Origin of the sequence: Kitasatospora sp. NPDC008115 (assembly GCF_042957205.1) — a bacterium.
GTDB lineage: Bacteria > Actinomycetota > Actinomycetes > Streptomycetales > Streptomycetaceae > Kitasatospora.
Genome location: NZ_JBIBHU010000004.1, coordinates 222,307 through 279,252, shown reverse-complemented (window position 1 = coordinate 279,252; position 56,946 = coordinate 222,307). Strand labels below are relative to the sequence as shown.

The 56,946-nt window shown below is 74.9% G+C and carries 48 protein-coding genes and 1 riboswitch (2 of these 49 cut by a window edge); of the genes, 23 read left to right on the top strand and 25 right to left on the bottom strand.

Going from position 1 to position 56,946, the window contains the following annotated elements:
* Positions 1-585, bottom strand: partial view of an MFS transporter gene (locus ACFZBX_RS07565; RefSeq protein WP_391532013.1) — the 5' portion only. 732 nt of this gene lie to the left of the window's left edge; only the first 585 of its 1,317 coding nucleotides appear in the window; the start codon lies at positions 583-585; the stop codon falls past the left edge of the window.
* A gap of 212 nt (positions 586-797) precedes the next feature.
* Here ACFZBX_RS07565 and ACFZBX_RS07560 point away from each other — a divergent pair, with 212 nt between their 5' ends.
* Entirely contained in the window at positions 798-1,877 is a 1,080-nt protein-coding gene (locus tag ACFZBX_RS07560; RefSeq protein ID WP_391532012.1) for a PhlD, read from the top strand.
* Between the two features lie 4 nt (positions 1,878-1,881).
* The gene (locus ACFZBX_RS07555) at positions 1,882-2,514 is read left to right on the top strand and encodes an AAA family ATPase (protein WP_391532011.1); all 633 of its coding nucleotides are present in this window, start codon (positions 1,882-1,884) and stop codon (positions 2,512-2,514) included.
* A gap of 22 nt (positions 2,515-2,536) precedes the next feature.
* On the opposite strand, the gene ACFZBX_RS07550 is transcribed toward ACFZBX_RS07555, so the two are convergent.
* Positions 2,537-3,112: a TetR/AcrR family transcriptional regulator gene (locus ACFZBX_RS07550; RefSeq protein WP_391532010.1), complete on the bottom strand. Its 576-nt coding sequence runs from the start codon at positions 3,110-3,112 to the stop codon at positions 2,537-2,539.
* Positions 3,113-3,200: 88 nt separating this feature from the next.
* On the opposite strand from ACFZBX_RS07550, the gene ACFZBX_RS07545 reads away from it, so the two are divergent.
* The gene (locus ACFZBX_RS07545; protein ID WP_391532009.1) at positions 3,201-3,797 is read left to right on the top strand and encodes a dihydrofolate reductase family protein; all 597 of its coding nucleotides are present in this window, start codon (positions 3,201-3,203) and stop codon (positions 3,795-3,797) included.
* Here the strand turns inward: ACFZBX_RS07545 and ACFZBX_RS07540 are convergent.
* A complete protein-coding gene (locus ACFZBX_RS07540) occupies positions 3,751-4,782 on the bottom strand; it encodes an EamA family transporter (RefSeq protein WP_391532008.1) in 1,032 nt (343 codons plus the stop codon). The two genes, ACFZBX_RS07545 and ACFZBX_RS07540, sit on opposite strands and share 47 nt — an antisense overlap.
* 131 nt (positions 4,783-4,913) lie before the next feature.
* Between ACFZBX_RS07540 and ACFZBX_RS07535 the strand changes: the two genes are divergently transcribed.
* Positions 4,914-5,345 (top strand): gamma-glutamylcyclotransferase family protein, encoded by a 432-nt coding sequence (locus ACFZBX_RS07535; RefSeq protein ID WP_391532007.1) that lies wholly within the window; start codon positions 4,914-4,916, stop codon positions 5,343-5,345.
* 58 nt (positions 5,346-5,403) lie between these two features.
* On the opposite strand, the gene ACFZBX_RS07530 is transcribed toward ACFZBX_RS07535, so the two are convergent.
* Positions 5,404-6,864, bottom strand: coding sequence for a catalase (locus ACFZBX_RS07530; RefSeq protein WP_391532006.1), 1,461 nt, complete (start codon positions 6,862-6,864; stop codon positions 5,404-5,406).
* 155 nt (positions 6,865-7,019) lie between these two features.
* Between ACFZBX_RS07530 and cbiE the strand changes: the two genes are divergently transcribed.
* The 4 genes from cbiE to ACFZBX_RS07510 are packed head-to-tail and all read left to right on the top strand — an operon-like array spanning position 7,020 to position 10,353.
* Complete coding sequence (cbiE, locus tag ACFZBX_RS07525; protein WP_391532005.1) at positions 7,020-8,273, top strand: precorrin-6y C5,15-methyltransferase (decarboxylating) subunit CbiE; 1,254 nt, start codon at positions 7,020-7,022, stop codon at positions 8,271-8,273.
* Positions 8,270-9,031 (top strand): precorrin-4 C(11)-methyltransferase, encoded by a 762-nt coding sequence (cobM, locus tag ACFZBX_RS07520; RefSeq protein WP_380755364.1) that lies wholly within the window; start codon positions 8,270-8,272, stop codon positions 9,029-9,031. Before cbiE ends, cobM begins: the two co-directional genes overlap by 4 nt.
* Positions 9,032-9,038: 7 nt before the next feature.
* Positions 9,039-9,779: a cobalt-precorrin-6A reductase gene (locus tag ACFZBX_RS07515; protein ID WP_391532004.1), complete on the top strand. Its 741-nt coding sequence runs from the start codon at positions 9,039-9,041 to the stop codon at positions 9,777-9,779.
* A gap of 40 nt (positions 9,780-9,819) precedes the next feature.
* The gene (locus ACFZBX_RS07510) at positions 9,820-10,353 is read left to right on the top strand and encodes a DinB family protein (protein ID WP_391532003.1); all 534 of its coding nucleotides are present in this window, start codon (positions 9,820-9,822) and stop codon (positions 10,351-10,353) included.
* 75 nt (positions 10,354-10,428) lie between these two features.
* On the opposite strand, the gene ACFZBX_RS07505 is transcribed toward ACFZBX_RS07510, so the two are convergent.
* A complete protein-coding gene (locus ACFZBX_RS07505) occupies positions 10,429-11,958 on the bottom strand; it encodes a UDP-N-acetylglucosamine 1-carboxyvinyltransferase (protein ID WP_391532002.1) in 1,530 nt (509 codons plus the stop codon).
* Between the two features lie 173 nt (positions 11,959-12,131).
* Positions 12,132-13,262, bottom strand: a complete 1,131-nt coding sequence (locus ACFZBX_RS07500) for a cobalt-precorrin-5B (C(1))-methyltransferase (RefSeq protein ID WP_391532001.1) — start codon at positions 13,260-13,262, stop codon at positions 12,132-12,134.
* Positions 13,263-13,390: 128 nt separating this feature from the next.
* Here ACFZBX_RS07500 and ACFZBX_RS07495 point away from each other — a divergent pair, with 128 nt between their 5' ends.
* Positions 13,391-13,654, top strand: coding sequence for a type II toxin-antitoxin system Phd/YefM family antitoxin (locus ACFZBX_RS07495; RefSeq protein WP_391532000.1), 264 nt, complete (start codon positions 13,391-13,393; stop codon positions 13,652-13,654).
* Positions 13,651-13,917 (top strand): type II toxin-antitoxin system RelE/ParE family toxin, encoded by a 267-nt coding sequence (locus tag ACFZBX_RS07490; protein WP_391531999.1) that lies wholly within the window; start codon positions 13,651-13,653, stop codon positions 13,915-13,917. The genes ACFZBX_RS07495 and ACFZBX_RS07490 overlap by 4 nt, the downstream gene beginning before the upstream one ends.
* Positions 13,918-13,955: 38 nt before the next feature.
* Here the strand turns inward: ACFZBX_RS07490 and ACFZBX_RS07485 are convergent, their stop codons facing one another.
* The 3 genes from ACFZBX_RS07485 to ACFZBX_RS07475 are packed head-to-tail and all read right to left on the bottom strand — an operon-like array spanning position 13,956 to position 17,322.
* Entirely contained in the window at positions 13,956-15,476 is a 1,521-nt protein-coding gene (locus ACFZBX_RS07485) for a precorrin-2 C(20)-methyltransferase (RefSeq protein WP_391531998.1), read from the bottom strand.
* Positions 15,473-16,099, bottom strand: coding sequence for a precorrin-8X methylmutase (locus ACFZBX_RS07480; protein WP_391531997.1), 627 nt, complete (start codon positions 16,097-16,099; stop codon positions 15,473-15,475). Before ACFZBX_RS07480 ends, ACFZBX_RS07485 begins: the two co-directional genes overlap by 4 nt.
* Positions 16,096-17,322 (bottom strand): hypothetical protein, encoded by a 1,227-nt coding sequence (locus tag ACFZBX_RS07475; protein ID WP_391531996.1) that lies wholly within the window; start codon positions 17,320-17,322, stop codon positions 16,096-16,098. The genes ACFZBX_RS07480 and ACFZBX_RS07475 overlap by 4 nt, the downstream gene beginning before the upstream one ends.
* A 164-nt stretch (positions 17,323-17,486) precedes the next feature.
* Positions 17,487-17,572, top strand: a riboswitch (cobalamin riboswitch).
* 261 nt (positions 17,573-17,833) lie between these two features.
* Here ACFZBX_RS07475 and cobN point away from each other — a divergent pair.
* Together cobN and lnt are read left to right on the top strand one after the other, a co-directional pair.
* Positions 17,834-21,457: a cobaltochelatase subunit CobN gene (cobN, locus tag ACFZBX_RS07470; RefSeq protein ID WP_391531995.1), complete on the top strand. Its 3,624-nt coding sequence runs from the start codon at positions 17,834-17,836 to the stop codon at positions 21,455-21,457.
* Between the two features lie 77 nt (positions 21,458-21,534).
* Entirely contained in the window at positions 21,535-23,148 is a 1,614-nt protein-coding gene (gene lnt, locus ACFZBX_RS07465) for an apolipoprotein N-acyltransferase (RefSeq protein ID WP_391531994.1), read from the top strand.
* Here lnt and ACFZBX_RS07460 read toward each other — a convergent pair.
* The 5 genes from ACFZBX_RS07460 to gdhA form a co-directional block, all read right to left on the bottom strand.
* Positions 23,121-23,891 (bottom strand): VOC family protein, encoded by a 771-nt coding sequence (locus ACFZBX_RS07460; RefSeq protein WP_391531993.1) that lies wholly within the window; start codon positions 23,889-23,891, stop codon positions 23,121-23,123. The two genes, lnt and ACFZBX_RS07460, sit on opposite strands and share 28 nt — an antisense overlap.
* A gap of 15 nt (positions 23,892-23,906) precedes the next feature.
* Positions 23,907-24,815, bottom strand: coding sequence for an NADP-dependent oxidoreductase (locus ACFZBX_RS07455; protein ID WP_391531992.1), 909 nt, complete (start codon positions 24,813-24,815; stop codon positions 23,907-23,909).
* A gap of 68 nt (positions 24,816-24,883) precedes the next feature.
* Positions 24,884-25,762 (bottom strand): GyrI-like domain-containing protein, encoded by an 879-nt coding sequence (locus tag ACFZBX_RS07450; RefSeq protein ID WP_391531991.1) that lies wholly within the window; start codon positions 25,760-25,762, stop codon positions 24,884-24,886.
* Between the two features lie 116 nt (positions 25,763-25,878).
* Entirely contained in the window at positions 25,879-26,067 is a 189-nt protein-coding gene (locus ACFZBX_RS07445) for a hypothetical protein (RefSeq protein ID WP_391531990.1), read from the bottom strand.
* Between the two features lie 132 nt (positions 26,068-26,199).
* Positions 26,200-27,579: an NADP-specific glutamate dehydrogenase gene (gene gdhA, locus ACFZBX_RS07440; protein ID WP_391531989.1), complete on the bottom strand. Its 1,380-nt coding sequence runs from the start codon at positions 27,577-27,579 to the stop codon at positions 26,200-26,202.
* A gap of 339 nt (positions 27,580-27,918) precedes the next feature.
* Here gdhA and ribA point away from each other — a divergent pair, with 339 nt between their 5' ends.
* Positions 27,919-28,584, top strand: a complete 666-nt coding sequence (gene ribA, locus ACFZBX_RS07435; protein ID WP_391531988.1) for a GTP cyclohydrolase II — start codon at positions 27,919-27,921, stop codon at positions 28,582-28,584.
* Positions 28,585-28,618: 34 nt separating this feature from the next.
* Here ribA and ACFZBX_RS07430 read toward each other — a convergent pair whose 3' ends face one another.
* Both ACFZBX_RS07430 and ACFZBX_RS07425 read right to left on the bottom strand, forming a co-directional pair.
* On the bottom strand, positions 28,619-30,736 hold the full coding sequence (locus tag ACFZBX_RS07430) for a putative bifunctional diguanylate cyclase/phosphodiesterase (RefSeq protein WP_391531987.1): 2,118 nt from the start codon (positions 30,734-30,736) through the stop codon (positions 28,619-28,621).
* Complete coding sequence (locus ACFZBX_RS07425) at positions 30,733-31,539, bottom strand: SAM-dependent methyltransferase (protein WP_391531986.1); 807 nt, start codon at positions 31,537-31,539, stop codon at positions 30,733-30,735. Before ACFZBX_RS07425 ends, ACFZBX_RS07430 begins: the two co-directional genes overlap by 4 nt.
* A gap of 177 nt (positions 31,540-31,716) precedes the next feature.
* On the opposite strand from ACFZBX_RS07425, the gene ACFZBX_RS07420 reads away from it, so the two are divergent.
* From ACFZBX_RS07420 to ACFZBX_RS07390, 7 genes are all read left to right on the top strand, one after another.
* Complete coding sequence (locus tag ACFZBX_RS07420) at positions 31,717-32,169, top strand: SRPBCC family protein (RefSeq protein WP_391531985.1); 453 nt, start codon at positions 31,717-31,719, stop codon at positions 32,167-32,169.
* A 250-nt stretch (positions 32,170-32,419) separates the two neighbouring features.
* Positions 32,420-33,784 carry an ergothioneine biosynthesis glutamate--cysteine ligase EgtA gene (gene egtA, locus ACFZBX_RS07415; RefSeq protein ID WP_391531984.1) on the top strand — a complete coding sequence of 455 codons (1,365 nt, stop codon included), beginning with the start codon at positions 32,420-32,422 and terminating at the stop codon, positions 33,782-33,784.
* On the top strand, positions 33,781-35,217 hold the full coding sequence (egtB, locus tag ACFZBX_RS07410) for an ergothioneine biosynthesis protein EgtB (protein ID WP_391531983.1): 1,437 nt from the start codon (positions 33,781-33,783) through the stop codon (positions 35,215-35,217). Before egtA ends, egtB begins: the two co-directional genes overlap by 4 nt.
* A complete protein-coding gene (egtC, locus tag ACFZBX_RS07405; RefSeq protein WP_391531982.1) occupies positions 35,217-35,954 on the top strand; it encodes an ergothioneine biosynthesis protein EgtC in 738 nt (245 codons plus the stop codon). The genes egtB and egtC overlap by 1 nt, the downstream gene beginning before the upstream one ends.
* Positions 35,955-36,034: 80 nt before the next feature.
* Entirely contained in the window at positions 36,035-37,030 is a 996-nt protein-coding gene (gene egtD / locus ACFZBX_RS07400) for an L-histidine N(alpha)-methyltransferase (RefSeq protein WP_391531981.1), read from the top strand.
* A 118-nt stretch (positions 37,031-37,148) separates the two neighbouring features.
* Complete coding sequence (locus ACFZBX_RS07395) at positions 37,149-38,585, top strand: sugar porter family MFS transporter (protein WP_391531980.1); 1,437 nt, start codon at positions 37,149-37,151, stop codon at positions 38,583-38,585.
* Between the two features lie 116 nt (positions 38,586-38,701).
* Positions 38,702-39,934 carry a nitric oxide synthase oxygenase gene (locus ACFZBX_RS07390; protein ID WP_391531979.1) on the top strand — a complete coding sequence of 411 codons (1,233 nt, stop codon included), beginning with the start codon at positions 38,702-38,704 and terminating at the stop codon, positions 39,932-39,934.
* On the opposite strand, the gene ACFZBX_RS07385 is transcribed toward ACFZBX_RS07390, so the two are convergent.
* Positions 39,877-40,572: a TetR/AcrR family transcriptional regulator gene (locus tag ACFZBX_RS07385; protein ID WP_391531978.1), complete on the bottom strand. Its 696-nt coding sequence runs from the start codon at positions 40,570-40,572 to the stop codon at positions 39,877-39,879. The two genes, ACFZBX_RS07390 and ACFZBX_RS07385, sit on opposite strands and share 58 nt — an antisense overlap.
* Positions 40,573-40,699: 127 nt before the next feature.
* On the opposite strand from ACFZBX_RS07385, the gene ACFZBX_RS07380 reads away from it, so the two are divergent.
* From ACFZBX_RS07380 to fabG, 3 genes are all read left to right on the top strand, one after another.
* Entirely contained in the window at positions 40,700-41,848 is a 1,149-nt protein-coding gene (locus ACFZBX_RS07380) for an acyl-CoA dehydrogenase family protein (protein ID WP_391531977.1), read from the top strand.
* Positions 41,849-41,877: 29 nt separating this feature from the next.
* Positions 41,878-43,065 carry a thiolase family protein gene (locus ACFZBX_RS07375; RefSeq protein ID WP_391531976.1) on the top strand — a complete coding sequence of 396 codons (1,188 nt, stop codon included), beginning with the start codon at positions 41,878-41,880 and terminating at the stop codon, positions 43,063-43,065.
* A gap of 110 nt (positions 43,066-43,175) precedes the next feature.
* Positions 43,176-43,934: a 3-oxoacyl-ACP reductase FabG gene (gene fabG, locus ACFZBX_RS07370; RefSeq protein WP_391531975.1), complete on the top strand. Its 759-nt coding sequence runs from the start codon at positions 43,176-43,178 to the stop codon at positions 43,932-43,934.
* A 50-nt stretch (positions 43,935-43,984) separates the two neighbouring features.
* Here the strand turns inward: fabG and ACFZBX_RS07365 are convergent, their stop codons facing one another.
* From ACFZBX_RS07365 to ACFZBX_RS07330, 8 genes are all read right to left on the bottom strand, one after another.
* Complete coding sequence (locus tag ACFZBX_RS07365; protein WP_391531974.1) at positions 43,985-44,167, bottom strand: DUF397 domain-containing protein; 183 nt, start codon at positions 44,165-44,167, stop codon at positions 43,985-43,987.
* A complete protein-coding gene (locus tag ACFZBX_RS07360; protein ID WP_391531973.1) occupies positions 44,164-45,045 on the bottom strand; it encodes a Scr1 family TA system antitoxin-like transcriptional regulator in 882 nt (293 codons plus the stop codon). Before ACFZBX_RS07360 ends, ACFZBX_RS07365 begins: the two co-directional genes overlap by 4 nt.
* A gap of 381 nt (positions 45,046-45,426) precedes the next feature.
* Complete coding sequence (locus ACFZBX_RS07355) at positions 45,427-46,590, bottom strand: serine hydrolase domain-containing protein (protein WP_391531972.1); 1,164 nt, start codon at positions 46,588-46,590, stop codon at positions 45,427-45,429.
* Positions 46,591-46,694: 104 nt separating this feature from the next.
* The gene (locus tag ACFZBX_RS07350; RefSeq protein ID WP_391531971.1) at positions 46,695-47,795 is read right to left on the bottom strand and encodes a serine hydrolase domain-containing protein; all 1,101 of its coding nucleotides are present in this window, start codon (positions 47,793-47,795) and stop codon (positions 46,695-46,697) included.
* 318 nt (positions 47,796-48,113) lie between these two features.
* A complete protein-coding gene (locus ACFZBX_RS07345; RefSeq protein ID WP_391531970.1) occupies positions 48,114-50,000 on the bottom strand; it encodes a hypothetical protein in 1,887 nt (628 codons plus the stop codon).
* A gap of 2,101 nt (positions 50,001-52,101) precedes the next feature.
* Entirely contained in the window at positions 52,102-56,154 is a 4,053-nt protein-coding gene (locus ACFZBX_RS07340; RefSeq protein WP_391531969.1) for a LysM peptidoglycan-binding domain-containing protein, read from the bottom strand.
* Complete coding sequence (locus ACFZBX_RS07335) at positions 56,154-56,630, bottom strand: hypothetical protein (RefSeq protein ID WP_391531968.1); 477 nt, start codon at positions 56,628-56,630, stop codon at positions 56,154-56,156. The genes ACFZBX_RS07340 and ACFZBX_RS07335 overlap by 1 nt, the downstream gene beginning before the upstream one ends.
* 158 nt (positions 56,631-56,788) lie before the next feature.
* On the bottom strand, positions 56,789-56,946 hold the end of the coding sequence (locus tag ACFZBX_RS07330; RefSeq protein ID WP_391531967.1) for a TadE/TadG family type IV pilus assembly protein. The gene runs 337 nt beyond the window's last position; only the last 158 of its 495 coding nucleotides appear in the window; the start codon falls outside the window, past its right edge — the gene reads right to left on this strand; its stop codon occupies positions 56,789-56,791.

Below are 56,946 nucleotides of genomic sequence, written 5' to 3'. Positions count from 1 at the left end.
CGCGTCGGCGAGCAGGACCAGCGGGGCGGTCACCCACTGGAGCAGCAGGCCGGACAGGCCGGGTCCGGCGAGCTCGGCGGCCGAACGGGAGAACTCCAGCCGGCTGTTGGCGGCCGGGACCTGGCCCCGGCCGACGACCCCGGGCAGGAAGGCCTGGTCGGCGATGTCGAAGAAGACGGTGAACAGGCCGCTCACGAAGCCGACCGCGCAGAGCAGCGGCACGCTCAGCAGGTCGAGCGCGTAGCCGAGCGGGACGGCGCCGAGCGCGACCGCCCGGCCCGCGTCCGCGACGACCATCACCCGCCGCCGGTCCCACTGGTCGAGCAGCGCGCCGGCGGGCAGGCCCACCAGGAGGAACGGCAGCGTCTCGGCGGCGGAGACCAGACCGAGCTGACCGGGGGTCGCGCCGACGGCGGTGAGCGCGAGGACGGGCAGCACGAAGAGGCTCAGCTGGGTGCCGAACTGGCTGACGGTGTGGGCGGACCAGAGGGCGGCGAAGTTCCGCTGCCGCCACAGGGCGCGCGGCGCCTTCGGTGGCGCTCCCGCCGTGGTGGCCGTCGCCGTCCGCCCGTCCGTACCCGCCATGACGCCCGCTCCCCCCGCTCCCCCCGCTCCCCCCGCTCCCCCCGCCGGGCCGGGCACCTGACGGATGGTATTCGAATGATCCGCTCCGGCGCGGGCGCTCCGGGGAACCGGACGGGAACCGGGCGGGGGCGGCCGGAACACGAGCGGCGGGTAGCGTGGCCGGGCCGTGCCCGGCCGGGTGCGGCGCGCACCGCCCGCAAGGAACCATCCGCATGCCCAGCACGGCCCCCACGCCCCCCGTCGCCCACGTCAGCCGCCCGGCGCTCGTCCTCGGCCCGCACACCGTGACGTCCGAACGGATCCGGGAGGACATCCTCGCCCGCAACCCGGAGTACCCGCCCCGCCAGGCGCAGACCGTCCGCCTGGCCCTCGGCAACCTGCCCGGCACCCGCCGCTACTTCCGGCCCTACGAGGTGGTCGCCTCCCCCGGACGCACCGCCGCCGAGCGCAAGACCTCCACCTTCGCCGACCTGCTGGCCGCCGCCGAACGCGCCGCCGCCGAGGCGATGGCGGACGCGGGCGTGCGGCCCGGGCAGGTGGACTGCGTGATCGTCACCAGCGCGACCGGCGACGCCGTACCCGGTCTCGACGTCCACCTCCAGCAGAACCTCGGCCTGCGCCCCGACGTCAGCCGCCTCCCGATGAGCCAGCTGGCCTGCGCGGGCGGCGCGCACGTGCTGATCGCGGCCCGGCGGTTCCTGGCCTGGGACCCGGCGGCGGTGGTGCTGGTGGTCGCCGCGGAGTCGCTCTCCTCGATGTACCAGAACTCCCGCACCACGGTGGAGGACCAGATCTACAAGGGCCTGTGGGGCGACGCCGCGGCCGCCGCCGTGGTCACCGCCGAGCGGCGCACGCCCGGCCTGCGCCTGGAGGAGTGCTTCGAGTACACCATCCCCGGCACCACCGACCGCTACCGCAAGCTGACCGACGAGCGCGGCGACCACTTCGCGTCCACCCGGGCCTCGCTGCGCTCGGTCACCGACCTGGGCCCGGCGCTGCTGGACTGGCTGGACCGCAACGGCGGCCGGGCGCTGGACTTCGGGGTCCTGCACCCGGGCGGCCCGGCGATCCTGGACCGCCTCGGGGCGCTGCTGGACGTGGACGAAACCTTTCTGCGGCACTCCCGGGACGTCCTCTCCGAGGAGGGCAACCTGGGCGGCGCGACGGTCTTCTCCGTCCTCGCCCGCACCCACCGCACACCCCCGCCCCCGGGCGCCCGCGGCCTGGTCCTCGGCCTCGGCCCGGGCGTCACCCTGAGCACCCTGCTCGCCACCTGGTCGTCGGTAGGCTGACGGCATGCTCCTGTGGATCAACGGACCGTTCGGCGGCGGCAAGACGCAGGTCGCCCACGAGCTGCGGCGCCGGCTGCCCGGCAGCGTCGTCTGCGACCCCGAGGAGGTCGGCTTCGGCCTCCACCGGATGACGCCCAAGCAGCTGCGCGGGGATTTCCAGGACCTGCCGGCCTGGCGGCAGGGGGTGTTCGAGGTGCTGGACCGCACGCTCGCCCGGCACCCGGGCACGGTGATCGTCCCGATGACGGTCACCGAGCCGTCCTACTTCGCCGAGACCGTCGGCCGGCTGCGCGAACGCGGCCACGACGTGCGGCACTTCGCGTTGCTCGCGGAGCGCGCGGAGGTGCTGCGGCGGCTGCGCGAGCGCGGCTTCGGGCACGCCGCGGAGCTCATCGGGGGGAAGGGCGCCGCACTGCGCCGGGAGTCCTTCGCGGTCTCCCGCCTCGACCACTGCCTGGAGCGGCTGAGCGGCGAAGGGTTCGGCGAGCACGTCCGCACCGACCACCTGGGCGTCGCCGAGGTCGCCGACCGCCTCGCCGCCTCCGCCGGGCTGACCCTCGCCCCCGACACCGACGGCCCGCTGCGCGCCCGGCTGCGGCGCGCCGTCGTCGGCGTGCGCCACATCCGCTTCGTCTGAGCCGCCCGCCCGTGCCGCCCCGTCAGGCCTCCGGGACGGTGCGGGCGACCAGGGTGTCGACCAGGGCCGGGAGGGCGTCGGGGCCGAGCACCCCGGGGAGGGTGAGGTGCTCGATGAGCAGGCCGGTCATCGCGAGGTAGAGGACGACGACGGTCTCGCGGTCACCGGGGAAGCCCTCGTCCAGGTGGTAGGCGATGTTGGCCTCCAGTTGCTCCCGGATGGTGGCGGTGAGCTGGGCTCGCATCTCCGGGCGGCGGGTGGCCTCCAGGCGCAGCTCCAGCATCGCGAGGTAGCCGGAGCGGTCGGCGTCGATGCGGCGCAGCAGGTCGTGCATCAGGGCGGTGACCAGGACGCGGTCGCGGGGGGCGCGCATCAGGTCGGCGATGACCACCGGGTCGGGGGTGAGCCGGTGGTGGATGTGGCGGGCGGTCTGGTCGAGCAGGTCGTCCCGGTTGGCGAAGTAGTTGGACGCGGTGCCGGCCGGGACGCCCGCCCGCACGTCCACGGCGCGGAAGGTGAGTCCGCGCGCCCCCTGGTCCGCGAGGACGTCGATGGCGGCATCGGTGAGCGCCGTGCGCCGGGCGGGGTTCTGGGCCATCGCTGGATCTCCTCGGGAATGCTCTTGCAACCACTACAGACCAAGTACTATAACTGTCGTAGTTCATCGGACGGAACAAAGGACACGGATGCGAAAGCTCACCTACTACGTCGGCGCCACCATCGACGGCTTCATCGCCGCGCCGGACGACGACTACGCGGCCCTCATGGCGTACGTCGGCGGGGAGTTCCTCTCCCACATGTGCGAGGAGTACCCGGAGACGGTGCCGACCCCCGGACGCGCCGCGATGGGAATCGCCGACGCGCCCAACAAGCGCTTCGACACCGTGCTCATGGGCCGCGGCACGTACGACCAGGGCCTGCCGGCGGGCCTCACCAGCCCGTACGCCCACCTGCGGCAGATCGTCTTCTCCCGCGGCCTGACCGAGAGCCCCGACCCCGCGGTGGAGGTCACCGCGGCCGACCCGCTGAGCCGGGTGCGGGAGCTCAAGCGGGAGGACGGCCTCGGCATCTGGCTCTGCGGCGGCGGCGACCTGGCCGGTCAACTGCTGCCGGAGATCGACGAACTGGTCGTCAAGCAGTACCCGCTGGTGTTCGGCTCCGGGGTCCCGCTGTTCCGCGCGGACTACGCCCCGCACGCCTTCGAGCCCACCGGCGCGCGCACCTTCCCCAACGGGGTCACCGTGCGGACCTTCGGGCGGACGAGCGCCCCGACGACCGGCTGACGCTCACCACCAGGCAGACGCCCGCGACCACGATCGCCCCGCCCAGCAGGGTGGGGCCGGTCAGCGGCTCGGCCAGCACCAGCCAGCCCAGCAGCACGGCCACCACCGGGTTCACATAGGCGTAGGTGGCGACCAGGGTCAGCGGCGCGGCACGCAGCAGCCAGGCGTACGCGGTGAAGGCGACCAGCGAGCCGAACACCACCAGGAAGCCCAGCGCCAGCCAGGAACGGGTGGAGATGTCGCCGGGGTGCAGTCCGTGCTGCTCCCCGCGGGCCAGGCCGATCAGCGTGTTGCCGAGCCCGCCGGCCAGCATCTGGTAGGCGCTGGAGGCGAAGACGTTGGCGGGCATCCGGATGCGCTTGGCCGCGAAGGAGCCGAGCGCCCAGGTGAGGGTGCCGCAGAGGATCGCGACCACCCCGACGAACGCGACGGACCCGCCGATCGCGGGGGCGGAGAGCACGCCCAGACCGGCCAGGCCGAGCAGGACGCCGGCCAGTTCGGCCGGCTTCGGCCGGTCGCCGCCCGCCGCCGTCAGCAGCACCATCCACAGCGGCACCGCGGCGACCAGCAGCGCGGCCAGGCCCGAGGGTATCCAGGTCTCGCCGAGCACCACGAGCCCGTTGCCGCCGGTCAGCAGCAGGCCGCCGACCAGGGCGGCGGAGCCCAGCTGCCGCAGGTCCACCCGCAGGGCGGCGCGGCCGTGGCGGACGGCGACGAAGCCGGCCAGCAGCAGTCCGGCGGTCAGGAAGCGGGCGGCGGCGGAGAGGAAGGACGGCATGGTCTCGACCGTGATCCGGATCGCCAGGTAGGTCGAGCCCCAGACCACGTAGACGATCGCGAGCGCCACCCACACGCCCGCCCCGAGCCGTCCGGCGGCCGCGGCGCCCTTCCGCAGGGGGTCCTCGGGCGGGGCGCCCTCGGCCAGGGCGTCCGGGCGCGGGGCGTCCGAGGGCGCGGCCGGGGTACGCTCGGCGGGAGCTGTCATGGGTGTCCCCCTTGGACGGTGCTGGCAGTTGCACCCGCCATGACACCGCATCGGCCGCCCCGCGCGCCAGTGGGTATCACCAGGCGGGCAGCACCGACCGCCGAACCGCCCGCCATCCAGGAGGACCCTCCGTGCCCGCCGAGCTGCCCTTCTTCGTCTACGGCACCCTGCTCACCGGGGAGCGCAACCACGCCGTCCTCCTCGCCGGCCGGTGCGCCGGGGTGCGGGCGGCGGTGCTGGAGGGCGCGGCGCTGCACGCGGGGCCCGGCTTCCCGTACGCGGTGCCGGACCCCGCCCCGGGCCGGCGGATCAGCGGCGAGCTGGTCACCGTCCGCCCGCAGGCCTACCCGTCGGCGCTCGCGGCGCTGGACCGGCTGGAGGACTGCCGGCCGGACGGGCGCGGCGAGTACGTGCGCGAGCGGCTCGCCGTCCGGACGGCGGACGGCGCGACGGCGGACGCCTGGGTGTACCTGGCCGGGCCGGACGCCGCCGCCCGGCTGCGGGCGCACCCGGCGCTCATCGCCTCCGGCGACTGGCGGCGGCGCGACCGGGGACACGGCTGAGGGCGCGGGCCCACCCGGACCCGCACCCCCGGCGACGGCGACGGCGACGAACCGCCGGTCACTCCTTGCCGACGCCCTTGGCGACCCGGTCACCCAGCGACTTGTCGACATTGCGCCAGTACTGCACCGCCCGCTCCAGCACCGGATCGCTCACCCCGCCCTGGAGGTGCCCCACGATGTTGGAGACCAGCCGCTCGCGCGCCGCGTCGTCCAGCACCTGGCGGACCATGGTGCCCGCCTGCCCCCAGTCGTCGTCCTCGGCGTGCAGCGAGTACGCCTCGCGCACCATGTCGCCCGAGCTGTGCCAGCCGGCCGACGGGTCGTCGTACCGCGCGAGGTTCGCCGCCGGCCCGCCCTTGGAGTTCGGCGCGTAGGGCACCGCCGTCCGGGCCGGGTCGAAGCGCATCGGCCCGTCCTTGGCGTACGAGTGCACCGGCACGTGCGGCCGGTTCGGCGGCAGCTGGGCGTAGTTGGGCCCGATCCGGTACCGGTGGGTGTCCGGGTAGGAGAAGATCCGGCCGAGCAGCATCTTGTCCGGCGAGACGCTGATGCCCGGCACCAGGTTGGCCGGCTCGAAGGCCGCCTGCTCGATGTGGACGAAGTAGTCCTCCGGGTTGCGGTTCAGCGTCATCCGCCCGACCCGGATCAGCGGGTAGTCGCCGTGCGGCCAGACCTTGGTCAGGTCGAACGGGTTGAACCGGTAGCCGGGGGCGTCGTCGAACGGCATGACCTGCACGTACAGCGTCCAGGACGGCGGGTTGCCGCCCTCGATGGCCTGCCAGAGGTCCTCGCGGTGCAGGTCCGGGTCGGAGCCGGCCAGCCGGTCGGCGTCCTCCTGGGTGAGGAAGTCGATGCCCTGGTCGGTCTTGAAGTGGTACTTCACCCAGTACCGCTCGCCGCCCGCGTTGACCCACAGGTAGGTGTGCGAGCCGTAGCCGTTCATGTGCCGGTACGACTTCGGGATGCCGCGGTCGCCCATCAGCCAGGTGACCATGTGGGCGGACTCCGGCGAGAGCGTCCAGAAGTCCCACTGCATGTCGTGGTCGCGCAGGCCGTTGTCCGGGCGGCGCTTCTGCGAGCGGATGAAGTCCTGGAACTTGATCGTGTCGCGGACGAAGAAGATCGGCGTGTTGTTGCCGACCAGGTCGTAGTTGCCGTCCTCGGTGTAGAACTTCAGCGCGAAGCCGCGCGGGTCGCGCCAGGTGTCCGGGCTGCCCTGCTCGCCGGCCACGGTCGAGAAGCGGGCCAGCATCTCGGTGCGCCTACCCGGCTGGAACAGGGTCGCCTTGGTGTACCGGCTGACGTCCTCCGTCGTCTCGAAGACGCCGTACGCCCCGGCCCCCTTGGCGTGCACCACCCGCTCCGGCACCCGCTCCCGGTTGAACTGGGCCATCTTCTCGATCAGGTAGTGGTCGTGGAGCAGGATCGGGCCGTCCCTGCCCACCGTGAGCGAGTTGTCGTCGCTCGGCACCGGGACACCGGCGTTGTTGGTGGTGTACGGGACCGCTGACTCGGACATGGTGTCCTCCGTTGCGTGCTGAGGTCCCCCCGGAGGTGTTCCCGGCACGACGCTAACCCGGTGCGACCGGGCGCGCACCCTGGCTCACGGCCCGCCGGATACCGCCAGGTAGGCTGCCCACACCCTCATCCCGACCGCCCCCGAGGAGCCCGCCGGTGCCCCAGCAGCCACCCCCGATCACCGTCGTCGGGATCGGGGCCGACGGCTGGCCCGGCCTGGGCTCCGCCGCCCGCGCCGCGCTGCGGTCCGCCGCGGCCGTGATCGGCGGCCCCCGCCAGCTCGGCCTGCTGCCCGCCGCCGAGGTCGCCGCCGAACGGGTGCCGTGGCCGTCCCCGCTGCGCCCGGCCGTGGCCGGACTGCTCGACCGCCACGCCGGCCGCCCGCTCGCCGTGCTGGCCAGTGGCGACCCGATGTTCTACGGCATCGGCCGCACCCTCGCCGAGACCGCGGGCCCCGAGCGCCTGCGCGTCCTGCCGCACCCCTCCTCCGTCGCGTACGCCTGCGCCCGGCTCGGCTGGCCGCTGGAGGCCGCCGAGGTGGTCAGCCTGGTCGGCCGCCCGCCGGACACCCTGCGGCTCGCCCTCAACCCCGGGCGCCGGCTGCTGGTGCTCAGCGCCGGGGCCGACACCCCCGCCGCCGTCGCCGCGCTGCTCACCGGGGCCGGCCACGGCGCCGCCCGGCTGAGCGTCCTCGAACAGCTCGGCGGCCCCGGCGAGCGGCGGCTGGACGGCCCCGCCGACGGCTGGCCGCACCCGCCCGGCGACCCGCTCAACGTCATCGCCGTCGAGCTGCCCGCCGACGGCCCGCGCGTCCCCGTCGTCCCCGGCCTGCCCGACGGCGCCTACGAGAGCGACGGCCAGCTGACCAAGCGCCACGTGCGCGCCGCCACCCTGGCCACCCTGGCGCCCGTCCCCGGCGAACTGCTCTGGGACGTCGGCGGCGGCTCCGGCTCGATCGCGATCGAGTGGCTGCGCGCCCACCGCGACAACCGGGCCGTCACCGTCGAACGCGACCCGGTGCGGGCCGGACGGATCGCCCGCAACGCCGCCGCGCTCGGCGTGCCCCGGCTGCGGGTGGTCACCGGCGCCGCGCCGGACGCGCTCGACGGCCTGCCCGCCCCGGACGCGGTGTTCATCGGCGGCGGCCTCACCGCCCCCGGCCTGCTGGACGCCTGCTGGGCCGCGCTGGCGCCCGGCGGCCGGCTGGTCGCCAACACCGTGACCCTGGAGTCGGAGGCGCTGCTGACCGAGTGGTACCGGCGGCACGGCGGCGAGCTGCTGCGGCTCGCCGTGGCGCACGCCGTCCCGGTCGGCGGCTTCACCGGCTGGCGCCAGGCGATGCCGGTCACCCAGTGGTCCGCCGTCAAACCCGCCACCGCGCCCCTCACCCCTCAGGAGAACGCCTCGTGACCGTCCACTTCATCGGGGCCGGCCCCGGCGCCGCCGACCTCATCACCCTGCGCGGCCAGCGGATCCTCGCCCGCGCCGAGGTCTGCCTGTACGCCGGCAGCCTGGTGCCGCGCGAGCTGCTCGCCGAGTGCCCGCCCGGCGCCCGGCTGGTCGACACCGCCAACCTCACCCTCGACGAGATCACCGAGGAGTTCGTCCGCGCGCACGCCGCCGGACAGGACGTCGCCCGGCTGCACTCCGGCGACCCGTCGGTGTTCAGCGCCGTCGCCGAGCAGATGCGCCGCCTCGACGCGGCCGGGGTGCCGTACGAGGTGGTGCCCGGGGTGCCGGCCTTCGCCGCCGCCGCGGCCGCGCTCAAGCGCGAACTGACCGTGCCGACCGTCGGCCAGACCGTCATCCTCACCCGGATCGCCAAGCGCGCCACCCCGATGCCCGAGGGCGAGGACCTCGCCACCCTCGGCCGCAGCGGCGCCCTGCTGGTGCTGCACCTGGCCGCCGGGTACGTGGACGACGTGGTCGAGCAGCTGCTGCCGCACTACGGGGCCGACTGCCCGGCCGCCGTGGTCGCGATGGCCAGCCGACCGGACGAGCTGGTGCTGCGCGGCACCGTCGGGGACATCGCCGGGCAGGTCAAGGCGGCCGGCGTGGTCCGCACCGCGGTGATCATCGTCGGCCGGACGCTGGGCGCCGAGCAGTTCCGCGACAGCCACCTCTACTCCGCGGACCGCGAGCGGCCGCACGAGCCCTGCGGCGCGTGAGCGCGTGATGGCGCACGTCCTGCTGCTCGGCGGCACCACCGAGGCCCGCGCGCTGGCCGCCGCGCTGGCCGCCGGGCACCTCGCGCTGCGGGTCACCAGCTCGCTCGCCGGGCGGGTCGCCGAGCCCCGGCTGCCCGCCGGCGAGGTGCGGATCGGCGGCTTCGGCGGCCCCGAGGGCCTCGCCGCCTGGCTGCGCGCCGAACGGGTGGACGCGGTGGTGGACGCCACCCACCCGTTCGCCGCCGCGATGTCCCGCAACGCCGCCGAGGCCACCGAGGCGACCGGCGTGCCGCTGCTCGCCCTGCGCCGCCCCGGCTGGGCACCGGTCGCGGGTGACCGCTGGCACCGCGTCCCCTCCCTCGCGGCGGCGGCGGACCTGCTGCCGTCCCTCGGCCGGCGGGTCCTGCTCACCAGCGGGCGCCAGGGCATCGGCGCCTTCGCCCACCTCGACGGCCTGCACTTCACCGCCCGCTCCGTCGACCCGCCCGAGCCGCCGCTGCCCGCCTCGCTCGACGTCCTGCTCGACCGCGGCCCGTTCACCCTGGACGGCGAGCGGGCGGTGCTGCGCGAGCACCGGATCGACGTCCTGGTCACCAAGGACAGCGGCGGCGCGGCCACCGCGCCCAAGCTCACCGCGGCGCGCGAACTCGGCCTGCCCGTGGTCGTCGTGGACCGCCCGCCCACGCCGGCCGGCGTCCCGGTCGCGCAGAGCGTCGAGGCCGCGCTGGCCTGGCTGGAAGGCCGTTGATTCCGCTGCAGGGAACGGGTACCCCTGCCACCATGGCCGGATGACCGACGCCTACGAAATCGCCGACGCCGCCCGCACCGCGACCCCGAAATTCGGCGACGAGCGTGCCACCCTCACCGCCTTCCTGGACTACCAGCGCGACACCTTCGCCTGGAAGTGCGCGGGGCTGACCACCGAACAGCTCCGCGCCCGCCCGCTGGCCCCCTCCACGCTCTCCCTGCTCGGCCTGACCCGCCACCTCGCCGAGGTCGAGCGCGGCTGGTTCCGCAACGTCCTCGACAGCGAGGCCCGCCCCGGCTTCTGGAAGCACCCGGACGGCCGCTTCGCCGAGTTCGACGTCGACGACGCCGACCCGCAGGAGGCGTTCGCCGTCTGGCGCCGCGAATGCGCCCACGCCCGCGAACTCGTCGCCGCCGCCCCGTCGTTGGACGTCCCCGGCCACTACCGCGACGCGGCCGGCGAGCAGACCTGGTCGCTGCGCTGGATCCTCACCCACATGATCGAGGAATACGCCCGCCACAACGGCCACGCCGACCTCCTGCGCGAACACCTCGACGGCCGCACCGGCGAATGACCACGGCCTCCCGAGGACGGACGACGGTGCCCGGCCCCGGAGTTCCGGGGCCGGGCACGGTGCCGAGGAGGGGGCTCAGATGTCGCGGAAGGTCTCGATCTGGGCGCCGATGGAGTTGAGGCGCTCGGCGAGGTCCTCGTAGCCGCGGTTGATGACGTAGACGTTGCGGAGCACCGAGGTGCCCTTGGCGGCGAGCATCGCGAGGAGGATGACGACGGCGGGGCGCAGGGCGGGCGGGCAGACCATCTCGGCGGCGCGCCAGCGGGTGGGGCCCTGGACGAGGACGCGGTGCGGGTCGAGGAGCTTGATGTCCGCGCCGAGGCGGGTGAGTTCGGTCAGGTAGATGGCGCGGTTGTCGTAGACCCAGTCGTGGATCATCGTGGTGCCGTGGGCGGCCGCGGCGATGGCGGCGAAGAACGGCACGTTGTCGATGTTGATGCCGGGGAAGGGCATCGGGTGGATGGTGTCGACCGGCGCGGTGAGCTTGGAGGGGCGCACGGTGAGGTCGACCAACCGGGTGCGGCCGTTGTGGGCCGGGTACTCGGGGGTGCGGTCGTAGTCGAGGCCCATGCCCTCCAGCACGGCGAGCTCGATCTCCAGGAACTCGATCGGCACCCGGCGGATGGTCAGCTCGGAGGAGGTGACCACGGCGGCGGCGAGCAGGCTCATCGCCTCGACCGGGTCCTCGGCCGGGGTGTAGTCGACGTCGCAGGTGATCTGCGGGACGCCGTGCACGGTGAGGGTGGTGGTGCCGATGCCCTCGATCCGCACGCCCAGCTTCTCCAGGAAGAAGCAGAGGTCCTGGACCATGTAGTTGGGCGAGGCGTTGCGGATGACGCTGACGCCGTCGTGGCGGGCGGCGGCGAGCAGGGCGTTCTCGGTGACGGTGTCCCCGCGCTCGGTCAGCACGATCGGGCGGTCCAGCGGGGCTCCCGGCTGGACGGAGGCGTGGTAGGCGCCGCCGGTGGTGGCGACCTCCAGGCCGAACCGGCGCAGCGCGGTGAGGTGCGGCTGGACGGTGCGGGTGCCGAGGTCGCAGCCGCCGGCGTAGGGGATGGCGAAGGTGTCGGCGCGGTGCATCAGCGGGCCGAGGAACATCAGCACGCTGCGGGTGCGGCGGGCGGCCTCGACGTCCATGCCGGCGAGGTCGAGCTCGGCGGGCGGGGTGAGTTCGAGGTCGCGGCCGTCGTTGGTCCAGCGGCTCTTGACGCCGATGCTGGTCAGCACTTCGAGGATGCGGTAGACCTCCTCGATCCGGGCCACGCTGCGCAGGGTGGTGCGACCGGTGGTCAGCAGCGAGGCGCAGAGGATGGCCACGCAGGCGTTCTTGCTGCTGCGGACGTCGATCGCGCCGGAGAGGGTGGTGCCGCCGGCGACCCTCAGATGCATCGGGCCCGCGTAGCCGAGGGAGACGATCTCGCTGTCGAGCGCTTCGCCGATGCGGGCGATCATCTCAAGGCTGACGTTCTGCTTGCCCTGTTCGATGCGGTTGACCGCGCTCTGGCTGGTGCCGAGGGCCTCGCCGAGCTGGGCCTGGGACCAGCCGCGGTGCTGACGCGCGGTACGGATGAGGGTGCCGATACGGGTGAGGTAGTCGCCTGTCACTCGCCAGACCATATCTCATGGCTGAGATAGCGACAGAACCGACCCCCGGCGTGGCGCCACTTTTGTCCGTTTCTCACCCCGTATGAGCGTCAGATCTTCACATCATGGGGAAGTTCCTGTGACACGCCTGGGACGAGGACGGAGCCGAGGACGGGGCCGAAAGCGCGGACCGCTCACGGCCCCAGCGGCTCCGCCCGGCCGACGATCGTCCCGGCCCGGTCGATGCAGATGACGTCCACCACGACGGGCGAGCCGACCAGCACCCCGAGCGCGGTGGCCCTCGCCGCCTCGGCCACCAGGTCGCCCAGCGGCACCCCGGCCGCCCGGCAGAGCTGGATCGCCTCCAGCGCGGTGTTGGCGGAGGCGACCGCCGCCGCCAGCTCCTCGTCCGCACCTCCCGCGCGGGCCAGGCCGGCCAGGTGGCCCTTGTCCACCTGGGAGCGCGCCGAGTGCAGGTCGAGGTGGCCGGCGGCGAGCTTGGAGAGCTTGGCGAAGCCGCCGGCGATGGTCAGCCGCTCCACCGGGTGGCGCCTGAGGTACTTGAGCACCGCGCCCGCGAAGTCGCCCATGTCGAGCAGCGCGTCCTCGGGCAGTCCGTGCACGGCGACGGCGGTCCTCTCCGACGTCGACCCGGTGCAGCCGGCCACGTGGGTGCGCCCGGCGGCCCGCGCCACGTCCACCCCGCGGCGGATCGAGTCGATCCACGCGGAGCAGGAGTAGGGGACGACGACCCCGGTGGTGCCGAGGATGGAGAGCCCGCCGAGGATGCCGAGCCGGGGGTTCCAGGTGGAGCGGGCGATCTCCTCGCCGCGGTCGACGGAGAGCTCCACCACCACGTCCCCGCTGCCGCCGTACCCGGCCGCCACCTCGGCGACCGCCTCCCGGATCAGCTGCCGGGGCACCGGGTTGACGGCCGGCTCGCCGACCGCCAGCGGCAGCCCGGCCTTGGTGACGGTGCCCACCCCGGGCCCGGCCCGGAACACCACGCCCGCCCCCGGCTCCCCCGCCCACACCGTGGCCCGCACCAGCGCGCCGTGCGTCACATCGGGATCGTCCCCGGCGTCCTTCACCACCCCGGCCATCGCCCGCCGCCCCGCCGCCCCCTCGGTGATCCCCTCCACCGCGAGCGCGAACGCCGGCCGCTGCCCCTTCGGCAGCACGATCTCCACCGGATCCGGGAACTCCCCCGTCAGCAGCGCCCGGTACGCCGCCTTGGCCGCCGCCGTGGCACACGCCCCGGTCGTCCAGCCGTGCCGCAGCCCACTGCTCCTCAGCTGCCCGGCCCGCCCACCGACCTCACCCATGCCGCACCGTCTTCCTGGCCATACAGTTACCGATCGGGTCCATGCTCCCCCGCCTCCCGGTCCGTCCCGCACTCGGGACCGGCCTACGGGGCATTGTGTACACATGGACCACTTCATACACTCGACTCATGAGTGAGCAGCCCGTCCGGACCGTATCGATCCGAGAAGCACGCGAGCACCTCGCCGACGTGGTGGACCGCGCCGAGCGGGACGAACCGACCGTGATCACCCGGCGCGGACGGGAGGTGGCTGCCGTCGTCCCGATAGAGCTACTGCGCGAGTACCGGCAATGGGAGGAGCGCGAACTGCTGCGCCTCATCGAGGAGCGCCGGGACGAGCCGACCTACTCCCTGGAAGAGGTCATGGCCGAGACCCTGGCCAGGCCGGAGTGAAGTACAGCACCCGCTTCATCGACTCCGCCCTCAGTGAACTGCGCAAACTCCCCCGGCAGACGGCGATACAGATCCTGCGCAAGCTCGCCGACCTGGAGCACGACCCGTACGGCTTCCACGCAACCGCGATGGTCGGCTCGCCCGAGCACCGACGCCTGCGGGTCGGTGACCATCGGGTGCTCTACACCGTCGACGGCGGCCAGTTGATCGTCCTGGTGATCCGGATCGGCTACCGTTCCGAGGTCTACCGCGACCGGGGCTGACGCCTCCCGGGCCTCGGGGAGGTCCGGGAGGCGGGGGCTTACGCCTCGGGGTAGCGGCGGGGGGTCCAGGTGACGTCGGGGTGGGGGGTGCGGGGGGCGTGCTGGGTCTGGGAGGAGCCGATGAGGAGGATGGTGCGCATGTCGACCTCGGCGGGGTCGAGGTCGGCGAGGCGGACGGTGCGGACGCGTTCGGTGGGGCCGCCGACGTCGCGGGCCATCACCACCGGGGTGTCGGGGGCCCGGTACTCCAGGAGGAGGTCGCGGGCGCGGCCGACCTGGGTGGTGCGGGAGCGCGAGCCGGGGTTGTAGAGGGCGAGCACGAGGTCGGCGCCGGCGGCGGCGCGCAGGCGGGCGGCGACGACGTCCCAGGGCTTGAGGCGGTCGGAGAGCGAGACCACCGCGTAGTCGTGGCCGAGCGGGGCGCCGGCCCGGGAGGCGGCCGCGTGGGCGGCGGTCATGCCGGGGACGATCCGCACCGGAACCTCCCGGTAGGCCTCCTCGCAGGCGACCTCCAGGACGGCGGTGGCCATCGCGAAGACGCCCGGGTCGCCGGAGGAGACCACCACCACCCGGTGGCCGCGGCGGGCCAGGTCGAGGGCGAACTCGGCGCGCTCGGACTCCACCTTGTTGTCGGAGCCGTGCCGGGTCTGGCCGGGGCGCACCGGCACCCGGTCCAGGTAGGTCGTGTAGCCGACCAGGTCGGTGGCGGCGGCCAGGGCGCCGCGCGCCTCCGGGGTGAGCCAGAGCGGTCCGGCCGGGCCGGTGCCGACGACGGTGACACTGCCCGGCCCGCTCAGGTCGGGCGCGGCCGGCTCCAGCGGGGCGACCTTGCTGGGCAGCACGGCCACCGAGAAGTAGGGCACGCCCTCGGGGTCCACCGAGGCCAGCGGCGCCGTCCGCTCGCCGTCCATGAACGCCCGCTCGACGTACTGGGCGTCGGCCAGCCGGCCGGCCCGCTCCAGGGCGCGCCGCACGGTCGGGAAGGTGCGGCCGAGCTTCATGACGACGGCGGAGTCGGCGGCGGCCAGCCGCGCGGTCAGCTCCTCCTCGGGCAGCGTGCCGGGGATGACGGTGAGCGTCTCCTCGGCCTCGGTGAGCGGCTGGCCGAGCCGGGCGGCGGCGGCGCTGACCGAGGTCACGCCGGGCACCACCTCGGTCGGGTAGCGGTGCGCCAGGCGCTTGTGCATGTGCTGGTAGGAGCCGTAGAAGAACGGGTCCCCCTCGGCGAGCACCACGACGTCGCGGCCGGCGTCCAGGTGGGCGGCCAGCCGTTCGGCGGCCTCCTGGTAGAAGTCGTCCAGCGCGCCCCGGTAGCCGCCGGGGTGGTCGGTGGTCTCGACGGTGACCGGGTAGACCAGCTTCTCCTCGATCTGACCACCCGACAGATAGCGCTCGGCGATCGACCGGGCGATCGAGCGGCCGTGCCGGGCGCTGTGGTACGCCACCACGTCGGCCTTGCCGATGAGTTCGGCGGCGCGCACGGTCACCAGGGAGGGGTCACCGGGGCCGAGGCCCACGCCGTAGAGCCGGCCGGTTGCGGCACCTTGAGTCTGCGTCATTCCGTTTCGCTCGCAATCGCGTTGATCGCGGCGGCGGCCATCGCGCTGCCGCCGCGCCGGCCGCGGACCACCAGGTGCTCCAGGCCGGCCGGGTGCGCGGCCAGCGCCTCCTTGGACTCGGCCGCGCCGATGAAGCCGACCGGCACACCGATCACCGCGGCCGGGCGCGGGGCGCCGGCCTCGATCAGCTCCAGCAGCCGGAAGAGCGAGGTCGGCGCGTTGCCGACGGCGACCACGGCGCCCTCCAGGCGGGGCAGCCACAGTTCCATCGCGGCGGCGCTGCGGGTGTTGCCCATCGCCCGGGCCAGCTCCGGCACGGACGGGTCGGTGAGGGTGCAGATCACCTCGTTGCCGGCGGGCAGCCGCTTGCGGGTGACACCGCTGGCGACCATGTTGACGTCGCACAGGATCGGCGCACCGGCGCGCAGGGCGGCGCGCGCGGAGGCGACCACGCCGGGCGAGTACACCAGGTCCTCGACCAGGTCCACCATGCCGCAGGCGTGGATCATCCGCACCGCGACCTGGGAGACGTCGGCGGGCAGCGCGGCGAGGTCGGCCTCGGCCCGGATGGTGGCAAAGGACTGGCGGTAGATGGACGCGCCGTCCTTCTCGTACTCGATCACGTGGTGGTCCTCCGGGCCGCGGCGACCGCCGCGGCCATCTCCTCGTTCGTCACTTCCACGGCGGTCTCCCGCCCCTGCGGCACGCCTTCCACCGCCACCCGGTACCCCTGCCCGGTCGCCAGCACGTCCACCCGCCGTCCGGCGGGATGCCCGCAGCGGCGTTCGCAGCCCGACCAGTGCACCGGCAGTCCGCCGGGGCCGGCCGGGGCGCCGTCCAGCGCCCGGGCGGCGTCGGCCCGGACGTCGGCCCGCGACTTGGCGCAGCCCGGCAGCCCGGTGCAGGCGCTCGCGCCGTCCCAGGCCGTGCCGGCGGCGGTCCGGAAACCGGCCGCGGCCAGCTCCGCCAGCCGCCCGGCGGGCGCGCCGGGCAGCACCACGCCGCGCCACGGGGTGAGCCGCAGCTCCCCCTCGGCGGCGTCGGCCAGGGTCCGCCACCGCCCGGCCCCGGCCAGGCCGAAGCGCAGGCCGACGTGCAGTCCGCCGCCCCCGGGCAGGACGCCCAGCGGCGGTCGGGTCCCGGGCAGCACCGGCATCGGCAGCGGACCCGGCGGCAGCAGTTCGGGCACCTCGCGCAGGTGCCAGGCCCGCACCCCGGCGGCGCGCTGCGCCTCCAGGAACTCCTGGGCGGCGTCCAGCGCCGCGCAGACCGCCTGCCCCGCGGGCACCGGCCGTACGGTGCCGGCCCGGCCCAGGCGCAGCAGCGCGGTGCCGTCCGGGCCTGCGATCAATGTCACATCGGCGTCGAGCGCGGCGACGTCGCCGCTGCCGTCGTCCAGGGCGAACAGGAACTTGCCGGAGAGCGCGGTCGCCCAGGGGCTGGCGCACAGGGCGAGGTCCAGCGAGTGCGCCCAGGCGTGGACGTCGCCGAGGCCGGCGACGGGGCCGGGCGAGGCGACGATGTTGCGGACGCGTTCATGGGTGTCGGAGGGCAGCAGGCCGGCGGCGCGCAGCCGCCCGCCGAGCTCGCCGCCGCAGTCCGAAGCCAGGCCGCGCAACTGGACGTTGCCGCGCGAGGTGATCTCCAGCCGGCCGTCGCCGAGTTCGCTCGCCGCGTCGGCCAGCGCCAGTGCCTGACGGACCGTCAGACGCCCGCCGGGAAGCCGGACCCGGGCCAGGGCGCCGTCGTCGGCGGGGTGCAGACGAAGGGCCCCGGGGCAGGCGTCCGCACGCGCCCGGTCGGGCACGGCGGCGCCCGGCGCGACGGCGTCGGGTTCGGGAGGCATGGCGGCGAGCATACAGATGATCCGATGGGTTGCCGCCGTACCGTCGCTCACATCCGCGGCCCCGCGCGGCGCCCCGCAACCTGCACTCCCCCGGCTCGGCCGCACCCCGTACGATGCTGGCGGACGGTCCCCGCGGACCGTCCGACGCCAGCGACGGCGCAGGGGAGGAAACCGGTGCGAACCCGGTGCGGTCCCGCCACTGTGACCGCGGTTCACCGGCCTTCCGGTGGAGCGCGGGAGCCAGGAACTCCTGCCGTCCTCCACCGGCCCGGGGCGCGGACCCCGAGGAAGGCTTGAAAGCCATGCGCCGTCGCATGCCTGTGCCCGTATCTGTGCCCATGCCTGTCCCCATGCCCGCGGGCTCACGCCCGCTCGCCTCCGGGCGCTCGAACCCGCCGTTGACGCTTCTCGCTCCGGCGCTCCTTCCTTCGTCAGTCGCTTGTCACTCGTCACTTTCAACGCCGGCGCGCCCTTCGGCTCGGGGCGGCTCCGAGGCCGGGAGGGCCTTCGCATGATCCTGCTGCTGTCGACGTCCGACACCGACCTGCTGAGCGCCCGCGCCTCCGAGGGGCCGGTCCGCTACCGGCTCGGCAACCCGGCCCGGCTGGCGCCCGAGGACCTGCCCGCCCTGCTGGAGGGCACCGACCTGGTCGTGGTCCGCCTGCTCGGCGGCCGCCGCGCCTGGCAGGAGGGCCTGGACGCGCTGCTCGCCGGCCCCCGCCCGGTGGTCGTGCTGACCGGGGAGCAGGCCCCCGACGCCCAGCTGATGGAGCTGTCCACCGTCCCGGCCGGCATCGCCGCCGAGGCCCACGCCTACCTGGCGCACGGCGGCGCGGCCAACCTCGCCGAGCTCGGCGCCTTCCTCTCCGACACCGTGCTGCTCACCGGCCACGGCTTCGCCCCGCCCGCCTCCGCCCCGGCCTGGGGCCCGCTGGAGCGCACGGCCCGGACGGCCGAGGGGCCGACCGTCGCGGTGCTCTACTACCGCGCCCACCACATGAGCGGCAACACCGCGTTCGTGGAGACCCTCTGCCGGGCGATCGAGGACCAGGGCGCCCGGGCCCGCGCGTACTACTGCGCCTCGCTGCGCGGCGCCGAGCCGGAGCTGCTGGCCGCCCTCGGCGAGGCCGACGCGATCGTCACCACCGTGCTCGCCGCCGGCGGCACCCGCCCGGCCGACGCACAGGCCGGCGGCGACGAGGCGGCCTGGGACGCGGGCGCGCTCGCCGCGCTGGACCGCCCGATCCTCCAGGCGCTCTGCCTGACCTGGTCGCGCGCCCAGTGGGAGGCCAGCGACGACGGCCTGTCCCCGCTGGACACCGCCACCCAGATCGCGGTGCCCGAGTTCGACGGCCGGCTGATCACCGTCCCGTTCTCCTTCAAGGAGCTGGACGAGGACGGCCTGACCGTCTACGCCGCCGACGAGGAGCGCGCCGCCCGGGTGGCCGGCGTCGCCGTCGCGCACGCCCGGCTGCGGCACGTCCCTGCCGCCGAGCGCCGGCTCGCGCTGGTGCTGTCCGCCTACCCGACCAAGCACGCCCGGGTCGGCAACGCCGTCGGCCTGGACACCCCGGCCAGCGCGATCCGGCTGCTGACCGCGCTGCGCGCGGAGGGCATGGACCTCGGCGACGACCTGCCGGGCCTGGACACGGCGACGGACGACGGCCATGAAGGCGACGCCCTCATCCACGCGCTGATCGCCGCCGGCGGCTACGACCAGGACTGGCTCACCGAGGACCAGCTGGCCCGCAACCCCGTGCGCATCCCGGCCGCCGACTACCGCCGCTGGTACGCCACCCTGCCCGAGGGCCTGCGCGCCCGGGTCGAGGAGCACTGGGGTCCGGCCCCCGGCGAGCTGTACGTCGACCGCTCGCAGAACCCGGACGGCGACATCGTGCTCGCCGCGATCCGCTCCGGGAACCTGCTGGTGCTCATCCAGCCGCCGCGCGGCTTCGGCGAGAACCCGGTCGCGATCTACCACGACCCGGACCTCCCGCCGTCCCACCACTACCTGGCCGCCTACCGCTGGATCGCCGCCGCCGAGGCCGACGGTGGCTTCGGCGCACACGCCGTGGTCCACCTCGGCAAGCACGGCAACCTGGAGTGGCTGCCCGGCAAGACCGCCGCGCTGTCCGCCGAGTGCGGCCCGGACGCGGTGCTCGGCGACCTGCCGCTGGTCTACCCGTTCCTGGTCAACGACCCGGGCGAGGGCACCCAGGCCAAGCGCCGCGCCCACGCCACCCTGGTCGACCACCTGGTGCCGCCGATGGCCCGCGCCGACTCCTACGGCGACATCGCCCGCCTGGAGCAGCTGCTCGACGAGCACTCCAACATCGCCGCGATGGACCCGGCCAAGCTGCCCGCGATCCGCGCCCAGATCTGGACGCTGATCCAGGCCGCCAGGCTCGACCACGACCTCGGCCTTGAGGAGCGCCCCGAGGACGACGGCTTCGACGACTTCCTGCTGCACGTCGACGGCTGGCTCTGCGAGGTCAAGGACGCCCAGATCCGCGACGGCCTGCACGTCCTCGGCCAGGCGCCGACCGGCACCGACCGGGTCAACATCGTGCTCGCCATCCTGCGCGCCCGGCAGATCTGGGGCGGCGTCAGCGCGCTGCCCGGCCTGCGCGAGGCGCTCGGCCTGGACGAGGCCGCGCTCACCCTGGGCGCCACCGACGCGGCCGAGGCGAAGGCCCGCGAGCTGGTCGAGGCGATGGAGGCGGCCGACTGGGCGCCGGAGGCCGTGGAGAAGGTCGCCGCCGGGCTGCCGGACGCGGTGCGCGAGGTGCTGGACTTCGCCGCCGTCCAGGTGGTGCCCCGGCTGGCCGCGACCACCGACGAGCTGGACGCCGTGCTGCACGCGCTGCGCGGCGGCTTCGTCCCGGCCGGCCCGTCCGGCTCGCCGCTGCGCGGGCTGGTCAACGTGCTGCCGACCGGCCGCAACTTCTACTCCGTCGACCCCAAGGCGGTGCCCAGCAAGCTCGCCTGGGAGACCGGGCAGGCGCTCGCCGCCTCGCTGGTCGAGCGGTACACGGCCGACAACGACGGCGCCTACCCGCCCTCGGTCGGACTCTCGCTCTGGGGCACCAGCGCGATGCGCACCGCCGGCGACGACATCGCCGAGGCGTTCGCGCTGCTGGGCGTGCGCCCGGTCTGGGACGACGCCTCGCGCCGGGTCACCGGCCTGGAGGCGATCGGGCTGGAGGAGCTGGGCCGCCCGCGCATCGACGTCACGCTGCGCATCTCCGGCTTCTTCCGGGACGCCTTCCCGCACGTGGTCGCCCTGCTGGACGACGCGGTGCGCCTGGCCGCCGCCCAGGAGGAGCCGGACGAGCGGAACTTCGTGCGCGCCCACGTCCAGGCCGACCTCGCGGTGCACGGCGACGAGCGCAAGGCCACCGTGCGCGTCTTCGGCTCCCGCCCCGGCACCTACGGCGCGGGCCTGCTCCAGCTGATCGACAGCCGCGACTGGCGCACCGACGCCGACCTCGCCGAGGTGTACACGGTCTGGGGCGGCTACGCCTACGGGCGCGGGCTGGACGGCCGCCCGGCCCGCGAGGAGATGGAGACCGCGTACAAGCGGATCACCGTCGCCGCGAAGAACACCGACACCCGCGAGCACGACATCGCCGACTCGGACGACTACTTCCAGTACCACGGCGGCATGGTGGCCACCGTGCGCGCGCTCACCGGCAAGGCGCCGACCGCCTACATCGGCGACTCGACCCGCCCGGAGACGGTCCGCACCCGCACCCTGACCGAGGAGGCGGCCCGGGTCTTCCGCGCCCGGGTGGTCAACCCGCGCTGGATCGAGGCGATGCGCCGGCACGGCTACAAGGGCGCCTTCGAGATGGCCGCGACCGTCGACTACCTCTTCGGGTACGACGCCACCACCGGCGTGGTCGCGGACTGGATGTACGAGAAGCTCACCCAGGAGTACGTGCTGGACCCGGTCAACCGGGAGTTCCTGGCGGGCGCCAACCCGTGGGCGCTGCACGGCATCAGCGAGCGGCTGCTGGAGGCGGCGAGCCGGGGGCTGTGGGAGCAGCCGGACCCGGCGCTGATCGAGCAGTTGCAGGCGGCGTTCCTGGAGACCGAGGGCGACCTGGAGGGCGACGGGGCCGACGAGGGCTGACCCGCCCCCGATCCGTTACGCCGTTCGGGTGATCACGGGGCTGGTGGCGGGGCGGCGCCGAGCGGACAATACGGATCATGCCGCGCCCTCCCCTGCTCACCGGCCCCGACGGCCCCGCCCGGTCGGCGAGCGCCGCCGCCCGCCCCGGCGGCGCCGCCGCCCGGTACCGGCCCCGGCTGGCGGCGCTCGCCGCCGGGGCGCTGCCGGTGCTCGCCTTCCCCGCCCCCGGGGTGGCGGCGCTCGCCTGGGTCGCCCTGGTCCCCGGCCTGCTGCTGATGCAGCGGGCCCCGGGGGCGCGCGAGGCGGCGGTGCGCGGCTGGTGGTTCGGCGCCGGGTTCATCCTGACCGGGATGTCCTGGCTGCTGTCCTCCGTCGGCCCCGCCCTGCCGCTGATCGCCGTGGTGTTCGGCTCGCTCCAGGCCGGGGTGGGCCTCGCGGTGTGGCGGCTGCTGCGCCCGCCGCTGACCGTCCGCCGGGCGCTGCTCGCGCCGCCGGTGGTCGCGGCGGTCTGGCTGACCACCGAGTACGCGCGCTCCTGGCCCGCGCTGGGCGGGCCGTGGGCGCTGCTCGGCGCCACCCAGTGGCAGCACCCGGCCGTCCTGGCACTGGCCTCGGCCGGCGGGATCTGGCTGGTCAGCGCCGCCGTGGTGGCGGTCAACACCGCCGTGCTGGTGCTGCTCACCGCCGTCGACCCGCGCCCGAGGGCGGCGGCGGCACTGCTCGCGGCGGCGGCGCTGGCGGCCGGGCCGCTGCTGTTCGCGCTGCGCCCGGCTCCGCCGGCCGCCACCGACGGGACCGCCGCGCAGGAGCCGCGCCGGCTGCGGATCGCGCTCGTCCAGCCCGGGATCGTCGACGAGCCGCAGGCCCGGTTCGAGGCCGGCGCCCGCGCCACCTCCGCGCTGGTCGGGCAGCGGCCGGTGGACCTGGTGGTCTGGGGCGAGTCCAGCACCGCCGCCGACCTCGACCGCGACCCGGCGGCGCTCGACCGGCTGCGGGCGCTGTCCGCCGCGACCGGGGCCGAGCTGCTGGTCGGCGAGGACGCGCGCAAGGCGGACGGGCGGATCTCCAAGGACGCGGTGCTGGTGGCGCCGGGCGGCGTGGTCGACCGGTACCGCAAGATCCGGCTGGTGCCGTTCGGCGAGTACATCCCGCTGCGGCCGGTGCTCGGCTGGGTCGCCGGGGTCAGCCGGGCGGCGGGCGAGAACCGGGCGCCCGGCAGCGACCAGCGCCTGCTTCCGGCCGTCGACGGCTCGGGACGGCCGCTGCCGCTCGGCGTGCTGATCTGCTTCGAGTCGGCGTTCCCCGACATGGCGCGCACGGCGGCCCGCGACGGCGCCCGGGTGCTGGTCTACCAGTCGTCGACCTCGACGTTCCAGCGGACCTGGGCGCCCGAGCAGCACGTCTCGCTGGCCGCGATCCGGGCGGCCGAGACCGGACGGCCCGCCGTGCAGGCCTCGCTCACCGGGGTGTCGGCCGCCTTCGACGCGCAGGGGCGGGAGCTGGCGCGGCTGGGCACCGACGACACCGGCGCGCTGGTGGTGGACCTGCCGCTGACCGCGCCGGGCACCGCCACCTGGTACCTGCGGGTGGGTGACGTGGTGCCGCTGACCGCCGTCCTGGTGACGGCCGGCGCGGCGGCGCTCACCGTCACGGCGCGCCGGCGTCAGCCCCTGGACTCCGAGCGGAAGTAGAGGCCGAACGCCGCGCCCACCGGGTCGCGCAGGACGGCGATCCGCAGACCGCCGCCCGGCAGGTCGGTGGGCGCCATCAGCACGGTCGCGCCGAGGTTGCCCGCCCGGAAGGCCGAGACGTCCACGTCGGCCGTCGAGAAGTACGGCAGCCAGTGCGGCGGCACCTGCGGCGGGAAGCCCTCGCCCATGGTCAGCATGCCGCCGAAGTCGCCGTCGGCCAGGCCCCACTGGGTGTACTCCGCGGAGGGGCCGGCCGTCCAGCCGAACACCGCCGGGTAGAAGGCGCGGGCGCCGTCCGGGTCCCGGGTGAGCAGTTCCACCCAGCCGAGCGCGCCGGGCGCGTTGAGTATCTCGGCGCCGCGCAGCCGGCCCGCCTGCCAGAGCCCGAACACCGCGCCGGACGGGTCGGCCGCGATCGCGAACCGGCCGTAGTCCAGCGCGTCCATCGGCTCGACGACCAGGCTCCCGCCCGCCGCGGCCACCCGGCGGGCGGCGGCGTCGGCCTCCTCGACCAGGAAGGAGACGGTCCAGGCGGTCGGCCGGCCCTCGCCGTAGAGCGGGGTGACGGACGCGGCCACCGCCCCGTCCAGCTTCATGAACGTGTAGCCGCCCGCCTCGGGGCGCTCGTCGGTCTCCGGCTGCCAGCCGAACAGCTCGCCGTAGAACCGCCGGGCCGCCGCCGGGTCGGCACTGCCGTGCTCGACCCAGCACGGGCCGCCGGTGGTCACCGTCCGCTGCTTCATCGCGGTCCGCCTTCCTCAGCCGATGTCCAGGACGACCTTGCCGCGCGCGTGCCCCGACTCGACGAGGGCGATCGCCTCGGCGGCGCGGGACAGCGGGTAGCGGCTGGCGATGTGCGGGTCCAGCTCGCCCGCGGCCACGAGTTCGGCCAGCGCGGCGAGGGTCTCCGGGCTGGTGGAGCGGGTGATGTAGCGGCCGCCGAGCTCCTCGGCGGTGGTCGGGTCGGCGGTGGAGACCAGCCGGGAGCGGTCCGCCAGGGTCACCGCGGCGGCGCGGGCGTCGTCCCCGCCGACCAGGTCGAGCAGGCCGTCCACACCGTCCGGCGCGGCCGCCCTGATCCGGTCGGCGACGCCTTCGCCGTAGCGGATCTGCACCGCGCCCAGCGACTCGACGTAGCCGCGGTTGGCGTCACCGGCGGTGCCGATGACGCGGATGCCGCGGCTGCGGGCGATCTGGGCGGCCGCGCTGCCGACGCCGCCGGCGACGGCGAGGATCAGCAGGGTCTGCCCGGCGCCCACGCCGACGTCGCGGACCGCGTCGTCGGCGGTCGCGGCCGCCACCGGCAGGGTGGCGGCCTGGTCGAAGCCGACCTTCGCCGGCTTCACCGCGCTCGACGCGGCGGACAGCAGGGTCTGCTCGGCGAACGCGCCGGCCGCCGCGATGCCGAACACCTCGTCGCCCGGGGAGAACCCGGTGACGCCGGGGCCGACCCGGTCGACCACGCCGGCCGCCTCGGACCCCATCACGGCGGGCAGCTCGCGCACCTGGCCGAGCCAGCCCCGGCGGACCTTCCAGTCGACCGGGTTGACCCCGGCCGCCCGGACGGTGATCGCCAGCTGGCCCAGACCGGGCTCCAGCACCGGCCGGTCCAGGAACTCCTGAGTCTCCGGCCCGCCGTAGTCGACGAACCCGAACGCCTTGGCCATCCCCGCTCCACTCTCCGCTCGACGGCCCCCGCCCCAGCATGCGGGCGGGGGCCGTCGGTAGGGGGTTCCTACTGGGCCACCCGGAGTACCGGGATCCACAGTTCGGCGTCCGCCTCCTCACCGTCCGGGCGGACGTCCACCCGCAGGATCTCCGGGCCCAGCCGGAACTCGTACGGGTTGGACGGGATCCACTGGGTGAAGACGTCCCGCCACATCTCCTGCAGCGCGAGCGGGTACGGCCCGGTGTTGGCGAACACCGCCCAGGTGCCGGCCGGGACCTCGCGCACGTCGAGGTCCTCCGGTGCCTCGGTGCCGGCCGCGGTCACCACCGCGTGGTAGTAGTCCAGCGGGACGCCCTCCTCCCGACTGTCCGAGAAGAACTCGGTGACCGCGACGACGCCCTTCGGCTCCAGCTCCGACAGGGCCGCGATCCGCTCGACCGTCTCCCGGCCGAGGCCCCTGATGAAGGCGGCCATCGCCGGGTTGACCCCCTCGTGGACCAGGGGGACCCTCGCCCGCCGGCCCACGACCCGGAACGCCGGCCTCTCGACGATGCGGTACTCCATGCTGCTACTCCCTTCGACGACGAGCCGGAAGGACATCCGGGGCTGGGAGACGAGCACCGCGTCCGCGCCCGCGCGCCGGGCCTCGCCGGGGCCGACCCCGTGCATCGCCCGGAACGCCCGGGCGAACGCCTCGCCCGAGCCGTAGCCGTGGCGGACCGCGATGTCGAGCAGCGTCCGCTCCCCGGCCAGCACCTCCGCCCCGGCCAGGGTGAGCCGGCGGCGGCGCAGGTACTCCGACAGCGGCATCCCGGCGAGCGCCGAGAACAGCCGCCGGAAGTGGTACTCCGAGGTGGTCGCGATCCGCGCCAGCTCGGCCGCGTCGACCGTGCCGTCGAGGTGCTCCTCGACGTACTCCATGGCCTGGTTCAGCCGGTCCAGCATCGCTTCCCGCCCCCGTCCTTCCTTCTGACGCTCCTCACCGTAGGCCGCGGCCACCCGCCCGGACCCGACATCCCGTGCCCGCTCCGGTCGGGTGGCCCCGGTCCCGGTCCAGCGGCTCAGGAGCCGTCGGCGCGCACCGCGTAGACGTACCGGCCGCCCGCGTACTCGCTGAGGTTCCAGATCACCGACTCGGTGAACTTCCAGTCGGTGGTCGCCGAGCCGTGGAAGCTGAGGTCCTCGCAGCCGACCGCCACGAGCGGGCCGGCGGCCGTTCCCTTGATGATCGTCCTGCGTGACATGGCCATGAAGTCAGAACGTAGGGCGATCACCGTGCCGCTGACAACCCGACACCTCCCCGACCGGCCAAAACGCCGCCGGTCGGGGAGGTGTCGTGATGACCCGGTGTGGAATCGCGCCCGGATCGGATCAGGCCCCGATCAGATCAGGCCCTGCGCCAGCATCGCGTCCGCCACCAGCTCGAAGCCGGCGATGTTGGCACCCAGCACGTAGTCCCCGGGACGGCCGTACTTCTCCGCCGTGGTGTGGCAGGCGGCGTGGATGTTCCGCATGATCGCGGCCAGCCGCTCCTCGGTCCGCTCGAAGGACCACTCGTCGCGCGAGGCGTTCTGCTGCATCTCCAGCGCGCTGGTGGCGACGCCGCCCGCGTTGGCCGCCTTGCCCGGGCCGAAGGCCACGCCGGCCTCCTGGAACACCCGGACCGCCTCCGGCGTGGTCGGCATGTTGGCGCCCTCGGCGACCGCCCGCACACCGCCCCGGACCAGCGCCAGCGCGTCCGCCTCGCCCAGCTCGTTCTGGGTCGCGCAGGGCAGCGCCACGTCCACCGGGACGCTCCAGACGCCGGCGCCCTCCTCGTAGCGGACGTGGCCGCCGCGCAGCTGGGCGTACTCGGTGAGCCGGCCGCGCCGGACCTCCTTGATCTCCTTCAGGAGGTCCAGGTCGATGCCCTTCTCGTCCACCACGAAGCCGGTGGAGTCGGAGGCCGTCACCACGGTCGCGCCGAGCTGCTGGGCCTTCTCGATCGCGTACAGGGCGACGTTGCCGGAGCCGGAGACGGAGACCCGCAGGCCGTCAAGCTCCTCGCCCCGGGCGCGCAGCATCTCCTGGGTGAAGAGCACGCAGCCGTAGCCGGTGGCCTCGGTGCGGACCTGCGAGCCGCCCCAGCCGATGCCCTTGCCGGTCAGCACGCCCGACTCGTAGCGGTTGGTGATCCGCTTGTACTGGCCGAACAGGTAGCCGATCTCCCGGCCGCCGACGCCGATGTCCCCGGCCGGGACGTCGGTGTGCTCGCCCAGGTGGCGGTAGAGCTCGGTCATGAAGGACTGGCAGAAGCGCATGACCTCGGCGTCCGAGCGGCCCTTGGGGTCGAAGTCGGAGCCGCCCTTGCCGCCGCCGATGGCGAGGCCGGTCAGCGCGTTCTTGAAGATCTGCTCGAAGCCCAGGAACTTCACGATCCCGAGGTTCACCGAGGGGTGGAAGCGCAGACCGCCCTTGTAGGGGCCGAGGGCGCTGTTGAACTCGACCCGGAAGCCGCGGTTGACGTGGATCCGGCCCTGGTCGTCGGTCCACGGCACGCGGAAGATCAGCTGGCGCTCGGGCTCGACGATGCGCTCGACGATCCGGGCGTCGGCCAGCTCCGGCCGCTGCTCCAGGACCGGTCCGAGCGTCTCCACCACCTCCCGGACGGCCTGGTGGAACTCGGGCTCGCCGGGGTTGCGGCGGAGCACCTCGGCGTAGAGCGACTCAATGGCGGGGTTCCCGGCGTCGTGGGACGCAGCGGGCACGGGGGTAGCCGACATCTCTTGAGGACCTTCCATGGTCTGAATCGACAGACAGGGCGCCTCCCCCGTCGTCCCGGGGGAAAGGCACCGGCGGTCCCCTCGCCATTGAGGGCGTCACGGCGCATTGAACACCAGCGCGGCAACTCCTGGACCGCTCGCGCGGGCACAGTCTCTCACTGCCACCCCCCGTTTGTCCGCCCCCCACCCCCCGGACTCCGCCCGGCAACCCGTTCGTGAGCTGCACCGACCTTCCGCCGACCTCCGATTCGCGCCCGAATAATGTTGTTCAAATTGGAACTACCTAGTACCGTCGGAAGCCGAGCCCCACCAGAACCGTCCGTCACGAAAGGCCCGGCCATGCCGCAAGCGCAGCCGCCGCAGCAGCAGAACGACTCCCCGCAGGCCGCAGCCGCCCGGGTGCGGGCGCGGGTGCGGATACCGCTGGCGTTCCCGGACGGGTACCGGGTGGAGGCGGAGGTGTCCACCTTCCACGGGCTGGCGGACGGCGCGGAGCACCTGGCGCTGACCCTCGGCACCGTGCCCGAAGGGGCAACGCCGCTGGTCCGGCTGCACTCGGAGTGCCTGACCGGGGACGTGTTCGGCTCCGCCCGCTGCGACTGCGGGCCGCAGTTGCGCGAGGCCGTCGAGCGGATCGCCACCGCCGGCGGGCACCTGCTGTACCTGCGCCAGGAGGGACGCGGCATCGGGCTGTACAACAAGCTGGACGCCTACGCGCTCCAGGACGCCGGCCTGGACACCTACGACGCCAACACCGCGCTCGGGCTGCCGGAGGACGGGCGCGACTACACCGCCGCCGCGCAGATGCTCGGGGCGCTCGGCGTCGAGCGGGTGGAACTGCTGAGCAACAACCCCGACAAGGCCGCCCAGCTGGCCGCGCTCGGGGTCACCGTCGAGCACCGGGTGCCGACGGGGGTGCACGTCTCGGAGAGCAACGTCCGGTACCTGCGGGCCAAGGCTGAGCGGACCGGCCACGAGATCGAGCTGTCCCGGCTGGTGGGCTGAGCGACCTCCGGCCCGGCCGAACCGGGCGCCCGGCTCAGCCGGCGACCCGGCGGCCCAGCGGCTCCTCGGCGATCCGGCGGGCGATCTCGGACGGGCGCACCGGGCGGCCGAAGTGCCAGCCCTGCGCCCAGTCGCAGCCGAGGACGCGCAGCCGCTCGGCGTCCCGGCCGGTCTCCACGCCCTCGGCGGTGACGGTCAGTCCGAGGGCGTGCGCCATCGACACCAGGCCGCTGACGATCCGCCAGCCGGTCTCCTCGTCCTTGGCCGGGTCGTGCAGGTCGCCGACGAAGGAGCCGGCGATCTTCAGGCCGGAGACCGGCAGGTCGCGCAGGTAGGCGAGGTTGGACCAGCCGGTGCCGAAGTCGTCCACGGCGAGCGAGACGCCGAGGCCGACCAGCCCGTGCAGGGTGCGCAGCGCCTCGTCCTCCGGGCCGACCACGGTGGACTCGGTGATCTCCAGCTGGAGCCGGGCCGGGTCGAGGCCGGTGGTGTCCAGGATCCGGCCGAGGTCGCCGACCAGGGCGGCGCTGCGGGCCTGCCGGACCGCCAGGTTGACGTTGAGCTGGGGCGCGGCGTCGCCGAACCGCTTGATCCAGTCGGCGGCCTGGCCGCAGGCCTGCTCCAGCACCCAGCGGCCGAGCGGCATGATCAGCCCGGTCTCCTCGGCGGTGGTGACGAACTCGTCCGGGCCGAGCACGCCGAGCTGCGGGTGGCGCCAGCGCACCAGCGCCTCGACGGCGGCGAGCCGGCCGTCGGCGAGCGCGTAGAGCGGCTGGTAGTCGATGAAGAACTCGCCGCGGTCCAGGGCGGCGGGCATCCGCACCGAGACGGCGTAGCGGGAGACGGCCCGGGCGTTCTCCTTGGGGTCGAAGAGCGTCCAGCGGCCCCGGCCGGCCTCCTTGGCGCGGTAGAGGGTGAGGTCGGCGGCGCGGACGGCGGCGCCGGGGGTGGTGGTGGAGACCCGGCGCTCCAGGACGCCGACGCTGGCGCCGACGGCCAGTTTGTGGTCGCCGATCAGCACCGGTCCGGCGAGCGCCTTCAGCACGGTCTTGGCGGCGGCGACCGCCTCCTGCTCGCCGCGGCTGTTCTCCAGCAGGACGACGAACTCGTCGCCGCCGAGCCGGGCGACCAGGTGGCCGAGCGGGGTGAGCGCGGCCTTCAGCCGGGCGGCGACGGCGCACAGCAACTGGTCGCCGGTGTCGTGGCCGAGGCTGTCGTTGACCACCTTGAAGCCGTCGAGGTCGACGTAGCAGAGGCCGAACCGGGCGCCCGGGTCCGGGTCCTCGAAGAGCTTCTCCAGCCGTTCGAAGAACGCCGCCCGGTTGGGCAGGCCGGTGAGCGGGTCGTGGGTGGCCTGGTGACGCAGTCGCTCCTGGAGCCGGTAGCGGTCGGTGACGTCCTCCAGCATGGCGACCTGGTAGACCGGGCGCCCGTCGTCGTCGCGGATCAGCGAGACCGTCAGGTGGGTCCAGACCACCTCGCCGTCGTGGCGGTAGTACGGCTTGTCGAACTGGAAGTAGTCGCGCTTGCCGCTGATCAGCTCCTCGTAGGCGTCCCAGACGCCGTCGGCGTCCTCGGGGTGCACCAGGTCGCCGACCCGGCGGCCGATCATGTCGTCGGGGCCGGCGCCGAAGAGCTCCTGGAGGGCCTTGTTGACGGCCAGGATGTTGCCGTCGGTGTCGCCGATGCCGATGCCGATGGCGGCGCTCTCGAACAGGGCGCGGAAGCGGGCCTCGGAGGCGCGCAGCGCCTTCTCGGCCTCCTTGCGGGCGATGTCGGCGGCGGTGCGGATGGCCTCCTGCTCGCGCAGGGTGCGCTCGCGCAGCGCCGCCGCCCAGCCGGCCGCGAAGGCGCCGCTCAGGGCGGGGCCGCGGCCGTCGTCGGCGGGCTGGCGCTGGAGCAGTTCGACCGCGCGGGCCAGCACGACGGGGTCCGTGAAGTGGGCGTCGACCAGTTCGGCCCCGGCCGCGGCGGCCAGGCGCGGCTCGAACGGGTGGTCGAGCTGGGCGCGGTGGAGCAGTCCGGCGGTCCGGGAGACCAGCCGGCCGAGCAGGCCGGGGTGGACCGCCGTGCCGTGGTCACCGGAGAGCAGCCGCGCCCAGTCCTCGTGGAACCGTTCGGCGCTGCTGCTCGGTTCCGGTGCCTCCGTCACGGACGGAGCCCCACGCCCGCCACCCCGGTCATCCGCTCGGGGTGCTCGCCGACGGCCTCGGGCTGGTCCGGGCGCCACTGCGGCAGGTAGACGACGCCGGGCTCGACCAGCTCGAAGCCCTCGAACATCGCGGTGATCTGCTCGTGGGTGCGCATGGTGAGCGGGGTGGGCGTCATCCGGTACAGCCGCTGGTGGTCCTCGGCCTGGTCGGGGCGGCCCTCCAGGGAGGCGTGCGAGAGGACGAGGGCGCTGCCCGGCGGGAGGGCGTCGCGGATCACCGAGATCAGCTTCCACGGGTCCTCGGCGTCCTGGACGAAGTGCATGACGGCGACCAGCAGGACGGCCACCGGCTCGCCGGCGGCGAGCAGCCCGGTCACCTCGGGGCGGGACATCAGGTCCTCGACGTCGCGGACGTCGGCCTGGACGACGGAGCTGCCCGGGTCGTCCTCCAGCAGCAGCCGGCTGTGGGCGACGGCGACCGGGTCGCGGTCGATGTAGACGACCTGCGCCTCGGGGCGGATGGCGCGGGCGATCTCGTGCACGGCGCCGAAGGTCGGGATGCCGGAGCCGATGTCCAGGAAGCGGCCGATGCCGCGCTCGGCGGCGAACTGGACGGCGCGGCGCAGGAAGGCCCGGTTGGAGCGCATGATCTGCGGCAGTTCCGGCCACAGCGCGATGGCCTTGCGGGCCATCTCCCGGTCGACCTCGAAGTTGTGCGAGCCCCCGAGGTAGTAGTCGTAGACCCGTGCGGCGTTCGGTTTGTCCAGGTCCGTACCCTCCGGTACCCAGTTCGGTCGCCGCATCCTCGGGACTCCTTCGCTCCGGTTCTGGTGGACCAGCCGCCCGGTGTGGCGGCTGTGACTGATGAGACTACAAGCACAAAAGATCCTCCTCTGCACGTCGAACGCATGCAAGCGGAGTGCCACCCTCCTGTCGGTGGCGCGGCGGGCGCCCCGGCCCCCGCCGCTACAGTGCGTCCCGTGGACCCCAACCACTACCGGCTCCACGGGGTGTGGCGGCTGGCCGCGCCGCCGCGGGAGGTGTTCGAGGCGCTCGCCGACGTGGCCGGCTACCCGCGCTGGTGGCCGGAGATCCGCGACGTCCGGGAGAGCGGGCCGGACCGCGGCGAGGTGCTGGTGCGCGCGCTGCTCCCCTACCGGCTGGTCATCGGGCTCACCGCCGTCCGGCGCGACCCCGCGGCCGGGGTGCTGGAGGCGGCCATGCACGGGGACCTCACCGGCTGGTCCCGCTGGACGGTGACGGGGGACGGCGAAGGCGGTGCGCTGGCGCTGTTCGAGGAGGACACCCGCCCGGCCAAGCCGCTGCTGCGGCGCCTGGCGCTGCCCGCCCGGCCGCTCTTCCGGGCCAACCACGCGGTGATGATGCGGCGCGGGCGGCGCGGCCTGGCGGCGTACCTGGGCCGGCGGGGCTGACCGCGCCCGGCCTGTCCCGGCGGGCCTGTCCGGCGGCCCGTCCCGGCGGCCCGCGGCGCGCGTCCGGCGGCCGGATCGGTGCGCCCGGCGGCCGGAACCCGTCGTCCGTCCGCCCGGTTCACCCGTCCGCACCGCCCCGGCCTGCGACGACGGGCCTTCACCAGATGTTTGCGCGGCGCCCCCGCATGGTCCGGGGCAGACTGGGCAGGGTAGTCCGGGCCGCACCCGTGCCCCGAGGATGGTGAGTCCGGTGATACCGCTTCGACCGCCCAACCCGACCGACCGGCAGAGCGGGCAACCGCACGCCGACGCGGTGAGCCCGCTCACCGAATCGGCCGCGCGCAGCCACATGGCGGGCGTCTGCTTCAAGATCGGACCACCCCGGCTGGTCGGCGTCGAGGTCGAGTCGTTCGTCCACGACGACCGATGTCCCGATCAACCGGTCCCCCCGGAACGGCTGCACGCCGCACTGGACGCACTACCGCTCGGCGGCCCCGACGGGACCTCGCTCCCCTCCGGATCCCGCCTCACCCTCGAACCCGGCGGTCAGGTCGAGCTCAGCTCCCCGCCCGCCGACAGCCTCACCGGCTGTATCTCCGACACCCGGCGCGACCTCGGAGCCCTGCGGGCCGCCTTCGCCGCCCAGGGCCTGCGCCTCACCGGTACCGGCACCGACCCGCTGGCCCGCCCCCGCACGATGGTGCTGGACCACCCCCGCTACCTCGCGATGGAGCGCCACTTCGACGCCGCGGGCCCCTGGGGAAAGATCATGATGACGGGCACCGCCTCGCTCCAGGTCTGCCTGGACGCCGGGGCCGAGGACGGCCCGCACGCCCTGGACCGCCGCTGGCTGCTCGCCCACCGGCTCGGCCCGGTGCTGGTCGCCGCCTTCGCCAACTCCCCACTGCTGGACGGCCGTCCGACCGGTCACCGGTCCACCCGGCAGACCGTCTGGTCCCGGATGGACCCCACCCGCACGCTCGCCCCCGCGCCCGACCACGGCGACCCCCGCGAGTCCTGGGCCGACTACGTGCTGGACGCCGAGGTGCTCTGCGTGCGCCGGCACGACGGCCTGCCGTGGACCGCCCCGGCCGGACTGACCTTCGGCGACTGGCTGCGCGGCGGCGGCGAGCGCCCGCCCACGCTGGCCGACCTCGACTACCACCGCACCACGCTGTTCCCGCCGGTGCGCCCGCACGGCCACCTCGAACTGCGGATGATCGACGCCCAGCCGGGCGACGGCTGGATCGTGCCGACCGCCCTGGTCACCGCGCTGCTCGACGACCCGCTCGCCGCGGACGCCGCGCTCGCCGCCCTGGAGCCGCTGGAGCCGCCGAAGCCGCCCGGCGAGAGCGCCCGCCCGCCGCGCAGCGACGTCTGGCGCCGGGCCGCCGCCCTGGCCACGGCCGACCCCGAACTGCGCCGCGCCGCCCTCGCCTGCTTCGCCGCCGCCGACGCCGCGCTGGGCCGCCTCCCGGGCACCGAGCGGCTGCGCGCCTCCGTCGCCGCCTTCGCCGAGCGCTACCCCGCGCGCGGGCGCTGCCCGGCCGACGACCAGTTGGACGCCCTGCGCTCCGGCGCCCGACGCACTCCCCCGGAGGAGGCCGCACCATGATCGACGACGCCCGCGAGGCCGGGACCACTCCCCCGTCGGAGGTTCCGGCGCCGGAGATGCCGACGCCGGAGGCGCTGCGCGAGACGATCGCCGTCGAGCTGCTGGCCGCCCGCGCCCGCACCGCCGCGCTCACCGACTGCGTCGAGGACCACGACCTCACCACCCAGCACTCCCCGCTGATGTCCCCGCTGGTCTGGGACCTCGCGCACATCGGCAACCAGGAGGAGCTCTGGCTGCTGCGCAACGTCGGCGGCCGCGACCCGATGCACCCGGAGATCGACCCGCTCTACGACGCCTTCGAGCACCCGCGCGCCGAGCGGCCGAGCCTGCCGCTGCTGCCGCCCGCCGAGGCCCGGGCGTACGCGGGCGAGGTCCGCGGCCGGGTGCTCGACCTGCTCGCCGCCAGCCCCCTGGAGGGCGCGCCGCTGCTGGCCGCCGGGTTCGCCTTCGGCATGATCGCCCAGCACGAGCAGCAGCACGACGAGACGATGCTGATCACCCATCAGCTGCGCAAGGGCGAGCCGGCGCTGGCCGCTCCCCCGCCGCCGCCCGCCCCGGCGGACGCCGCCGCGCTGCCCGCCGAGGTGCTGATACCGGCCGGCCCGTTCACCATGGGCACCGACACCGAGCCGTGGGCGCTGGACAACGAGCGCCCCGCCCACCGGGTCGAGCTGCCCGCGTTCCGGCTGGACACCACCCCGGTCACCAACGCCGCCTACCTGCGCTTCATCGCCGACGGCGGCTACGACGAGCCGCACTGGTGGACGCCCGAGGGCTGGGCGCACCGGCGGAGCGCCGGGCTGAGCGCGCCGCTGTTCTGGCACCGCGAGGACGGCCAGTGGCTGCGCCGGCGGTTCGGCGTGCTGGAGCCCGTGCCGCCGGCCGAGCCGGTGCTGCACGTCAGCTGGTACGAGGCCGACGCCTACGCCCGCTGGGCCGGGCGCCGGCTGCCGACCGAGGCCGAGTGGGAGAAGGCCGCCCGGCACGACCCGGCCACCGGCCGCTCGCGGCGCTACCCGTGGGGCGACGGCGCGCCCGGCCCCCGGCACGCCAACCTCGGCCAGCGGCATCTGCGCCCGGCCCCGGCCGGCAGCTACCCCGACGGCCAGTCCCCGTACGGGGCACGGCAGTTGATGGGCGACGTCTGGGAGTGGACGGCCAGTGACTTCCGGCCCTACCCGGGTTTCCGGGCCTGGCCGTACCGGGAGTACTCGGAGGTGTTCTTCGGCCCGGAGCACAAGGTGCTGCGCGGCGGCTGCTTCGCGGTGGCGCCGGTCGCCTGCCGGGGCACCTTCCGCAACTGGGACTACCCGGTGCGCCGGCAGATCTTCGCCGGGTTCCGCACCGCGGCCGACGTCGACGGCGGCGGGCCCGGCGAGGGCTCCGGGCCGGGCGACGGCTCCGGGTTCCGGTCCGCCGCGGAGGCCGGCTGATGTGCCGCCACCTCGCCTACCTGGGCGAGCCGGTGGCGCCCCGGGCGCTGCTGGTGGAGCCGCCGTTCGGGCTCTACCGGCAGTCCTGGGCGCCGCGCCTGCAGCAGTACGGCACGGTCAACGCGGACGGCTTCGGCCTCGGCTGGTACGCGGACGGCGACGAGGTGCCGGCCCGCTACCGGCGGGCCGGGCCGGTCTGGGCGGACGCCTCGTTCGCCGACCTCGCCCGGGTCCTGCGCACCCGGGCGCTGCTGGCGGCGGTCCGCTCGGCCACCGAGGGCTGCGCGGCGGGCGAGGAGGCGGCCGCGCCGTTCGCCGCCGGGCGCTGGCTGTTCAGCCACAACGGGGCGCTGGCCGGCTGGCCGGAGCGCACCGGCGCGCTGGCCGCGCTGCTGCCGCCGCGGGAGCTGCTCGACCTGGTGGCGCGCACCGACTCGGCGCTGCTGTGGGCGCTCACGCTGCACCGGCTGCGCGCGGGCGCCGGGATGGGCGAGGCGCTGGCCGGCACCGTCGCGGAGACGGCCGCGCACACCACCGGGCGGATCAACCTGCTGCTCACCGACGGCCGGGAGATCGCCGCCACCGCCTGGGGCGACACCCTGCACCACCGCACGGTGCCCGGCCTCGGCGTCCTGGTCGCCTCCGAGCCCTCCGACGACCACCCCGGCTGGACGGTCGTGCCGGACCGGTCGCTGCTGCTGGCCGGACCGGACGGGGTGACCGTCAAGCCGCTCTGAACGCGGCGTCCCCGCGGCGCGGCCCGAGGCCCGCTGCCGGTTCACATCTCTTCACTTCCTGAACAGAGGACCCACCTGTCATGAGCACCTTCGATCTCACCCGGCTGCTGCCCGCCGACCACTTCAGCACCACGCTGCGGCACGACGTCGAGACGGGCCTGACCGCCCAGCCCAAGACGCTGCCGCCCAAGTGGTTCTACGACGCGCGGGGCAGCGAGCTGTTCGAGGAGATCACCAAGCTGCCGGAGTACTACCCGACCCGTGCCGAGCGGGCGATCCTCACCGCCCGGGCCGGCGCGATCGCCGCCGCCACCCGGGCCCGCACCCTGGTGGAGCTGGGCTCCGGCTCCTCCGAAAAGACCCGGCTGCTGCTGGACGCGCTGCGCGGCCTCGGCACGCTGGAGGCGTACGTGCCGGTGGACGTCAGCGAGAGCGCGCTGACCGCGGCCGGCGAGGCGCTCGCCGCCGAGTACCCGGGCCTCGCGGTGCACGGTCTGCTGGCCGACTTCACCGCCCGGCTCGACCTGCCGCCGGCCGGCGGCCCGCGCCTGGTCGCCTTCCTCGGCGGCACCCTCGGCAACCTGCTGCCGGCCGAGCGGGCCGGCTTCCTGCGCGGACTGCGCGAGGCGCTCGACCCGGGTGACTTCCTACTGCTCGGCACCGACCTGGTGAAGGACCCGGCGGTGCTGGTCGCCGCCTACGACGACGCGGCCGGGGTGACCGCGGAGTTCAACCGGAACGTGCTCAACGTGCTGAACCGCGAGCTGGGCGCCGACTTCGACCCGGACGCGTTCGCGCACGTCGCGCTCTGGGACGCCGGGCAGGAGTGGATCGAGATGCGGCTGCGCTCGCTGGTCACGCAGACCGTGAAGATCCCGGCGCTGGACCTCCCGGTGCACTTCGCCGAGGGCGAGGAGCTGCGCACCGAGGTGTCGGCGAAGTTCCGCCGCGAGCGGGTCGCCGAGGAGCTGGCGGCGGCCGGCCTGGGGCTCGCGGCCTGGTGGACGGACGAGGAGGGGCGGTTCGGGCTCTCGCTGTCCCAGCCGGTCGGCCCGTCGGCCGGGGATGCCATTTGATCGTTCACTTTACTAAATAGGCGAACCCGGATAGGGCCATCCGGCTTACAACACTTGAACATTGAGGGGTTACGATCACGGCTACCGCACTCAGCGTTGAGTACCAGGAGTCAAGATCGTGAGCGTCACCCAGCAGTCCGCGGGGCCCTCGGGGGCGGGGACCGGGCCGGCACCGTCCGGCCGGCTCGGCTTCGTCGTCTTCATCACCGCCGCCGCGGCCCTCGGAGGGTTCCTGTTCGGCTACGACAGCTCCGTGATCAACGGCGCGGTCTCCGGCATCCAGGAGAAGTTCGGCGTCGGCGACGGCGTGACCGGTCTGATCGTCTCCTCCGCGCTGCTGGGCTCGGCGGTCGGCGCCGCACTGGCCGGCCGGTTCGCCGACCGCTACGGCCGGATCACCGTGATGAAGGCCGGCGCGCTGCTCTTCGCGGTGAGCGCGGTCGGCTCGATGCTGCCGTTCTCCGCCTGGGACCTCGCCCTGTGGCGGGTCCTCGGCGGAGCGGCCATCGGCATCGCCTCGGTGATCGCCCCGACCTACATCGCCGAGGTCGCCCCGGCCAGGTACCGCGGCCGGCTGGCCTCCTTCCAGCAGGCCGCCATCGTGCTCGGCATCGCGATCTCGCAGCTGGTCAACTGGCTGCTGGCGAACGCCGCCGGGGGCGAGACCCGCGGCCACCTGCTCGGTCTGGAGGCCTGGCAGTGGATGCTCGGCATCTGCGTGGTGCCGGCCGCGGTCTACTTCGTGCTCGCCTCGGCCATCCCCGAGTCGCCGCGCTTCCTCATCTCGGCCGGCCGCCTGGAGGAGGCCCGCACCGTCCTGGCCGCCGTCGAGGGCGAGGCCGTCGACACCGACGCCCGGATCGCCGAGATCCGGGGCCTGATCGACTCCGACCACCGTCCGCGCTTCCGCGACCTGCTCGGCGGACGCTTCGCCCTGCTGCCGATCGTCTGGGCCGGTATCGGCCTGTCGGTCTTCCAGCAGCTGGTCGGCATCAATGTGATCTTCTACTACTCGTCGATCCTCTGGCAGTCGGTGGGCATCGACCAGTCCAACTCGCTGCTGATCAGCTTCATCGGCTCGGTCATCAACATCCTCGGCACCGTGATCGCGATCCTGCTGGTCGACCGGATCGGCCGCAAGCCGCTCGCGCTGATCGGCTCGGCCGGCATGGCCGTCGCGCTCGGCGCCTGCGCCTGGGCGTTCTCCTCCGCCACCGGCAGCGGCGACGACGTCGTCCTCCCCGACCTCCAGGGCACCGTGGCGCTGATCGCCGCCAACGCCTTCGTGCTGTTCTTCGCGCTCTCCTGGGGCGTGGTGGTCTGGGTGATGCTCGGCGAGATGTTCCCCAACCGGATCCGCGCCGCCGCGCTCTCGCTGGCCGCCTCCGCGCAGTGGATCGCCAACTGGGCGATCACCGTCTCCTTCCCCGCCCTCTCCCGCTGGAACCTCTCCGCCACCTACCTCGCGTACGCGGTGTTCGCGGCGCTGTCCATCGTCTTCGTGGCGCGCTTCCTCAAGGAGACCAAGGGCGTCCGCCTGGAGGACATGGGATAGGCCAGGAGTGCCTGTCGGCCCCCGCACCCTAGCGCGAAGACGCCGGGAGCGGGGGCCGAATCGTTCACTCTCTGCGGTGCCGCGCACACCTCCGGTATCCCTTTCCGGCAGGAGGGATGTCCTTGATCTTCGACCGGCTTCGCACCCGCGGCACCCGCAGGCCCGCCGCCACCTGCCCCTACTCGCACGGCCACGTCCACGGCCACCTGGTCCCGGAGGATCCCCCGGAGCCCGCCGCCGACCCGTCCGCCGTGGGCCGGGCCCACTTCACCGACCCCCGGCAGGCCGCCGACTTCATCCGGCGCTTCCACGCCGAGCAGCCCGCCGCCGGCGACCCCGACGCCCGGATCCGCGCCGTCCTCGACGAGATCGACCGCACCGGCGGCTACCGGCACACCCCAGGCGAACTCGCCTACGGCGCCAAGCTCGCCTGGCGCAACGCCGCCCGCTGCATCGGCCGGCTGTACTGGCGCAGCCTGGTGGTGCGCGACCTGCGCCACCTCTCCTCGGCCGACGACATCGCCACCGAGTGCTTCACCCACCTGCGCACCGCCACCAACGGCGGCCGGATCCGCCCGGTGATCTCGGTGTTCGCCCCCGACCGGCCCGGCCGTCCGGCCGCCCGGATCCTCAACCAGCAACTCGTCCGCTACGCCGGCCACCCCGGCCCCGACGGCCGGTGGACCGGCGACCCGGCCGGCGGACAGCTCGCCGCCCGGGCCCGTGACCTCGGTTGGAAGAGCGGCGAGGAACGCTTCGAGGTCCTGCCGCTGCTGATCCAGGAACGGCCCGGCGAGCGGCCGTACTGGTACGAGCTGCCCGAGGACACCACGCTGGAGGTCCCGCTCTCCCACCCCGGCCACCCGTGGTTCGCCGAACTGGGCCTGCGCTGGTACGCCGTCCCGGCGATCAGCGACATGACGCTGGAGATCGGCGGTGTGCGCTACCCCACCGCGCCGTTCAACGGCTGGTACATGGGCACCGAGATCGGCGCCCGCAACCTGGCCGACGCCGACCGCTACGACATGCTGGCCACCGTCGCCGACCGGCTCGGCCTGGACACCTCCAGCGAGCGCACGCTCTGGCGGGACCGGGCGCTGGTGGAGCTGAACGTCGCGGTGCTGCACTCCTTCGAGGAGGCCGGGGTGACCATGGCCGACCACCACACCGAGTCCGAGCGGTTCCTGCGGCACATCGCCCAGGAGCAGCGGGCCGGCCGGCCGACGCCCGCCGACTGGAGCTGGATCGTGCCGCCGGTCTCGGGCGGGCTGACCCCCGTCTACCACCGGTACTACGACCCGGTGGACCCCGCGCTGCGCCCGGCGTTCGTGGCCCGCGAGCCCTGGTGACCGCGTTCCGCGATCCGTTCGAAGCGCAGCGCCAGTCCGTCGAGCAGCGCCTCAAGACCGGTCTCGAAGGCGCCCTCGTCGACGGCCGTCCGGTGCTCGGCCAGCAGGTGCGCCTCGCCGAGGTGCGGGTAGTCGGCCGCGTCGTACACCCCGGCGTCCTCCGGGAAGCCAGACGCGAAGGAGGCCAGCGCCGAGCCGGTGACGAAGTAGCGCATCAGCGCGCCGATCCTGGTCGCCTGCCCGCGCGGCCAGCCGGCCTGGACCAGGTGGCCGAAGACGGCGTCGGCCAGCCGCAGCGCGTTCGGCCGGCGCCCGGGGCCCTGGGCGAGCACCGGGACGATGTTCGGATGGGCGGCGAGCGCGGCGCGGTAGGAGCGGGCCCAGTCGCGCAGCGCCCGCGGCCAGGGCGTGCCGGCGGCGAACATCGACAGGTCGACCTCGCCCATCACGCCGTCCACCACCGCGTCCAGAAGCTCGTCCTTGGTGGCGAAGTGGTTGTAGAGGGACGGCCCGCTGACCGACAGCTCGGCGGCCAGCCGGCGGGTGGAGAGCGCGGCCAGCCCCTCCTCGTCGACCAGGCGCAGCGCGGCGGCGACGATGCGCTCGCGGTTGAGCAGGGGGGTGCGCGGGCGGGGCATCGGGCGCGGCTCCTCCGGTCGGGTGGGGGTGGGGACCGATTCTGGCAGGTGCCCCTTCCCAGCGCGGCCGGCCGGAGCTACAGTCCCCTCGTAAAACTTGCAGCGCTAGTTTAACTGGGGGCGCCCGATGGACCTGGAACTCTCCGAGGAACAGGCCGCCGTCCGCGCACTCGCGGCCTCCTTCACCGACCGCGAGATCGTGCCGCACGCCGCCGCCTGGGACCGCGCCGAGTCCGTCGACCGCGCGATCGTCGGCAGGCTGGGCGAACTCGGCTTCCTCGGCCTGACCGTCCCCGAGGAGTACGGCGGCAGCGGCGGCGACCACCTCGCCTACTGCCTGGTCCTGGAGGAACTGGGCCGCGGCGACTCCGCCGTGCGCGGCATCGTCTCGGTCTCGCTCGGCCTGGTCGCCAAGTCCGTCAACGCCTTCGGCACCGAGGAGCAGAAGCGGCGCTGGCTGCCCCGGCTCACCTCCGGTGAGGCGCTCGGCTGCTTCGCCCTCACCGAACCGGGCACCGGCTCCGACGCCGCCAGTCTCACCACCCGGGCCGTGCGCGACGGCGACGACTGGCTGATCAGCGGCGGCAAGACCTTCATCACCAACGGCACCTGGGCCGACGTCGCGCTGCTCTTCGCCCGCACCGGCGGGCCCGGTCACCGGGGCATCACCGCCTTCCTGGTGCCCACCGGCCTGCCCGGCTTCACCCGTACCGAGATCCACGGCAAGCTCGGCCTGCGCGGCCAGGCCACCGCCGAACTCGCCCTCGACGCCGTCCGGGTGCCCGACAGCGCCCGGCTCGGCGAGGTCGGCAAGGGCTTCACCGTCGCCATGGCGGCGCTCGCCAAGGGCCGGATGTCGGTCGCCGCCGGCTGCGTCGGCATCGCCCGGGCCTGCCTGGACGCCGCCGTCCGCTACGCCGGCGAGCGCGAGCAGTTCGGCGCGCCGATCGCCTCCCACCAACTGGTGCAGCAACTGCTCGCCGGCATCGCCGTGGACGTCGAGGCGGCCCGGCTGCTCACCTGGAAGGTCGCCGACCACATCGACCGCGGCCTGCCGTTCGCCACCGAGTCCTCCGTCGCCAAGCTGTTCGCCAGTGAGGCGGCGGTGCGGGCCGCCAACAACGCCCTCCAGGTGTTCGGCGGCTACGGCTTCATCGACGAGTACCCCGTCGGCAAGTACCTGCGCGACGCGCGGGTGATGACCCTCTACGAGGGCACCAGCCAGATCCACCAACTGCTCATCGGGCGCGCGCTCACCGGCGTCAACGCCTTCTGAACCCCCTCTTCGACAAGGAGCCCGACGTCGTGCGTCCTGTCTACTTCGCCGCCGCCCGCCGCACACCCATCGGCCGGCTGCGCGGAGCCCTCGCCACGGTCCGCCCGGACGACCTCTCGGCCACCGTGCTGCGCGCCCTGCTCGCCGACCTGCCCGCCCTCGACCCGGCCCGGATCGACGACGTTTACTGGGGCGCCGCCAACCAGGCCGGCGAGGACAACCGCAACGCCGCCCGGATGGCCGTCCTGCTCGCCGGACTGCCCGACAGCGTCCCCGGCGCCACCGTCAACCGGCTCTGCGCCTCCGGCCTGGAGGCGGTCACCATGGCCGCCCGGGCGATCGGCTCCGGCGAGGCGGACGTCGTGGTGGCGGGCGGCTGCGAGTCGATGACCCGCGCCCCCTTCGTCCTCCCCCGCCCCGACGAGGCGCTGCCGCACCGGATCGAGACCTACGACACCCGGCTCGGCTGGCGGCTCACCCACCCGCGGATGGCCGAACTGCACGGCGTGCTCTCCATGGGCGAGACCGCCGAGGAGGTGGCCGCCCGGTACGGGGTCACCCGGGAGCGGCAGGACGCCTTCGCGCTGCGCAGCCACCAGCGGGCCGCCGCCGCCCGCAAGGACGGCCACTTCGACGCCGAGCTGATCCCGGTCGAGCGGGCCGACGGGGTGAGCGTCGAGGCGGACGAGTCGATCCGCGAGGACACCAGCCTGGAGAAGCTGGCCCGCCTCAAGCCCGCCTTCCGCCCCGGCGGCACGGTGACGGCGGGCAACGCCTCGCCGATGAACGACGGCGCGGCCGGGCTGGTGCTGGTCAGTGAGGAGGCGCTGAACGAGTTCGGCCTGGAGCCGCTCGGCCGCTACGTGGCCGGTGCCTCGGCGGGTGTGCACCCGGACGTGATGGGCATCGGCCCCGTTCCGGCCACCCGCAAGGCGCTCGCCCGGGCCGGGTGGGCGCTGGGGGAGGTCGAGGAGGCCGAGCTGAACGAGGCCTTCGCCGCCCAAGTGCTGGCTTCCGTGGACCAGTTGGGGATCGACCCGGAGCTGGTCAACCCCACCGGAGGCGCGATCGCGCTCGGCCACCCGCTCGGCGGCTCCGGCGCCCGGATCCTCACCACCCTGCTGCACCGCATGCGCCGCACCGGCGGCCGCCGGGGCCTGGCCACCATGTGCGTGGGCGTCGGGCAGGGGACGGCGGTGCTGGTGGAGTCCGCCTGAGGGCTGACAACTGACAACTGACAGATTTCAGATAACAGATGACAGCTGACAGATTTCAGATAACAGATTCTGTCATCTGTCAGCCGGACTTCCACCGGAGGAGCAGCACCATGACTCGTTTCGCAGGCAGGGTCGCCGTCGTCACCGGCGGCGCGCAGGGCATCGGCGCGGCGACCGCGCGGCGGCTGGCCGAGGAGGGCGCGGCGGTGGCCGTGGTCGACCTCACGGCCGAGCGGGCCGCCGGGACGGCCGGGGAGATCACCGCCAAGGGCGGCACGGCGCGGGCCTACGGCTGCGACGTGGCCGACTACGACGCCGTGGAGGAGGTGTTCGCCCGGATCGCCGAGGACTTCGGGGGCCTGCACATCCTGGTCAACAACGCCGGGATCACCCGGGACAACCTGTTCTTCAAGATGCCCAAGGCCGACTGGGACGCGGTGCTGACGGTCAATCTGACCAGCGCCTACAACTGCAGCCACGTGGCGCAGAAGTACATGGTCGCGCAGAAGTGGGGCAAGATCGTCTCGCTCAGCTCGCGCTCGGCCCTCGGCAACCGGGGCCAGGCGAACTACGCCGCCGCCAAGGCCGGCATCCAGGGCCTGACGGCGACCCTCGCCATCGAACTCGGCCCGTTCAACATCAATGTGAACGCGGTGGCCCCCGGCTACATCGCCACCGCGATGACCGCCGCCACGGCCGCCCGCGTCGGCGCCACCACCGAGGACCACCAAACCGAGGTGGCCGCCCGCACACCGCTACGGCGGGTCGGCCAGCCGGAGGAGATCGCCTCGGTGGTCGCCTTCCTGGCGAGCGAGGACGCGTCGTACGTCAGCGGCCAGACCCTGTACGTCAACGGCGGCGCTCGCTGAAACCACAGCAGGCCGTCCGCCAAAGGGCGGACGGCCTGCTGCGCGCTCCGTCAGACCGACTGGGCGAACTCGACGAAGGACTGCCAAGCAGCCGAGGAAAAGGCGAGCTGGGGACCGAACTTGTCCTTGGAATCACGCACCAGTACGGATTCGGTGGTCTCGGCGACCTCGACGCAAGCGCCGCCCTCGCCGCCGCTGTAGCTGCTCTTGAACCACACCAGATCGCCGCTCATCGCTCCCCCAGCATCTTCTCGATCAAGGACAGGGATTCTTGCGGAGAGTGCGCCTGCGCCCTGAGGTTGCCGTACCGCACATTCAGGAGGCGAACTTCCTCCGCATCCGTAATGAGCCTACCGTTCATCTGGACCTCCATGTAGCCGGTCTGCGGACGTCCCTTGGGCGTGATCAGAATGAACGAACCATCCATACCGGCGTTCTCAGCTCGGTCCATCGGCATCACCTGAAGCGTCATGCCACGGGTGTCCCCGATCTCCAGGAACCGTTCGAGCTGCCTCCTGTGCACCTCGGGCCCGCCGAGCCGCCGGTGCAGGACACTCTCGTCGATCACCCAGCTGAAGACCGCTCGGGGCCACCGGGCAAGGATCTCCTGTCGCGCCATCCGGGCCGTCACCCGGATCTCGACCATCTCCTCCGCCAGCATCGGCTGCCTCATCCGAAACACCGCCCGGGCGTAGTCCTCCGTCTGAAGCAACCCCGGCGCAAGGTAGGAACTCCAGTCATGGTGTTCGATGGCCGAGGTCTCCAGGCTGGCGTAGTTCCGGAACCACTCGGGGTGCCGCACGCGCGCCCTGGCCTTCGCCCGCTCGATGTCCTGCGCGACGACGAGCAGCAGCCCTCCGGCGTCCAAAATCCTCTCGGCCGCCTCCAGCAGCTCCCGCTGCGGCGTCCGCTTCCCCTGCTCCACCGCCCCGATCAGACTCTCGGTGTAGCCGACCTCCTTGGCGAACTCCTTCTGCGTCAGCCCCGCCCGCTCGCGCAGCAGCTTGATCTGCCGGCCGACCGCCCGCAGGAAGTCCGAGAACTCCGCCAGGTCCTCGTCCAACTCCGGCCGCACGTCGCCACTCTCGACACCGCCCCGAACCTCAGCCACAACGGCCTCCCCTGTTCTCCACTCACGGAACTGTCCGCACACGGATGGGCACCCACCGTGCCCACCGGATGCTTCGTCAGCGTAAGCCCGGGAAATAGGCCGTTCCTCGTAAAGTCCGAAACTCCCCTCGACACCCCAGCGCCCCGCCGTTCACACCAGGCGCGTCTACCGGCCACCGGGCCCCCGGGCAGCGGTCACCACCCGGGCGCTCAACTCCCCTTCGCTGAAGGCGTTCCACTCCACCCGGTTCCCGTCGCACTCGCACTTCCGCCCCCAGGCGCACACCGGGGCGGAAGTCCGATTCGCACCCCCCACTCACCACCCCACGCCCGGCGTGCACCCCCGCGCTCCGGCTCAGGAGGAGGCGGGTCCGGGCGGGAGTCAGCGGCAGAGGGCCGCGTCGACCGCGTCGGTCATGCGCTTGGCGGTGGTTGCGTCCGGGATGGTGGTGACGGTGATGCTGACGGCGCGACCGTCCTCCGTGACACCACCCCGGCTCCGGTGGCCCGGGGCGGTGCCGCCGTGGCCCCAGACGAGGCCGCCGCAGGTCAGTGGCCTGCTCTGGATCCCCAGGCCGTAGCGGACGCCGGGGCCCAGGAGCTCGGTCGGGACGGTGGTGCGCATCTCGGCGAGCTGGGCGGCGGGCAGCAGACGACCCGCCAGGAGCGCGCCGTAGAAGGTGTTGAGGTCGGTGTTGGTGGACACGACCGCCCCCGCGGCCCAGGCCATGGACGAGTCCATCGCGGTGTAGTCGATCAGCGGCACGCCCGGGCCGGTGGTCAGGTAGCCGTGCGGGTGGGGCTCGCGGAGGGCGGTCTCCCCGGTGGTCGGGACGTAGGTGTGGCGCAGGCCGATCCGGTCGATGACGCGCTTGGTGAGCTCCTCACCGAAGGGGCGGCCGGTGACCTTCTGGATCAGCAGGCCGGCCACCAGGTAGTTGGTGTTGCTGTACATCCAGTCGGTCCCGGCGGCGAACAGCGCCTTCTGGGCCAGTGCCCCGTCGAGGAGTTCGCGCGGCTCGAAGTAGCGGTACTGGATGGGGGCGAAGTCGGTCAGCCCGGGGGCGTCCATGTACTCGGGCAGGCCGCTGGTGTGCTGGAGCAGTTGGCGGACCGTGATGGTCCGGCCGTCGATGCCGTCGCCGCGCAGGAGACCCGGCAGGTAGGTGTCGACGCTCGCGTCCAGGCCGACCTTGCCCTCGGCGACCAGTTGCAGGACGACGACGGCGGTGAACGCCTTGGTGTTGCTGCCGGCCCGGATCTGCCCGTCGACCGGGACCCCGGCCCCGGTGGCCAGGTCGCCGACACCGGCGGTGTAGGTACGGCTGCGGCCGTCGCGTCCCTTGACGGTGGCGAGGGCGGCGGGCATCCCGTCCTCCTTCACCAGCGCGTCGAGGCGCTGCTGCACGACGTCCGGCCGCGGTGCGGCGGTGGCCGCGGTCGGGGCGAACGCCGTCAGCGCGAGCCCGGCGGCGGCCGTGACCGTCGTGGCGTGCCGCACCAGGCGGAGGCGGCGCGCCGTGCGCCGCAGGGTGTGTTCGTTCATCGGGACTCCACTGCTGGGAAGAAGAGAAGAGGAAAGGGCGGGGTGCGAGGCGGTGCGGCCGGGTGGCCGGCGCCGAGGGCCGGCGCCGGCCACCCGGGGGACGATCAGCGGCAGAGCGCCTCGTCCACTGCCTGGTCCGCGTGCTTACCGAGGTCGCCGCCCGCGATCGTGGTCACGGCGACGCTCGCGGAGCGGCCGTCGTCGGTGGTGCCGCCGAAGGTCTCGTAGCCCGGGATCGCCCCGCCGTGCCCCCAGGAGAGCCCGCCGCAGGAGAGCGGGCGGCTGATCAGGCCGAGGCCGTAGCCGACCCCGGCGCCGAGCTCCTCGGCGGGGACGGTGGTGCGCATCTCGGCGAGCTGGGCCGCGGGCAGCAGACGGCCGCCGAGCAGCGCGCCGTAGAACCGGGTTTGATCGGTGTTGGTCGAGACCATCGCGCCGGCCGCCCAGCCCCAGGAGGGGTCCAGCTCGGTGTAGTCGCGCAGCGACCCGTCCTCGGCACGCTGGTAGCCCTTGGGGTGGGCCTCGTGGATCGTCATGTCCCCGGGGACGGGGAAGTAGGTGTGGCGCAGGCCGATCCGGTCGATGACGCGCTTGGTGATCTCCTCGCCGATCGGACGGCCGGTGACCTTCTGGATGATCATGCCCGCCAGCAGGTAGTTGGTGTTGTTGTACTCCCACTTGGTACCGGGCGCGAAGTGGGCCTTCTGGGCCAGGGCGGCGTCGAGGAGTTCGCGCGGCTCGAAGTACCGCTTGGGGTTGCCGAGGACGCTCTCCTTGTCCACGTACTCGGGCAGGCCGCTGGTGTGCTGGAGCAGCTGGCGGACCGTGATGTTCCGGCCGTCGAAGCCCTCGCCGCGAACCAGGCCGGGCAGGTAGGTCTCGACGCTCGCGTCCAGGCCGACCTTGCCCTCGGCGACCAGCTGCAGGACGACGACGGCGGTGAACACCTTGGTGTTGCTGCCGATCCGCACCTGTCCGTCGACCGGGACCTTGGCCCTGGTGGCCGCGTCGCCGACACCGGCGGTGTAGGTGCGGGTACGGCCGTCCCGGCCCTTGACGGCGGCGAGGGCGCCGGGTGCACCGTCCTTCTGGACCAGGGCGTTCAGGCGCTGCTGCACGACGTCCGGCCGCGGTCCGGCGGAGGCCGTGGTGGCCGGTGCCAGGATGCCGGCCACCACGGCGGCGGCCACGGCGGTCACGGTCACCGCCGCCCCGCGCCGACGACCGCGGAGGCGGTTCGGACGGTGGTGCTGCGATGCGTTTTCGTTCACGGGAAAGCCCCCCTGGGTAGGGCGCCGGAGCTCTTCTCGGCGCCCTCCAAGAGGATCATCCGACGAACCGTCAATCCGTCCGCGCAGAGGACGAAACCGCACCCGGGAACGTGCTCCAGGTCGGGGCCGGGCGCGGGACCGTACTCCCAGGGGCCGTACGGCCCTCTCCGCTCCCACCGCGCATCGGCCGACGAGGAGGGGGCGCGCCACGGCGTTCGCGACCGTGGACGTACGCCCGTGCCCGGTGCCGGCTCAGGCGGAGTCGGGACGGGGGCCGGCGAGGGCCGCGAGGTGGCGTTCGGCGGCGCGGAGTTTGCGGCCGTCCGGGCCCGGGAGGTGGGCGCGCAGTTCGATGATCTCCGGGGCGATCCGGAGGGCCTCGGCACGGTCCCGGATCGCCCGCCAGCAGGCCTCGGCGTTGGTCGCCGCGTGCTGGGTCTCCGGGTGCTCGGCGCCCTGGGTGCGGAGCAGGGAGAGGGCGACCTCGCGGTAGATGTCCGCCGCCTCGGCGGTCCGCCCGGCGAGGCGTGAGACGTGCGCGCGGACCTGACGGACCTGGAGCACCGGGGCGGAGACCGGGCCGTGCTCGGCGATCGCCTCCAGTTCGAGGGCGAAGGCCAGGTCGATGGCGGCGGCGTGGTCGCCCGCGTCGGCGCTGCGGACGATCCGGCCGATCACCTCGCGGTAGTCGGCGCGGGGCTCGGCGGCTTCCGGGGCGGCCTCCGCGGCGGGGGCAGGGGCGGCCGGTTCAGCCGGTTCGGCCTGCTGAACCGCCTCGGCGGGCGCCGGCTCGACGGGCGTCGGCTCGACGACCGGCTCTGGGGCCGGCTCTGGGGCCGGCGGCTGCCACGCGTCGGGCTTCCGCAGGTCGACCGGGCGCGGCGGGAGCGGCGGGGTGGGCGGTACTCCGGGCTTGCGCAGGCTCACCGGGCCGTCCGAGGGCTGCGCCGCGGCGGCGGGCTTGTCCAGGGTGACGGCCGGGCGGGGCTGCGGCACGGCGTCCGTCGGCACCGCGTCCTGCGGGACCGCGTCGCGCGGCGGCTCGCTCCACGGCCGGTCCTCCGGCCAGGCGGTGTCGTCCTGGGCGGGGGCAGGGCGGGGCAGCACGGCGGCCGGGCTCGGCCCCTCGTACGGGACGGCGTCGGCGAACGGGCCGTCCCCGCGCCGGGCGGTGTTGCGGAACACCGGCCGGTCCGGCGCGTGCGTGCTGAGCACGATCACGTCGGGGCGGAGCACCGAGTACACCTGCTGGCGCAGCTGTTCGGGGGCCAGAACCGCCTCGGCGCCCGGGCGGCCGCCGTGCAGGGCCTCGATCAGCGCCCGGGTGAAGGTGCCGATCTGCTCCGGGTCCGGGCTGATCGCCGCCCACAGCGGCAGGCCTTCGCCGAGCGGCGAGGCGGTGCCCTGGAGCAGCGGCCAGGCGTTCTGGTCGGCGCTCAGGTCGGCGATCACCAGGGTCTGCCAGTCCGCCGGACGGTGCCGCAGTTCACCGGCGATCGCCTGCCAGGCGAGGCCGTCCTGACGGATGCTGCCGGGCTTGGAGTCCCGCAGGGTGAGGTGGAGTTGGCCGCCGCGCTTGTCGGCGAGCAGATGGCCGCCGAGGTGGACGAGCAGCGGTCCGGGGTGACGGGCGGCGGCGCGCAGGTGGGCGAGGACGGTGTGCGGATCGCTGGCGCCGGGCAGGTGGACGGCGTCGACGGCGTCGGCGGCGAGCAGCACCTGCGGGGAGACGGCGGCGAGCATCGCGGACAGCACCGGCGCCTGCGCCGGTCCGCCTCGGCCCCAGGTGCGGCGGCCGGAGGTGCCGTAGCCGCCCTCGACCACCAGGATCCGCCCGCGCGGCCCGCCACCCAGGCCGCCGATGCCGGGCAGGCCGTGTGCGGGGGTGGCCCCGGGAGCGGCTCCGGGAGCGGTGAACGGCGGCGGCGGGAGGACGGCCGGTCCGGCGGGCGGACCGCCCATCGCGGGCATGCCGGTGACGGTCCATCCGGTGGACGGCGCGGGCGGCCCGGGCACCGGCCCGGGGGCGGGCGGCTCGTACAGGGCGGCCGGGCCGGGCGGGTGCTCCTCGTGGGCGTCCCGGGGACCCGCGTCCGGTACGGGTTCGGGACCTCCGGGGACCACCTTCGTCTCCGCCATCTCCAGGTCACCGCCCCGCCCCGCCGCCCAGCGGCGTCTGCTGCCTCGAACCCCGCGTGGTGCCTGTCACCACACCGGTGTTCGCCACCCTACGAGATCCCGCCACACCCGATCCAGGCCGGGTCTCACTCCCCCGGCCCACCCTGGCCCGCCACCCCGTCAACCGCCCGGAACACAGCCCCAACAGACAGCCCGACCGGGCAGGCCCACAACCCTCCGACGGAGTGGGAAGTCGGCCACACCGACTTCCCACTCCAACCCAACGCCCCGACAGACCCGTCCCAGCCCCCGCCGGGCCGAGCCGGAAGCCAGGCCAGGCCGGAGGGAAGGCGCCTGTGGGCCTGCGGAGTGGGAAGTCGGCCGAACCGACTTCCCACTCCAACCCAACGCCCCGACAGGCCCGTCCCAGCCCCGGCCGGGCCGAGGCCAGGCCAGGCGGGGCCAGGACCCGGGCAAGGCCACGCGAGCCAAGGCGGACCAGGCCGAGCCAGGCCGGGCGGGCCGAGGGCGGGGCCAAGCCGGGCGGGTCGCGGCAGGGCAGCCCGAGGGCAGGCCAGGCGAGACCGGGCCGAGCCAGGGCGGACGGGGGCGGGGCGGATCGGCCCGAGACCGAGGCCGGGCGGGCCAGGCCAGGCAGGGCAGGGCCGGGCGCAGCGACACCGGGGCCGCGCAGACCAGGCCAGGCCGGAGGGAAGACGCCTGTGAGCCTGCGAAGTGGAAAGCCAGCCACACCGACTTCCCACTCCAACCCAACACCCCGACAGACCCGGGCCGCGCCGAGCCTGGCCGGCGAGGCCGCGCGAGTCGAGACCAGGCCAAGCGGGGTCAGGACTCAGGCGAGGCCACGCGGGCCAAGGCGGACCAGGCCGAGCCGAGGCGGATGGGGGCAGGGCGGATCGGCCCGAGACCGAGGCCGGGCGGGTCGCGGCAGCACAGCCCGAGGGCAGGCCAGGCGAGACCGGGCCGAGCCAGGGCGCACGGGGGCGGGGCGGATCGGCCCGAGACCGAGGCCGGGCGGGCCAGGCCAGGCAGGGCAGGGCCGGGCGCAGCGGCACCGGGGCCGCGCAGACCAGGCCAGGCCGGAGGGAATACGCCTGTGAGCCTGCGAAGTGGAAAGCCGGCCACATCGACTTCCCACTCCAACCCAACACCCCGACAGACCCGGGCCGCGCCGAGCCTGGCCGGCGAGGCCGCGCGAGTCGAGACCAGGCCAAGCGGGGTCAGGACTCAGGCGAGGCCACGCGGGCCAAGGCGGATCGGGCCGAGCCGAGGCGGATGGGGGCAGGGCGGATCGGCCCGAGGCCGAGGCCGGGCGGCCCAGGCCGGGCAGGGCGGCCTCGGCCGGGCAGAGCGGCCTCGGCCGGGCAGAGCCGAGCCGGGCCGGGGCCGGGCGGGCCAGGCCAGGCCAGGCCGAGCAGAGCCGAGCCGAGCAGGGCCAGGCCAGGCCAGGCCGAGCAGGGCCGGGCAGGCGAGGAAGCCACGCCGCCCGCCGGTCCGGCCGAAGCCTGGCGACGGCGAAGGAGAGGGCGGAACCGGAAGCCGACCGGGCCGACCTGCTGATCCGGGCCGTGGGGCGAGCGGGGCGGCGTCAGGGCGGCTGCAGGAGCGACGAGGTGGGATGTCGGCCGGGCCGTCACGTGGGCTGGCGGAGCAGGAAGTCGATCAGGCCGACTTCCTCCTTCACTGGCCGGGCTGGGGCTAGGTTCGGGTCGCGGTTCCTGCGGGAAGCGGAGGGGGCGGGCGCCACCCGGAGAAGGCCATCGGAAGTCCGGGCCGCGCGGCAGGTGGGTGCGGGAGCGGCCGGCCGGGCTTCTCGCTGAGGGCGGGCTCCGCGGGCCGCCAGGCTGCAGGCAGACAAGGAAGCCTCACACGCAAGAAGCCACCGACCCGGCCCAAGCCGGGAGGCGGCAACGGGGACCGGAGTAGAAAGTCAGCCAGGCCGACTTCCTGATCCGGACCGGGTGGGACGGGACCATGCGGCATGCAGCCACGGGCCAGGCGAAGCGGCCGCCGGAGGCAGGACGCCGCCTGCCCGGCGGGAGCCGGGCGGCGGCGGAGGGGTGGAGTAGGAAGTCGGCCGGGCCGACTTCCTACTCCACTGTCACGAGCCGGCGAGGAGGTCGCGGAGGAGGGCGACGGTGTCGGCGTCGAGGTCGCGGCCGGTGCGGCGGCTGAGGGCGTCCAGGCGGTTGACGGCGCGCAGGAGTTGGTCGCGGGCGCCGGCGGAGGCGTAGGCGTAGAAGAGGTCGCGGTGCAGCAGTTCGACGTCCGGGGCGACGGCGAGGCCGCGGAAGACGGCGGCCTCGGCGCTGCGGTGGTCGCCGTACTGGAGGCGGCGGGCGGCGAGTTCGTGGGCGGTGTCGACGATCGCGGCGATCATGTCCTGACGCTCGCTCTCCGCCCAGCCGTAGGCGGCGGGCGGTGCCTCGGCGAACGGGGCGCCGCGGACCAGGGCGAGGGCGTGCGCGAGCGCCGCGTCGGCGGTGGCGCTGGTGCTGCGCATGCCGCGCCGGTAGAGGCTGCGGAACTCGTCCCAGTCGCAGGTGACGGCGGGCGCGAAGGTGTAGCCCTCGGTCCGGTCGGCGGCCAGGAACGGCCGGCCGTCCGGGGCGGTGCCCAGCCAGGCGGCGAGGTCGGCGATCTTGTCGGGCAGCGGGCTGCGGGCGTCGGCGGTGGTGGGGTGCGGGTCGAGGTGGGCCGCGCCGGGGTGCAGGTCGTGGTCGAGGGCGACGTGGTCGGCGCCGGGGCGCAGGGCCAGGTAGGCGGCGAGTTCGGTGAGCCGGACGACCGCGCCCGGTTCGGCGCTGCCGCCGGTGCCGGCCACGTCGACCGGGCCGAGCAGGCGGATCCGGGGGGTGGCCCGGGTGGCGTGCGCCTCCGGGGAGCGGAGGATGGCGAGCAGGTCGTCGCTGTCGCTGCGCCCGGAGGTGGTGCGGGCGACCGGGGCGGACGCGGCCGGGCCGGGCTCGGGGCGGGCGGGGACGCGCGGGTCGGCGGCCGTGGGCGCGGGGGCCGGGTCGTGCGTCGGCACGGGTTCGGGCACCGGCACCGGCACCGGGACGGCGGCGGGGGTCGGGACGGGCGCGGGGATGGCCGCCGGGACGGGCGCGGCGTCGAGGGCGGGGACCTCCTCGGGCGCGACCGGGGCCACCGGGGCGACCGGGGCCACCGGCTGGACGGGCGCGACGGGACCCGGCAGGCCGAGGTTCTGCGTCGTCTCGTCCCCGTCGAAGCCCTCGGCCCCAGCACCCCCGGTGCCCCCGCCGGAACCGTCCGCCGGGGGCGCGACCGGCACCGGGAACGCGGCGGCCGGGCCCGTCGGGGCGGCGGAGGCGGAGGCGGAGGCGGAGACGGGGCCGGGGCCGGGGCCGGGGCCGGGGACCGAGGAGCCGGCCTGGCGGCCGAGCCCGTTGATCAGGTGCCGCGGCGCCGGCAGCGCGGCCGGCCCGGCGCTGCCGGGCAGCGGCGCCGCCGGGTCGGTGCCGGCGAACGGGCTGGCGCCCGTGCCGATCACCCGGGCCAGCAGGCGCGGCCCCGCGGCCCCCGCCCCCGCGTCGGCCTCGCCGTCCGCGTCGTCCCCGTCGTCCGGCCCGCCGAGGGCGGCGTCCAGCGCGGCGAGCGAGAAGCCCGCCGGGCCGTCCCCGCCCGGGCCTGCGGCGGCGCCGACGGCCGCCAGCACCGGGACGGGCACCGGCAGGTCGGCCGGCTCCAGTTCCTCGCCGTCCAGGGTCCAGGCGGGCGCGGGGTGCTGGGTGTCGTCGTCGGCGGTCCGGAGCAGCTCGGTGACCTGCTCGTACTGGCCGGTGGTCAGCCGCTGGAGCTCCAGGGTGAGGTGCAGGCCGGGGATGGTGGCCTGGCCGGTGGCCGGGAGGGTCCAGCGGGCGACCGGGCCGGTGCCGCGCTCGGGGGCGCGGGTGACCACGGCGACGCAGGTGCGCGGACGGGCGTCGAGCAGCCGGCCCAGCTCGGCCGGGACCTCGCCGCCGGGCTGGTGGGCGCAGAGCACGATCTCGGGGACCCAGGACTCGTCGGCCAGGCCGCGGCTGCGGGCGTCCCGGGGGCTGGCGGCCTCGGCCGCGACCAGGGTCGCGCGGGCCTTGGCGGTGCGCGGGCCGAGCGCGGCGAGCGCGGCCTCCAGGGTGGTGTGGCGGTGGATCCGCTCGGCGGCGGGGCCGCTGATCGGCACCTCCTCGGCGAGGTCGACCAGGTGCAGGTGGAGGCGGTCGGCGAGCGGGCTGTGGGCGAGTTCGAGGGCGAGGGTGCGCAGCACGTCGCGGGCGTCGTCCGGGTGGCCGGACAGGTGCAGCAGCCGGACGGTCTCCAGGTCGGCGAGGACCACCGAGCCGTCGGCGGCGGAGCCGAGGGTGACCAGCGCCGGGTAGGGGGCGGCGGTCTTGCGGGCCTGGGACGGGGAGAGCAGGCCGTCGGAGTCGGCGGCGCACCACCAGATGTTGGGCGCGTGGGCGGCACGGAACGGCGCGATGGGGGCCACCGCGCCGGAGAGGTGGAGTTCGACGGTGCGGCCGGGGGTGATCCGGGCGGCGACGATCGCGGGCAGCCGCTTGCCGCCGCGCACGGTGTTGCGGGCCATGCTGCGCAGGGCGCGGTCGAGCAGGTCGAGGCCGGCGTCGTCCTGGCGGGCCCTCAGCTCGGCCTCGAAGGCGGCGGCCGGGGCGGCGGGCAGGGCGATCCGCTGCCGGGGGCGGCGGGCGCGCTGCTGGCCGCCGCGCTTGCGGGCGACGGTGCCGACCATGATCGCGGCGAGCAGGACGCCGACGGTGGACGCGGCGAGGGCAACGGTGTAGTCGTCGTCCGGGGCCTGCTCGGCGTGGGCGGCGGGCGCCTGGGGGTCGGCCTGCGGCGCGGACGGCTGGGCGGGCGCCGGGGCCTGCGCGGGCGCGGACGGCTGCGCGGGGGCGGGCGCCTCGGCGGCGGGCGCCGACGGTGCCTGGGTGTTCGGCGCGGGCGGCGGCGGGGTCGGCGCGGGCGCGGGCGACTGCTCGGGGGCGGGCGCGGGCGCCGGGGCCGGGGCGGGCGCGGCCGCCCCGGGCAGGGTGAGCACCAGGCCGGGCGCGACGACGTCCGGGTCGGTGAGCCGCTCGCCGTCCGGCGCCTGGGCGCCCTTGTTGGCCTCGAACAGCTGGGGCCACGCCTCGGCGTCCCCCATCGCCCGCTCGGCGATGGCCGACAGACTGTCGCCCTCCTTGACCGTGACGCTCCCGCCGCCCTGGGCCGCGCCGCCGGCGGTACCGGCCTGCGGCGTCCCGGCCGGGGCGGGCGTGGCGGGCGCGGCGGGCGCGGCGGGCGCGGCGGCCTTGGCCTCGTCGGGCTTGGCGTCGGCCGGCATCAGCAGGTTCCAGCCGGGGTGGATCGGACGCTCCGCGTCGAAGCGGTTGCCCGAGTCGTCCATCACCCGGCCCTCGTTGAGCTTGGCGATCTCCGTCCACCGCTCACCGGAGCCCAGTTGGCGCTCGGCGATGGACCAGAGGCTGTCGGCGGGCCGGCTGTCGCGCACCGTGTAGGAGGCCTGCGACTCGGCGGCGGGTGCGAGCGACGGCGCGGCCTGCGCGGCGGGCAGCGCGACCCGCTGCGCGCCGGCCGTCACCTGGGCGGTCGCGGCGGTGGCCGTCTGGGGGTGCTCGGCGGTGGCGGCGAAGGCCCCGCCCGCCACCGGCAGCAGCGCGATGACCGCGCCGACCAGGCCGGCCGCGGCCCGCTGGCTCCAGCCGAAGGCCGGGATCCGCCGGGCCACCCGGCCGCGCAGCTGCGCCGGGATCTCCAGCAGCACGGAGAGCGCGAAGCAGGCCCAGCCGGCCCAGCCGACCACCACCAGCAGCCACAGGAACAGCCGCCCGTCGTCGGGGCTGGTCAGCAGCGCGCCGAGGCCGTCGGGGGCGAGTTCGCCCATGTCGGCCACCGCCGCGGTGCCGTACAGCAGCAGCGCCGGCAGGCCGACGAGCAGGCCGAGCAGGGTGATCAGGGCCGCGAGCGCGCCGAGCACGGCGCCGCCCCGGCCACCTCTGCCACCCCGGCCGCCGCCGGCCCGGTGGGAGGGCTGCGGCGCCGGCCGCCGGCCGGACGCGGGGGTGGTGGTGGGCACACCCCGGGCCGGACGCCCGGCACGGGTCTGGTCCTTGACGCGTGGCGCGGCCATCAGTCGGTCTCCGCTTCCTTGACTCCGTGGACGAGGGTGGCGCTCCCCTTGCCCGTGACCTTCCGCTTCGCGAGGTCGCCCAGCATGACGGGGCGGAACTCGGCCTCCACCGTGATCGTGACGGTGGCCCCGTCGGGCGAGAACTCCACCCGGCCGGTGCTCAGGCCGAACAGCTTGAGGTAGCTGTTGGCCGCCTCCTCGACGTACGCCCGCTTCACCTTGTACCCCTCGCCCCGCAACAGGGCTGCCTCGTCCAGTTGCTGACCGCCCACCCGGGCGGCCTCCTGGGCGTAGCCGTCGACCCGCTCCGCCAGCCGCAGCTTGCCGCCGGCGTCGATGACCAGCGCGATGACCAGCACCACGTAGCCCGCGCACATGGCGACGAAGATCGACAGCGCGCCCCGGTCGGTGCGCCCGCCGAACGGCCCGCCGAGCCTGGTGCGGCGCAGCCGCCGCACCGCGCGTCCGCGTGCCATGGCGTTCCCTCCCCACCGCTCCGTCCGCCCTCCCCCGGGCTCCCTCCGCATGCGTCTCCCCCGCCCGACGGCTCCCCAATCCCCGTCCGGCCCGCTCGTCCTCACAACACCGTCACCACCCGTACCACGACCTGACACACCATCATCATGCCCGCCGCTCACTGACCGCGGTACCGGTCGACCACCGAGACGAACCGCCCGGTGAGGGTCTTCGTGAGCGGCACGTCCGGCCCGCCGACCAGGTCCCCCAGACCGACCTCGCACCGCACCGTCACCTCGACCGTCGCCAACGTCACCCCGTGGCTGACCAGTTCAC

Coding starts and splice junctions, on each gene's coding strand:
- ACFZBX_RS07545 (WP_391532009.1), top strand. CDS start 3,201: ATGCGAAAGCTCACCTACTACGTCGGCGCCACCATCGACGGCTTCATC.
- ACFZBX_RS07450 (WP_391531991.1), bottom strand. CDS start 25,762: ATGCTGGACCGGCTGAACCAGGCCATGGAGTACGTCGAGGAGCACCTC.
- ACFZBX_RS07340 (WP_391531969.1), bottom strand. CDS start 56,154: ATGGCCGCGCCACGCGTCAAGGACCAGACCCGTGCCGGGCGTCCGGCC.
- ACFZBX_RS07460 (WP_391531993.1), bottom strand. CDS start 23,891: ATGAAGCAGCGGACGGTGACCACCGGCGGCCCGTGCTGGGTCGAGCAC.
- ACFZBX_RS07515 (WP_391532004.1), top strand. CDS start 9,039: ATGGCGCACGTCCTGCTGCTCGGCGGCACCACCGAGGCCCGCGCGCTG.
- ACFZBX_RS07380 (WP_391531977.1), top strand. CDS start 40,700: ATGGACCTGGAACTCTCCGAGGAACAGGCCGCCGTCCGCGCACTCGCG.
- ACFZBX_RS07475 (WP_391531996.1), bottom strand. CDS start 17,322: ATGCCTCCCGAACCCGACGCCGTCGCGCCGGGCGCCGCCGTGCCCGAC.
- ribA (WP_391531988.1), top strand. CDS start 27,919: ATGCCGCAAGCGCAGCCGCCGCAGCAGCAGAACGACTCCCCGCAGGCC.
- egtB (WP_391531983.1), top strand. CDS start 33,781: ATGATCGACGACGCCCGCGAGGCCGGGACCACTCCCCCGTCGGAGGTT.
- ACFZBX_RS07335 (WP_391531968.1), bottom strand. CDS start 56,630: ATGGCACGCGGACGCGCGGTGCGGCGGCTGCGCCGCACCAGGCTCGGC.
- ACFZBX_RS07510 (WP_391532003.1), top strand. CDS start 9,820: ATGACCGACGCCTACGAAATCGCCGACGCCGCCCGCACCGCGACCCCG.
- ACFZBX_RS07355 (WP_391531972.1), bottom strand. CDS start 46,590: ATGAACGAACACACCCTGCGGCGCACGGCGCGCCGCCTCCGCCTGGTG.
- ACFZBX_RS07560 (WP_391532012.1), top strand. CDS start 798: ATGCCCAGCACGGCCCCCACGCCCCCCGTCGCCCACGTCAGCCGCCCG.
- ACFZBX_RS07345 (WP_391531970.1), bottom strand. CDS start 50,000: ATGGCGGAGACGAAGGTGGTCCCCGGAGGTCCCGAACCCGTACCGGAC.
- ACFZBX_RS07550 (WP_391532010.1), bottom strand. CDS start 3,112: ATGGCCCAGAACCCCGCCCGGCGCACGGCGCTCACCGATGCCGCCATC.
- ACFZBX_RS07500 (WP_391532001.1), bottom strand. CDS start 13,262: ATGGGTGAGGTCGGTGGGCGGGCCGGGCAGCTGAGGAGCAGTGGGCTG.
- egtC (WP_391531982.1), top strand. CDS start 35,217: ATGTGCCGCCACCTCGCCTACCTGGGCGAGCCGGTGGCGCCCCGGGCG.
- gdhA (WP_391531989.1), bottom strand. CDS start 27,579: ATGTCGGCTACCCCCGTGCCCGCTGCGTCCCACGACGCCGGGAACCCC.
- fabG (WP_391531975.1), top strand. CDS start 43,176: ATGACTCGTTTCGCAGGCAGGGTCGCCGTCGTCACCGGCGGCGCGCAG.
- ACFZBX_RS07445 (WP_391531990.1), bottom strand. CDS start 26,067: ATGGCCATGTCACGCAGGACGATCATCAAGGGAACGGCCGCCGGCCCG.
- ACFZBX_RS07495 (WP_391532000.1), top strand. CDS start 13,391: ATGAGTGAGCAGCCCGTCCGGACCGTATCGATCCGAGAAGCACGCGAG.
- lnt (WP_391531994.1), top strand. CDS start 21,535: ATGCCGCGCCCTCCCCTGCTCACCGGCCCCGACGGCCCCGCCCGGTCG.
- ACFZBX_RS07365 (WP_391531974.1), bottom strand. CDS start 44,167: ATGAGCGGCGATCTGGTGTGGTTCAAGAGCAGCTACAGCGGCGGCGAG.
- ACFZBX_RS07455 (WP_391531992.1), bottom strand. CDS start 24,815: ATGGCCAAGGCGTTCGGGTTCGTCGACTACGGCGGGCCGGAGACTCAG.
- cobN (WP_391531995.1), top strand. CDS start 17,834: ATGATCCTGCTGCTGTCGACGTCCGACACCGACCTGCTGAGCGCCCGC.
- ACFZBX_RS07530 (WP_391532006.1), bottom strand. CDS start 6,864: ATGTCCGAGTCAGCGGTCCCGTACACCACCAACAACGCCGGTGTCCCG.
- ACFZBX_RS07385 (WP_391531978.1), bottom strand. CDS start 40,572: ATGCCCCGCCCGCGCACCCCCCTGCTCAACCGCGAGCGCATCGTCGCC.
- ACFZBX_RS07540 (WP_391532008.1), bottom strand. CDS start 4,782: ATGACAGCTCCCGCCGAGCGTACCCCGGCCGCGCCCTCGGACGCCCCG.
- ACFZBX_RS07555 (WP_391532011.1), top strand. CDS start 1,882: ATGCTCCTGTGGATCAACGGACCGTTCGGCGGCGGCAAGACGCAGGTC.
- ACFZBX_RS07485 (WP_391531998.1), bottom strand. CDS start 15,476: ATGACGCAGACTCAAGGTGCCGCAACCGGCCGGCTCTACGGCGTGGGC.
- egtD (WP_391531981.1), top strand. CDS start 36,035: ATGAGCACCTTCGATCTCACCCGGCTGCTGCCCGCCGACCACTTCAGC.
- ACFZBX_RS07390 (WP_391531979.1), top strand. CDS start 38,702: ATGTCCTTGATCTTCGACCGGCTTCGCACCCGCGGCACCCGCAGGCCC.
- ACFZBX_RS07425 (WP_391531986.1), bottom strand. CDS start 31,539: ATGCGGCGACCGAACTGGGTACCGGAGGGTACGGACCTGGACAAACCG.